The organism is Bifidobacterium vespertilionis, from assembly GCF_008698145.1.
GTDB lineage: Bacteria > Actinomycetota > Actinomycetes > Actinomycetales > Bifidobacteriaceae > Bifidobacterium > Bifidobacterium vespertilionis.
Genome location: NZ_RZNZ01000002.1, coordinates 57,672 through 113,455, shown reverse-complemented (window position 1 = coordinate 113,455; position 55,784 = coordinate 57,672). Strand labels below are relative to the sequence as shown.

Sequence of the window (55,784 nt, the reverse complement as noted above, 5' to 3'; positions counted from 1 at the left end):
GCGCTGCGCTCAGGATGACGGAACAGGACCATGTCACCCTGAGCGGTGAGCCATTCATTCACACATCCACGGTCGCCTCACCCCTCACCAGCGCATCCAACGTCACTTCGTGGGCATCCTCGCACACCACGCCATCACCGCCGGCCGCAATGGCCCGGATGATCGCGCGACACATGCACTCCCCCGACGCATCCACATGCCGGGCAAGGCATCCGCGACCGATCACCGGCAGTTCGAGCACATGCGTGGCCTCGTGGATGAGCCGTGAGACCACCACACCGGTCGAACGCTCATCGAATACGCCATCGTCGCCAGCCTCCCCGCCAAGACCTCCCGCAAGCATCAGCGGGGCATCGTCATAGAACCGCTCCTCAAACTCATCCAGTCCCACCGCATTGGCAATCGCCGCCACACGCATGCCCGCGCCCCACTCATGCAGCTGGAATGCATCCTCAAGGTACTGCGCGATCGGCACCCCCTCCACGCCCACAGGCAACATCACCAGCACCGCGGGCGTTTCGGCACCAACGGCGCCACCATCACGCCACACCCCGGACTCCGCCCATAAGCCCAGCTGCCGCTCAAGATCGTGCTTGACCGTGCAGCTCAGGCAACATTCGTCCACAGGCAGCGACTCCGTCCCGCCCGTACGCACGCCGAGCACGTCCGCAGTCGGATCACAGGCCACTCCCCGCCCGATCGGCGGCAGGCATCGACGCACAACGGACAGGCCCGCCGAAGCCGCGTCATCCACGCGCACGTCATAGGCGATCATGCCCGCATCCGGACGGCCATCAAGCAATGAGAAGGCGACCGAGTCAAGACTCAGCCGATCGGCGCCCGTCAGCAGCACCACGGCGGGCGCGCTCCCCTCATCGCCATGTTCCGCGTTTCCCAATGATTTCAATGTCGGATGAATCATATCGACCTTTCTGTTTTGAGAATGATTATTATTATGATATAGTGACACCCATGACCAAACATTGTCAAATTCTGGGCACGCGGGCGGGCACCGGCAACCGCGTCTCCCATTCGCATCGCAAGACCCGCCGGCGCTTCAACCCGAATCTGCAGACCAAGCGCTATTGGGTGCCCTCGCTGGGCCGCCGCGTCACACTGACGCTCAGCGCCAGGGGCATCAAGACCATCGACCGCATCGGCATCGAGGCGGCGATCGTGCGCATCGCCAAGCAGGGCGAAGACGTGGCCTAAGCCAACGCCAGCATCATCAGAAAGAAGGAAGGGCCATATGGCCAGCAAATCCGCGGAGATCCGCCCGGTGATCCACCTCAGGTCCACAGCCGGCACCGGATTCACCTACACCACCACCAAGAATCGGCGCAACACCCCGGACCGACTGGAACTCATGAAGTTCGACCCCGTCGCGGGCAAGCGCGTCCTGTTTCGCGAAACGCGATAGGAATCACCACCGATAGGAAAACACCATGGCTAAAACCAGCAAAATCGCCAAGCAGCACCAACGCGAGCTGACCGTGGCGAAGTACGCCGAGCGCCGCGCGCAATACAAGCGCGACTCGGTCAATCCGCATCTGAGCGCCGAGGAACGAGCGGAGGCCATGCGCCGACTGCAGTCGCTCCCCCGCGACGCCAGCCCGACCCGACTGCGCAACCGCGATGCGATCGACGGCCGGCCGCGCGGCTTCAATCGCGCATTCGGCCTGTCACGCATCAATCTGCGCGAGAAGGCGCACCGCGGGGAACTCCCGGGCGTCGTGAAGTCGAGCTGGTGACAGGCGGCGGGCCCGTCAGAAAAGCAAAGGAACCAACACCCATGAAATCCAACATCCACCCCACATACGACTACGTGGTCTTCCGAGACCGGTCGTCGAACACGGCGTTTCTCACCAGGTCCACGCTGGCCGCCAAGGCCGCCAGCCTGCCCTCCATCGAGTGGGAGGACGGCAACACATACCCACTGGTCGACGTGGAGGTCTCCTCCTACAGCCATCCGTTCTACACCGGCAGAAACGTCGTACTCGACACGGCCGGCCAGGTGCAGAAGTTCAACCGTCGCTACGGGCGCGGGGACTGAATACACACGGAAAGGAACATCCCATGAAAGTCAAGGCATCCATCCGCTCGCTGGCGCGAAAGGACGGCTCAGTCGTCGTGCGCCGCCGCGGACACCTGTACGTGATCAACAAGAAGAACCCCCGATGGAAGGCGAGGCAAGGCTGATGGCACTGCCCAAGGTCAGAACGTCCCGCGCGAACACGCGCACCCGCAGATCCAACTGGAAGGCAAAGGTCCAGCAGCTCGCCACCGTGCAAACCCCGGAAGGCGAAACGGTCCGGGTTCCCCAGAATCTTGCCGCGGCCGTGCGTCGCGGCTACTGGAAGCCATGAACGGCGATCCGCCAACCATCCCAATCGCCCATTCACAAATACAACATAGGTAGAAAAGAGAAGAGAGCATGACCGGTCAGAACGCCAGCCATACCCCTGAATCCCCCAAACCAACCCCCGAGCCGGCCGCCGCAAACGGCCCCACCGCCCAGCTCGTCGCGAACCGACGCAGCACGATCATCCAGTTGATCATCGTCGCCGTGATCGGCGCGCTGCTTGGCGGACTGATCACAGGCGGATTCGCCTTCGCGAACCGCAGCCGATCGGGATCCGCCGCAGGAGACAGCAACGCCGGCACGGTCGCCGCCGCGGGAACGAGCACGGGAGCGAACGACGCCTGCAGCACCACCTTCGACGTGGTCGCCTCCGTGAACCAGTGGGGCTCGCTCGCCCAGCAGCTCGGCGGCAAGTGCGCTAACGTGACATCGCTGATCAACTCCACCGCGGCCGACCCGCACGACTACGAAGCCACCGCCGCGGACATGGCCAAGCTCGCCAAGGCGGACATCGTGGTGCTCAACGGCGCCGGCTACGACGGCTGGGCCGAAAAGGCGCAGTTCGACACGAGCCGCCAGACGATCGTGAACGTGGGTGACCTCATGGGCATCACCGCCACCGAGGAGCACGAGCACGAGCACGAGGAGGGCTCCGAGGAGGGCCACCACCATCACCACCACGGCTCCACGAACCCCCACCTGTGGTTCAGCCCGGAGGCCGTGCTCAAGGCGGCTGACGCGATCAACGCCGCCTACACGTCCAAGGCGGGCGAAGGCACGGACACCGCGGCCACCGCCCAGCGCCACTTCAACGAGTGGAACGGCGAGTACGCGAACTTCGTGGCCCTGGTCAACCAGGCACGCGCCAAGAACGTGAAGCGCACCTACGCGGCCACCGAGTCGATCATCAGCTACCTGCTCGACTATCTGGGCGCCGAGGACCACACCCCCGCCGCCTATACCAACGCAATGAACAGCGAGGCCGAGCCCTCCGCGGCCGATCTGAAGGCCGCGATCGACATCGTCTCCGGCGACGAGGTGGACATCCTCGTCGTCAACCCGCAGGAAATGGGCGGATTCGCGCAGAAGCTCAACGACGCGGCCGTCTCCAGCCACAAGACGATCATCTCCGCCACCGAGCAGCTGCCCGAGAACCAGTCCACGCTGCTCGGATGGCTCACGCTGATCGCCAAGCAGGCCATCGCCACGGACACCACGAACGGTTACTTCCTCACGCAGGACGTGAAGGACCGCACGCTGTCCGATTACGAGGGCGAATGGCAGTCGGTCTACCCGTACCTCACGGACGGCACGCTGGACACGGTGATGGAGGCCAAGGCCAAGAAGGGCGACATGACGGCCGCGGAGTACAAGCAGTACTACGACACCGGCTACAAGACCGACGTGGAGAAAATCTCCATCAAGGGCGACCAGATGAGCTTCACCCGAGGCGGCCAGACCGCCACCGCCACCTACAAGTACGATGGCTACAGGATCCTCGACTACGCCAAGGGCAACCGCGGCGTGCGCTACCTGTTCACCGCCGTGGGCGACGTGCCCGAAGGCGCGCCGAAGGTGGTGCAGTTCTCCGACCACGGCATCGCGCCGGGCAAGTCCGCCCACTTCCACATCTTCATGGGTGACTCCTCGCAGGAGGAGACCCTGAAGGAGATGGACAACTGGCCCACCTACTACCCGGCCTCGCTGAGCGCCGAGGAAGTGGCCACGGAGATGCTCGCGCACTGAGCGGTCTCGTCATCCTGAGCGAAGCGAAGTCACCTCCGTCATCCTGAGCGGTCTTCCTGTCATCCTGAGCGAAGCGAAGGATCCTTAACCTTTCCGCATCATGGCTATGCGCGTAATGACGAAGGATCCTTCGCTGCGCTCAGGATGACGGCGGGGAGAGGCCCAGCGCTCTGGATGACGGAGAGGGAATCCCCTCTCAGAATGACGAGGAAGCCCCCGGATGACGGAAGCACCCCCCATAACAGCACTTGCGCCCCGATCGGTACATCGTTCTCCGCCGATCGGGGCGCATCCTTTTGCGAGGCGGCCCGAATGCGATGACTTGTGCGCGGCGACGCCGTCCACGGAAACACACAATTTGCCTCATTAACGATAACAAGTATCATTAGTAGAAAATAAAGGAGGGGAATGTGTCCGATCGTCAGGAGCGCCGCACCGACGCACACATGCAGCAGCCCTCGAACCCCCGCATCACCAGACCGCGCATGCTGATCGAGCAGACGCTGTCCGAGCTGTCGCGTTTCGCCACCGCCCAGGAGATCACCGACATTCTGCGCAACCGCGGCACGCGCATCGGCACCACCACCGCATACCGGAACCTGCAATTGATGGCCGATCAGGGCAAGCTCGACGTCATCCACCTCAACGGCGAAACCCTGTACCGCGCCTGCATCGATCATCGCCACCACCATCACATCATGTGCCGGGGCTGCGGAAAGACCATAGAGATCGAGATTCCGGGGCTGGAGCAATGGATTGAGCAGGCCGCTGCCAAACTGCACTACATCAACGTCACCCACGAATTGGAGATCTACGGCCTGTGCCCCCGCTGCGCTCGGAAGGCCATCGAGGACACCCTAAATGGCGACGGTCAGCGGGACCGGTAACCACTTTCACTAACTTTCGCACGCACCGCGGGCGACCCTATCCTTTCAATCACCAACACATTGAAAGGACAACCAATGACCATCAAGACCATCGACCAGCACGCCTACGAGATCATCACCGAGGAAGGCACCTTCGCCGTCTGCAAGGACACGCTCGCCAAGTTCGACGTCTCCGTCCACACGCACGGCGTGGCCGCCTGCGGATGCTGCGGCTGCTGCCTGACCGGCGACTGCTGCGACGACAACGACTGCATGCGCGGCTCCGACGAGCAGTGCGAGGGCAAGGCCTGCATCCACACCTGCCACGAAAACCGCGAAGGCCACGAGTGCGCGTTCTGCCACCTCGCCTTCGACTCCAACGAGGCATGCCACGAGGCGATTCTGGCCGATCTGAAGGCGCTCAAAGCCGAGCTCGCCGCCTGATTCGGTCATCCTGAGTCTCCCCCGTCATCCTGAGCGAAGCGAAGGATCCTTGGCCATTACGCACAAAGACATAGCGCAGGATCGGGGGTGTCCGATGCGCTCAGGATGGGTTGGCGATCGGTTCCGCTTGGTTTGCAGCGCAAACTGGGCAGATCGGAACGATTGATTCGCAAACTGGGCAGATCTGGTCATCTAGACCCCCAAATCGGCCTCTAGATGACCGGATCTGCCCAGTTTGAAAATCGGACGACCGGATTTGCCCAGTTTTGGCCCGGGGAATGGGCCTATGGTGCATCATCCTGAGCCGTCATCTGAGTGGAGCGCGCTCCCCGTCATCCTGAGCGCAGCGAAGGATCCTTCGTCATTTCGCATAAAGCCATGATGCAGAAAGATTAAGGATCCTTCGCTGCGCTCAGGATGACGGGGAGAGACCCAGAATGACGGGGAGACTCAGGATGACGGGAGGGGACGCCCGCCGCGCTATAGGGACGCGGCGGCCACCAAATCGCGGGTGTAGTCGGCTTGGGGATGGCCCAGAACCGCTCCAACCGGGCCGGATTCCACCACATGGCCGTTGTGCAGCACCAGAATCCGGTCGGCAAGATGCTGGACCACGCCCAGATCGTGCGAGACGATGATCAGCGCCATGTCCGGCCGCTCGGCGCGAATGGCCGCGAGCGCGTCGAGGATCTGCACGCGGACGGTCACGTCGATCGCGCTCATCGGCTCGTCGGCCAGAATCACCTTCGGCGAGGCCACGATGGCACGGGCGATGGCCACGCGCTGCGCCTGCCCGCCGGACAGCTCACGAGGCCGCCTCGAGAGCATGTCGCCGGGTTCCAACCCGGCCGTGCGCAGGGCCTTCGAGACCTTCTCAACCAGCTCCGCACGGGAGACGTTTCCCCGGCCCGCTCCCCCAGCCAGCACCAGCGGCTCGGCGACGGACCGGAACACGGCCCAGCGCGGATCGAGCGAGGCGAACGGGTTCTGGAACACCAGCCCGGACTCATGCCGCAGGGCGCGGAAGCCCTCCGACGAGCCCGCGATGCGCCCGCCGCGACCGGCGACCACCGGAGAGCCCTCATAGGTCACGGTTCCCGAGTCGGCGGTCTCCAAACCCAGCATGATGCGCGTCAGCGTCGATTTGCCGGAGCCGGAACCGCCGATCACCGCGAGGCACTCCCCCGCATCCACCGAAGCGGACACGTCGAACAGCACCTGCTGACGGCCGCGTCCGGCAACCGGGAAGCTCTTCACAATGTGCGACGCGGACAACAATGCGTTCACCGGGCACCTCCCCGATCGGACGAAACAGTGGACGACACAGCGGGCGAACCAACAGCCGACAGCGTCAGCCGCCTCGCCGAACCCACCAGTTCGCGCGCGACGGGGGTGCCGGGCGAGGCCAGCAGATCGGCGGTGGCCCCCTCCTCGGCCACACGCCCGTCGTCGATCACATAGCAGCGCGTGGTGGCGCGGGCGAGCACCGAAAAATCGTGCGTGATGAACAGCATCGAGGCGCCGGCGTCGTCCACCAGCGAGACGAGCAAGTCCACGATCTGCCGCTGGATGATCGAGTCGAGCGCGGTGGTCGGCTCGTCGGCCACGATGAGCTTGGGCGAGGTGATGAGCGCAGTGGCGATGCCCACACGCTGCTGCTGCCCGCCGGAGAGTTCGTGCGGGTATTTGCCGGCCATATCCGCCGTCAGTCCCACTTTGTCCAGCATAGCCATCACGCGGTCGCGCCGCTCGGATGCGGTCAGATCGTAGTGCAGCCTGAGCGGCAGCTCGATCTGCTTGGCCACCGTGGACACCGGATTGAGCGATGTGCCGGGGTTCTGGAAGACCACGCCCACATAGCGCCCGCGCAGGTCGGCGAGCGTGCGGTCCGAGGCGCCGATCACCTCGGTGCCACCGAGGTCGATCGAGCCGGTCGCCCGGGCACCGCGCGGCAGCAGGCCCAGCATGGACTTGGCGATCATTGACTTGCCGGAACCGGAGGAGCCGATCAGCCCCACGCGCTCCCCGTCGCCCACGGTCAGGTCCACGTCACGCACCACGGCATTGCCGGAGCCATCACGCCCGGAGCCATCACGCCCGGAACCGCCGCGCGCCGAACCGGCATGCCCGCCGATCGTCACATTCAGTCCGCGAATCTCAACGCTCATTACAGACTCCCCTCATCCATGGCCGAATTGAACGCGTCGCCCAGCAAGTTCAGCGCCACCACCGCCAGCGTGACCACCAGGCCGGGCCACACCACGGTCAGCGGGAACACGTTGATGAGCTTGACGGACGTGGACAGCGAGTGGCCCCAACTGGGCACGCCGGCGCCCACGCCCACACCCAGATAAGTCAGTCCCGCCTCGGCCAGCACGGAGGTGCCGGCGGAGATGGTCAGCTGCACGGTGAGGACGGGCATGATGTTCGGCACCACATGACGGGTGAAGGCGTACCAGCCGGACGCGCCGCCGGCCAGAGCCGATTCCACGTAGTCGGACCGCGCGGCGAGCATGGCGGAGGGACGCGCGATGCGGGCCAGATTGAGGCCGTACGCGATGGAGCAGGCGCCCACGATCACGCCGACCGAGGCACCGAACGGCACGGTGAGCAGCAGGGCGATCAGCACCGTGGGAATGGAGATGAGCGCGTCGACCACGGCCACGGTGGTGGAGGCGAGGCCGGCGGAGCGCGAGACCATGAGACCCACCAGCAGCAGGCCCAGCGCGCCGGAGCAGATCACGGTGAGCACGGCGATCACCAGGTTGGTGCGCGATCCGGCCATCAGCCAGCTCAGCACATCCGCGCCGGTGCCGTCGGTGCCGAGCGGGTGCGCGGCGGACGGCTGGGCCCACACATGGTAGCCGTCGGTGGCCAGCAGCGGCTGCGGGGTCCAGAACAGGGACACGATCGCCACCGCGATCCACAGGCCCAGCACAATCAGCGCATACCGGCCGGAACCGCGGCGCCACAAGGCGCGCAATGCCGCAAACACGCGGCCGATTCCCTCGGATTCCATGTCATTCGCCTCCCTTCGAAGCGGCGCTGCCAGTCGTGCCGTCGCCGGCGTCCGTTCCCGTCGCATCGGCGGCCTTGAGCCGCGGATCGAGCGCGCGGTGGATCAGATCGATCACCAGCCCCAGCAGCAGGAAGAATGCGGCGAGCAGGAACAGCTCACTCTGCACGGCGATCAGATCGCGGTTGCCCACGTCGCCGATCAGCAGCGCGCCCAGTCCGGGCAGGGCGAACAGGCTCTCCACCACCATCACGCCGGTGATCATCTGCGCGAACGTCAGACCTGCCACGGACACGAGCTGCGGGGTGGCGAGCCGCAGCCCCACGCGCAATACGGCCTGCGTGCGGGTCATGCCGCATGCCATGGCCATGTCGATCGCGCCGCCGTCCATCACATCGCCCACCGCGGCGCGCGTGTAGCGCATGATGCCCGCGCCCGCCACGATGCCGGTGGCCACGGCCGGCAGCACCAGCGAGGACAGCGCGCGACCGGGATTATGCCATCCCTCGGAGGGGAAGCCCTGCGAGGGGAAGATGCCGATCAGGCCGGTGCCGCGCGAGAACAGCAGAATGAGCAGCAGGCCGCTCCACAGGGCCGGGACCGCGCCGCCCACGATGGCCAGCACATGCAGGAATCCGCGCATCCGGCGGCCGTTCGCCAGTACGGACGCGCAGCCGAGCGGCAGACCGATCAGCAGCGCGATGAACAGGCTCAGGATGATCAGCGGGAAGGTGAGCGAGGCGCGCTGGCCCACCTGCGCGACCACCGCGCGGCCGGTGAGGGCGGAGGTGCCCAGATCGCCGTGCAGCAGGCCGCCCACCCAATCAAGATACTGGGTGATGAGCGGACGGTCGAGTCCGAATTGGGTGCGCAGGGCGGCGATGCGGTCGGGGGTGGCCGCGGTGCCGGCCATCACGGCCGCCACGTCGCCCGGCAGGATGCGCAGGGCCACGAACACCAGCACGGACACGCCGAACAGCGCCGCCACGAACAGCAGCAATCGATGTGCGAGAAAGCGCATATGTCCAACCTTATCGAATTGTCTTCCTAGGCGGAATAACCCCCTCATCCTGAGAGGGATGTTGTTTTCCCGTCATCCTGAGCACCGAGCCGTGAAGCGGACAGCCCGGTGGACTGTCCGTAGGCGAGGGGAGCCGCCGCCAAGGCGGCGACGGTCCGGCGCAGCCGGACACCGCAGCGCGGAGTCGAAGGATCCTTGGCCACTGTGCACAAGGTTAAGGATCCTTCGGCTCCGGCCTGCGGCCTTTGCTCAGGATGACGGGTAGACTACGCCCCGCTCAGGATGACGGGCCTACTGGCGGTATGTCACGGCGTACAGCGGCAGGACGCTCTGGCTGAGCTGCTGCGGGAAGCCGTCCACGCCCTTGGCCGTGACGACCGTGACGCGGTAGCCGAACAGCCAGTCGGCGGGCGCGTCCTCGGAGACGATTTTCGCGGCCTGCTTGAGGTAGCCGTCGGCCTCGTCGTCGCTGGTGGCGGCGAGCGCCTTCGCGTACAGGTCCTGCACCTGCTTGTTGTCGTAGTGGTAGTAGTACGTGGGCGTGGCCCACTTGTAGAAGTCGTGGCTCTCGGCGTGGTCCACCAAGGACAGCTCGTAGTCGCCGTTGGTGTGCACGTCCTGCAGCCAGGTGGAGAACTCCACGTAGTTGATCTTCAGGTCGATGCCGATCTGGCTCAGCTGGCTCTTCAACTGGTCGCCCAGTTCTGTGCCGTACACGTTGGCGTATGTCAGGGTGAGCTGCAGGGGCTTGTCCGCGGTGTAGCCGGCCTCGGCCATGAGCGCCTTGGCCTTGTCCACGCTGTGCGGGTACAGGTTCGTCAGGTCCTCGTAGCCGGGGTCCACGGACGGGATCGGGCCGCCCAGGGGCGCGTCCACGCCGCCGCGGGAGGCAATGATCTGATCGTGGTCGATGCCGTAGCGGATGGCCTGGCGCACGCGCTGGTCGGCGAGCTTCGGGTTGGTCACGTTGAAGGCGAGGACGAACTTGTCCGATCCGTCGCTGGTGGACACCGTGTAGTTGGCAGAGTCGGACTGGAACTGCTTGGTCAGCGTGGCGGGCACGGAGGTGAGCACCTGCACATCGCCGCCCTTGAGGGCGTTGACCGCGGCGTTGTCGTCGGTGAGGAAGCGGACAATCATGTTCGCCGTCTTGGCCTTGCGGTCGGCGTTCCAGTACTTCTCGTTGGCCTTGAGCACCAGCTTGTCGCTGGAGTCGAAGGAGACCACGGTGTACGGGCCGGAGCCAAGCGCGCTGGTCTTGGCATCGTACTGGGCGTCCTTGTCGAACACCAGGCCCGCGCGGCCGGTGAGGTTCCACAGCAGGTTGGAGTCCGGCGTGGTCAGCGTGAGCTTGACGGTGTTGGCGTCCACGGCCTCGGCCTTGTCCAGGCTCTTGACCTGGTCGTAGTTGTAGTACTTTTGGGCCTTGAGCTCGTTGATGGACCAGGCCACGTCGTCGGCGTTGAGCTCGTCGCCGTTGGAGAAGTTCATCTTCTCGTTGAGGTGGAAGGTGTAGGTGAGTCCGTCGTCGCTGATCTCCCAGCTCTTGGCCAGGCCCGGCTGGACCTTGTTGTTGGAGTCGCGCGACACGATGCCCTCGTACACGTTGCCGATGAGCAGCTGCTCGAGCGCCGAGCCGGACTGGTGGCGGATGTCGAGGTTGACCGGGGCGAGCTTGATGCCCACGGTCACGGTGTCCGAGGTCTTGGAAGCATTTGAGTCATCTCCTGCGATTGATGAATCATTCGCGGCCTTGTTATTGAAGAACACGGTCACGCCGATCACGATCGCCACCACCACGAGAACGGCGATGAGCGAGATGAGCCAGCCCTTGGGCTTGCCGCCCTTCGGGCTCTTGGCGCGGGCGTTGAGTGCTGCGTCGGTGCTGGCGGACGCGTTGTTCTGCTTGGTTGCGCCGGGCTTGCCGTGCGCACCATTGTTCTGAGACATGCCTCGTCTCTCCTTGTGCATGTAGGTGTTGTTCGTTTGGGCCGCTTTGGCCCTGTGCGCGATTGGCCGCCGCATCGGGTCGACCATCGCCGCCGACCATCCTACCCAACCCTGCGCAAACCACCTAATGAGAGATTCGTCACAATATGCCCTCTGCAGCCACCCCTCATCCTGAGCGAAGCCTCTTCCCCGTCATCCTGAGCGAAGCGAAGGATCCTTGGCCATTGCGCATACAGTTAAGGATCCTTCGACTCCGCTACGCTCCGCTCAGGATGACAACAGCCCTATTCCGTCATCCTGAGCGAAGCGAAGGATCCTTAAACGGGGGAAGAACTCAGGATGACGTGAGGAGCCCCTCATCCCATTGCAACGCCGGGCAATCCGCCCGCCCGTTCCCCCGCCGCCGCTATACTGGTGGGCGGCATTGACGGCACAAGGCACCGACGGGAACGACCCGCGGCGACCGGACACACAAGACACGCGCACGCCTCGGCGACGAGGCAGGGAGGGTTTCATGGCGCACATTCTTCTGGGAGTCACCGGCAGCATCGCCGCGTTCAAGGCATGCCATCTGGCGTCCGACTGGACCAAGGCCGGCCACGAGGTGCGCGTGGTGATGACGGCGGCCGGCGCGCAGTTCGTCACGCCGCTCACGTTCAACGCGCTGACCCACAACCCGGTGCGCACGGCCATGTTCGGCCATGGACCGGCCGCGGGCGCAAGTCAGGCGGGCCCGGCCGCGGGCATCAGCCACATCGAGGACGCCAAGTGGGCCGATCTGCTTGTCATCGCGCCGGCGAGCGCGGACGTGATCGCCAAGATCGCCAACGGCATAGCGGACGACGAGCTCACCTCCACCGTGCTGGCGTACGAGGGCCCGAAGATGCTGTGCCCGGCCATGAACACGCACATGTACGCGAACCCGTCCACGCAGCGCAATCTGGCGACCTGCCGCGCGGACGGCTGGTCGATCGTGGAACCGGAGTCGGGCGTGCTGGCCTGCCAGGACGTGGGCAAGGGCCGTATGGAGGAGCCTGCGGTGATCGAGAAGGCCGCGGCCGCCCTGCTGCGCGCGAACGCCGATCCGTCCACGCTGCCGCTGAAGGGCCTCAACGTGCTGGTGACCGCCGGCCCGACGCAGGAGTCGCTGGACCCGGTGCGCTACCTGACCAACCATTCCACCGGCAAGATGGGCTACGCGATCGCCGAGAAGGCGCGGGACATGGGCGCGGCCGTCACGCTGGTCTCCGGCCCCACGGCCCTTGAGGCGCCCGAGGGCGTGGACACCGTGCGCGTCACCAGCGCGCAGGACATGTTCGACGCGGTGTCCGCGCGCTTCGAAAACGCGGACATCACGATCATGGCGGCCGCCGTGGGCGACTTCCGCGCCGAGAACATCCACCCGCAGAAGATCAAGAAGCAGGGCCGGGACACCTTGGAGCTGAAGCTCGTCTCCAACCCGGACATCCTCGCCTGGGCCGGCTCGCACAAGCGCGACGGGGTGATCGCCGGCAGCGACGACCCACGCCCGCAGGTGCTGTGCGGCTTCGCGATGGAGACCGAGCATCTGGTGGAGCACGCCGAACAGAAGCTCAGCGAGAAGCACTGCGACATGCTGGTGGCCAACAACCTCAACGACCGGGGCGCCGGCTTCGCCACGGACACCAACGTAGTCACGGTGCTCACCCCCGGCGCGGCCCCCGAGCCGCTCACGCTCATGGGCAAGGCCGATCTGGCCAGCCTGATTCTGGGGCGCCTCGCGGTGATCCACGCGAACAAGCTGGCCGAGCAGCCCATGTTCGATGCCGATTTCGTCCGGGAAGCGTGAGCTTATGCTCCTCGCGGTCGACATCGGCAACACGAACATCTCCGTCGGCTTTCTGGACGGCGGCGAGGTGGTGGGCACCTACCGCATCACCACCAAAAGCCATCACACGGCGGACGAGTACGCCCTCATGCTCAAGCGGTTCATGGCCATGTCGTCCATCCGCCCGCGCGAGTTCCGCGGCGTGATCATCTCCTCGGTGGTACCCAAGGTCATGCACGCCTTCCGCGGCTCGATCATCAAGTTCCTGGGCCTTGACCCGGTGGTGGTGGGCCCGGGCGTCAAAACCGGGCTCGACATCCGCTTGGACAACCCCAAGGCCGTGGGCGCGGACCGCATCGCCGACTCCGTGGGCGCCTACGAGCTGTACGGCGGGCCGGTGCTGGTCATCGACTTCGGCACGGCCACCACGTACGACTACGTGGACGCGAAGGGCGCGTTCCGCTCCGGCGCGATCGGGATCGGCCTGCAGACCGCGGCGAACGCCCTGTGGGGCGGGACCGCGCAGCTGCCGGAGGTGGAATTGGGCGACCCGGGCACGGTGATGGGCACGAACACGGTCGCGGCCATGCGCGCCGGCCTGTTCTACGGGTTCCTGGGCGGCGTGGAGTACACGATCCGCCAGTTCCGGCGGGAGACCGGCGTCGACTTCCAGGTGGTCGCCACCGGTGGCATGGGCCGCGTCATCGCCAACGCCACATCGTCCATCGACGTGTACGACAGGGACCTGATCTTCAAGGGACTCGCCATCATCCACTCGCGGCTGCAGTAGCCGCGCAGCACACCATCACCCGCAACGTACAATCAGGCTCAACACACCATCAGGAAGGGGACGCGCATGCTCGTCGCGGTCGACATCGGCAACACCAACATCAAGCTCGGTTTTCTGGAGGGCTCACGGATCGTGGGCACCTACCGCATCACCACGAAGGCCAACCACACGTCGGACGAGTACGGCCTGCTGCTCACCGAGTTCCTGGACATGTCCGGATTCCGACCCGGCGACGTGGACGATGTGATCATCGCCTCGGTGGTGCCCAAGGTCATGCACTCGTTCCGCGCGTCGATCGTCAAGTTCCTGGACATCGAGCCGATGGTGGTGGGCCCGGGCGTCAAAACCGGCATAAACATCCGCATGGACGATCCCAAGTCCATGGGCGCCGACTGCCTGGCCGACTGCGCGGGCGCCTACCACGTGTACGGCGGCCCGGTGCTCGTGGCCGATTTCGGCACGGCCACCACGTTCAACTACGTGGACGATCGCGGCACGATCACCGCGGGACTGATCACCACCGGCATCCGCACGGCCGCCGCGGCCCTGTGGAACGGCACCGCGCAGCTGCCCGAGGTGGAGATCACCCGCCCCAAGACCATCCTCGCCAAGGGCACCAAAACGGCCATGCAGGCCGGCCTGTACTACAATTTCCTGGGCGGCATCGAGCGCACGATCCGCCAGTTCCGCCACGAGATCCCCGAGGACTTCCAGGTGGTCACCACCGGCGGCCTGGGCCGCGTGTTCGCCGACGACACCGATCTGATCGACGTGTACGATCCGGACCTGATCTTCAAGGGCATGGCGATCATCCACCAGCGTACGCTCGCCGCGCGGTAGGGAAAAAACAAAAGAGCGGAGCGAAGGATCCTTGACGTTTGTGCATACGCTTAAGGATCCTTCGACTCCGCTACGGTGTCCGGCTGCGCCGGACCGTCGCCGCCTTGGCGGCGGCTCCCTTCGCCTACGGACAGCCCACCGGGCTGTCCGCTTAACGGCTCAGTGCTCAGGATGACCGGTGGCCAACCCGCGATTATGGCGGGGACAACCGCTACAGCTTCACGACCAGCACGCCGTTCGGCTTGATGACGGCGGAGTGCTCGCTCATGGTCAGATGGACCAGGGAGCTGACGACCGGCTCGCCCTCCACATCCACCACGGCGTCCTCGCGGGTGCGGTTGAACAGGAACACGAAGTGGTTCTCGTCCGACTCGTCGGCGCGCTCGACGCGCAGCACATCGCCGCAGTCCTCCTCGCTGGACGTGTCCACGCCGAGCTCGCCAAGCACCTCGGGCAGGCTCTTCGAAAGGCCCCAGCGGCCCAGCAGACCGGCCACGTAGACCGCCTTGCCGTCACCGTACTCGTTGATGGTGATGGCCGGGCGGCCGTCCATGCCGGTCACCGGATCGGCCTTGAACGTGGCGAGCACCTTGGCGGTGTCCGCCACGGAGGTGATGCAGTCGGCGAGGTCGTAAGCCACGGCCCCGTTGCTCAGGTCGATGTGGTCGAGCGTGCCGTCGTCCTTGGCGAGCGGCACGAATTCCTCGCTGCGCACGCCCACCACGTCGCGGATGGCACCCGGGTAGCCGCCCAGCCAGATGTGGTCCTTCTCGTCGGCGATGCCGGTGTAGGAGCTCACGAGGAGCTTGCCGCCCTGCGCCACGTACTCGCGCACGCGACGGGCGGTCGCCTCGTCGATCAGGTACAGGCTCGGCAGCACCACGGCGTCGTATTCGTCCCAGTTGGATCGCACCGGCACCACATCGGCCGTGACGCCGTGGTCCGCGAGCGCGCGGAACCATGCGAACGGCTCGGTGACATGGTGGACCTTCTGCGTGGGCGTGGCGGTGTGCTCGGTGGCCCACTGCGACTGGTAGTCGAACACCACGGCCACCTTGGACTTGACCAGACGGGTGCCCAGCAGGCCCTCGTCCGCGAGCTTGTTGAGGTCCGCGCCCAGCTCGCACACATCGCGGTAGACCTGGCTGTCCTCGCCCGCGTGCGGCAGCATGGCGGAGTGGAACTTCTCCGCGCCGGCCTTGGACTGGCGCCACTGGAAGAAGCAGATCGCGTCCGCGCCCATGGCGAGGTGGGCCAGGGCGTCGCGCACCAGCTGTCCGGGCTCCTTGCGGAAGTTGATCGGACGCCAGTTCACCGCGGACGTGGAGTTCTCCATGAGGCACCACGGATCCTTGCGCGCGATGCCGTCCGTGAGGGATGCGGTGTACGCGATGCCGTCGAAGTGCGCCTCGCCGGGGCTGAAGTAGTGGTCGTTGGACACGAAGTCCACCTCGTCGCCCCAATCGTCGTAGTCGAGCGTGGTGCCGGTTTCGGAGACCATGAAGTTCGTGGTCAGCGGGCGGCTGGGGGTGATCTCCTCGAGCACGTCGCGCTCGGCCTTGTAGAAGGCCTTGAGCGCGTCGGAGCTGAAGCGCTTGAAGTCGAGCAGCTTGCCGGGGTTCATGAAGTTGCCGTCGCCGATGAAGCGCGGCGGGATGATCTCGGAGAAGTCGTTCATGTGCTGCGCCCAGAAGGCGGTGCCCCAAGCGTCGTTCACAGCTTCGATGGTCTTGTAGCGCTTCTTGCACCAGTCCTGGAAGGCGTGCATCGCGTCGTCGGAGTAGTCGAAGCGGTTGTGGCAGCCGTACTCGTTGCCCACGTGCCAGGCCACCACGTACGGGTTGTCCTTGTAGTGCTCGGCCATCGCGCGGCACAGCGCCAAGGCGTAGCGGCGGAAGACCGGGCTGGTGGGACGCCAGTGCTGGCGGGCGCCCGGCCAGCAGACGTCGCCGCGGTAGTCCTTCCACAGCACCTCGGGGTGGGACTGGGTGAGCCACAGCGGCGGGGAGGCGGTGGCGGACGCGAGGTCCACGGCGATGCCGGCCTTGCCCAGCTTGTCGATGATGCGGTCCAGCCAGTCGAAGTCGAACACGCCCTCGGACGGCTCGATCTTCGCCCAGCTGAAGATGCCCACGGAGACGAAGTTGACGCCCGCCTGGTTCATCAGGCGGATGTCCTCGTCCCACACCTCCTCGGGCCATTGGTCGGGATTGTAGTCGCCGCCGTACCAGACGCGGGCCTTCTGGCCCTCGAGCGGCTGGGGCCAGCGGTATTGCCTGCGTGCGCCCATGAGACCTCCTTGTCGGTCGCCATATGATATGGATGTTTGCGTTGCCATAATAGCATTCGCGCGGAAAATACACGCAGAGGATCATCCGATTTCGCGCGGATCGATGTTACAGTGGGAGCGTTATCGGAATACGACCATGCAATGGAGTGTGCACTTTCATGGAACGCGCATCAACCGTCTCGATGCAGGACGTGGCCAGGGAAGCCGGCGTCTCCCCCCAAACCGTCTCCCGCGTGGCGAACGGCAGCGACGCCGTGCGGCCGGAGACCCGCCGCCGGGTGCAGGAGGCGATGGAGAAGCTGGGGTACCGCCCCAACTACGCGGCCCGCGCCCTCAAGCACGGCCGCTTCCGGGATGTGGGCGTGGTGCTGTTCAACATGACCAACTTCGGCAACATCCGCATCCTCAACGGCATCTGCGCCGCCGCCAACGACAACGGCTACGCGATCACCACGCTCACCATCGGACAGGGACGCGAGCGCACGCTGTCCGAGGCCGTCAACCGCATGAAGCAGCTGCCCGTGGACGGCATGATCGTGGTTCTGGAGCAGCGCATCGCCGACTTCCACGACTTCCAGCCGCCCAAGGATCTGCCGGTGGTGCTCATCACCGAGGCCGCGGCCGATCACTGCCCCACCATCGACGCCGACCAGTACGGCTGCTCCACCGCGATCGTCGACTATCTGCTGAGCAAGGGGCACAAAACCGTCTATCACATCGCGGGGCCATCGTCCTCAAGGGCCGCGGAAAGTCGCGCGAGGGGCTGGCGCGACGCGCTCAGCCAGTTGGGGCTGCGCATCCCGCCCACTTATGTGGGCGATTGGGAGGCGGACAGCGGATACCAAGCCGGGCTGTCCCTGGCCCGCGACCCGGAGTGCACCGCGGTATACGCCGCGAACGATCAAATGGCGTACGGCGCGATCATGGGCCTGCGCGCGGCCGGCAGGCGGGTGCCTCAGGACGTGAGCGTGATCGGCGTGGACAATTCGCTGGTGGGCATGGTGCCGCGGCTGGATCTGACCACCATGCGCATGAAGTTCGATACGATCGGCCATGAGGCGTTCTCGATGGTCATGCGCCAGTGCGAGGGCGATCGCGTGCCGGTGGGCGTCAAAACGGTGATCCCCTGCGAACTCGTGGAGCGAGGGTCGGTCGCCGAGCCGCCACAAGTCGCCATCCTGAGCGGAGCGCAGCCCATCCCGTCATCCTGAGCACTGAGCCGTGAAGCGGGCAGTCCAGTGGGCTGTCCGTAGGCGAGGGGAGCCGCCGCCAAGGCGGCGACGGTCCGGCGAAGCCGGACACCGTCAGGGCGCAGTCGAAGGATCCTTGACTTTGTGCACTGGTTGGCACTCTCATACATGCGCAATGGCCAAGGATCCTTCGCTTCGCTCAGGATGACAACGAGGGGGACTTTCGTCATCCTGAGCGGAGCGCAGCCCGTCATCCTGAGCGAAGCCCGATAGGGCGCAGTCGAAGGATCCTTAATCTTGTGCGCTGTTTGGCACTCTCATACATGCGCAATGGCCAAAATACGATGACCCCGGAGTTTCATGATGTTTCGCATGAGTGACTTTCACGGGGCCTTGCAATGGATAGTATAGACTTCATGAGCGATGAATCGCAAGCCACAGCCAACGACCTTCGCAGATGGTTTTCCTCCGAGCGCATGCGCCGATACGAGGAATCCGCCGTGGATCCGGTTGCCCTGTATGTCTGGAACACACGCATGTCCAAGGCATATCTTGAAGACATCGCACATGTTGAGGTCATGCTGCGTAATTTCATCGCCGCTCGCCTCTCCGCCGCATGCGGATGCGCGGACTGGTATGAGCAGATTGATTTTTTCGGCTTCGACTACGAGTTCCGCAAAGCCGTCGACCGTGTCAAGAAGCGCATCCACTGCGCCGGTCACGACGTTACCCCGGATCGCGTGATTGCAGGATTGTCACTGGATTCATGGCGATTTCTGCTCGTACGCAAGCTGGAGCCGACCGTGTGGAAAGCATTGCGAGATCAGACCAATGGCGGCATGCCGCATTACAAGTCACGGCGGCGCAAGGAATTCGAAGCGCACGTCATCCGATTGTTGGACATGCGCAATCGATGCAGTCACCAGGAACCGCTGATCCAGCAGAACCCCGTGGATGAGCGAGACTATCTCGACGCCCAATGGGAAAATCTGCTGTGGCTTGCCGATGTCATCGATCCGAAAGCCGGCGATTGGATTCGTGGCAGATCGAGGGTACCTGAGTTACGCAAGATACGTCCCATTCGAACAGTGGCGGAGCTGTCGGCGTTGCCGAATGCCAAATTCATGGCAAAGGTCCTGGAATCTGATCAAATGGTTGAACTTATTCTCGATGGCACAAGAACTGCCGCTGCCAGTCCGCTGCATGATTATTTGGAGTGTGGCAGTCCATTGCCGCGCGTCGGAAGCCGATCCGTACTGACGACCTCCTCCGGTCGGAATGTGGCGGTGCTCATTACCGATGCGATCGAAGTGATCCATCTCAGCGATATGGACGACCGGCAAATCATGGATGAGAATGAATGCGATGATGACACACCCGTCGTCTTGGTGCACTTCGAAGTCGCCGAACGGCTATGAGGGGTTCCCTTCCGTTATCCTGAGCGGAGCGCAGCCCGTCCCGTCATCCTGAGCTCAGCCCGATAAGGCGCAGTCGAAGGATCCTTAATCTTGTGCACTGGTTGGCACTCTCATACATGCGCAATGGCCAAGGATCCTTCGCTTCGCTCAGGATGACAACGAGGGGGACTTCCGTCATCCCGAGCGGAGCGCAGCCCGTCCCGTCATCCTGAGCGAAGCCCGATAGGGCGCAGCCGAAGGATCCTTAATCTTGTGCACTGGTTGGCACCCTCATACATGCGCAATGGCCAAGGATCCTTCGCTCCGCTCAGGATGACGGGCAGGCACCCCACGCGACGGCCCGCCGGATCGCCGCCTCCCCCAACGGCACGCGCGAGACGAACCGCCGCGGCTCGCCGGACACCGGGTCGGCGAACTCGAGCGACCGCGCCACCAGTTCCAGCGGCTCGGAGAAATCGTCGTAGGGCTTGGGGTCGCGCAATACCGGGTAGAAGTCGTCGCCGACGATCGGCAATCCCAGCGAGGCCATGTGGACCCGCAGCTGATGGGTTTTGCCGGTGCGCGGATGCAGGGTGTACGCGCGCACGTCCGATCGTCCCGGAACGCCGGCGCCCAACTCGATCACCGTCTCCGCGTTGACCTCCCCCGGCTCCTCGTACGCCTGCAGGATGCCCCGCCGCTTCACGATCCGCGACCGCCGACGCAGCGGAAAGACGCGCGGCGGCTCAAGCCGTTCGACGGTGCCGTACCGGGGACGCGAGACGGGCGCGCAGGGGGCCAGGCACTCGTAGGTCTTCACGGCCAGATGGTTCTGGAACAGCATCTGGTAGGCGCCGCGGTACGCCGGGTCGCGCACGAACACCACCACGCCGGCGGTGAGGCGGTCGAGGCGGTGGGCCGGCGTGATGTCCGGCTCGCCGTATGCCGATCGCAATCGGATCAGCGCGGTCTGGCGGTACCACATGCCCCGCGGCGTGGTGGCGAGGAAGTGCGGCTTGTCGATCACGATGATCCGATCGTCCTCGTACAGCACCCCGTACTCGAACGGGATCGTCGGCTCGTCGGTCACCCAGCGGTGCGGGCGGACGGGCGCACCGGCTCCCCCGGCCGCCACGAAGCCGCCCAAACCGTCACTCAACGGTGACGGACTTGGCGAGGTTCCTCGGCTTGTCCACGTCGTAGCCCTTGAGCTTGGCCATGTCCATGGCGAACAGCTGCAGCGGCACCACGTCCACCAGCGGGCTCATCAGCGTGGGGCACTGCGGCCGCCAGAAGACCACATCGGCATAGCGCTCCACGTCCGGATCGCCCTTCTCGGCCACGGCGATCACGAACGCGCCGCGGGCCCGCACCTCCTCGATGCCGGAGATGACCTTGGCGTGCAGCACGTTGCGTCCGCGCTCCGGCGGCACGATGAACACCACCGGCTCACCGTCGTCCACCAGCGCGATGGGACCGTGCTTGAGCTCGCCGGCCGCGAAGCCCTCGGTGAACGTGTAGGCGATCTCCTTGAGCTTCAGCGCGCCCTCAAGCGCCACCGGATAGCCCACATGGCGGCCCAGGAACAGGAAGGACTTGGCGTCCACCATGCGCTTGGCGGCGTCGGAGATCGTGCCGGACTGCGTGTCGATGACCCACTGGATCTTGGCGGGCATGTGCTTCAGGGAGTCGAGCACCTGGTGGATCTCGTCGCGGAACATGGCGCCCTTGACCTGCGCCAGATACAGACCCAGCAGGTAGGCGGCGGTGATCTGAGCCACGAACGCCTTGGTGGACGCCACGGCCACCTCCGGGCCGGCGTGCGTGTACAGCACGGCGTCCGATTCGCGCGGGATGGAGGCGCCCTGCGTGTTGCAGATGGCCAGCACCTTCGAGCCCTGCTCGCGCGCGTGGCGCAGGGCCATGAGCGTGTCCATGGTCTCGCCGGACTGCGAGATGGCCACCACCAGCGTGCGCGGCGTGAGGATCGGGTCACGGTAGCGGAATTCGTGCGCCAGCTCCACCTCCACGGGGATGCGCACCCAGTGCTCGATGGCGTACTTGGCCACCATGCCCGCGTAGGAGGCGGTGCCGCAGGCAATCACGATGATCTTGTCCACGGCCTTGAAGTCGTGCTCGTCGATGTGGACCTCGTCCAGATTGAGGTCGCCGTTGCGGTTGAGACGGCCCAGCAGAGTGCGCTGGACGGCCGCGGGATCCTCGTGGATCTCCTTGTCCATGAACGAGTCCCAACCGCCCTTCTCCGCGGCGGAGGCGTCCCAGTCCACGGTGTAGGTCTTGGGGTGCTCCACCACGTTGCCGTTGAAGTCGGTGACCACCACTGAATCGGCGGACACGCACACGGCCTGGTCCTGATCGATCTCCATGGCCCGCTTGGTGTAGGCCACGAAGGCGGCCACATCGGAGCCCAGGAAGTTCTCGCCATCGCCCAAGCCCACCACAAGCGGGGAGTCATGGCGCGCGCCCACCACAATGTCCGGCTGGCGGCAATCGGTGGCGAGGATCGTGAACGCGCCCTTGAGCATGCGCGCCAGGCGGCGGATGGCCTTGAACAGATCCGGCGCGCCCTCCTCGGCGATGATGGTGTCCACGATCTTGCCCAGCAGCTTGGCGGCCACCTCGGTGTCCGTGCTGGAGGAGAAGCGGTAGCCCTCGGCCTGCAGATCGAGGCGCAGCTGGGAGGCGTTCTCGATGATGCCGTTGTGGATGATCGCCACCTTGCCGTCGCGGCTGGTGTGCGGGTGGGCGTTCACGTCGCTCGGCACGCCGTTGGTGGCCCAGCGCGTGTGCCCGATGCCCACGGTGGCGGCGGGCATGGGGTTGCGCTCGATGTCCTCGACGAGGTTGTCCAGACGGCCGGCCTTCTTGCGCACCGCCACCTGATCCATGCCGGGCGCGCTCAGGGCCACGCCGGCCGAGTCGTAGCCGCGGTACTCAAGCCGCCTCAGGCCCTGAAGGCAGACGTCGAGGGGCTTGCCGCACGCCGTGGTGATTGATCCTGCATATCCAACGATTCCACACATAGCATCCCAGCGTAACCGATGGATGTTGCAACCCCAACCCGCAACCCGCCGCCTCACGCTATCCGCACAATTCGCGCAATTCGACAGCCGTCTCAATCCACTCCGTTCCAATCTGCGCCCCCTCCGGCGCAGATTGGAAAAATGCTGCACGCTGCGGCCCTGATTGGCGTTCCAATCTGCAGATTATTTCCAACCTGCGAATTTCAGGTCGCAGGTTGGAAGAATGCGGCGGCCGGCGTGATGAGCGATGCGGGGCGCGGGACGCGAGGCGGCTCACAGCACGTGCTGCAGGAAGTCCTTGAACCGCGGCTCCTTGGGGTTCGTGATGATCTCGGGGCCGCCCTTCTCCACCACGACTCCCCCATCCATGAACACCACCTGATCGGCCACCTCGCGCGCGAAGCCGATCTCATGGGTCACGCACACCATGGTCATGCCGTCCCTGGCGAGCGAGCGCATCACGTTGAGCACCTCGCCCACCAGCTCCGGGTCGAGCGCGGAGGTGGGCTCGTCGAACAGCATGATCTCCGGCTTCATGGCCAGGGCGCGCGCGATCGCCACACGCTGCTGCTGGCCGCCGGACAGCTGCACCGGGTAGTAGTTGATCCGGTCCGCCAAGCCCACGCGGTTGAGCTCGGCGACGGCCAGCTCACGGGCCTCCCTCTTGTTCATGTGCTTGACGTGGACCGGGGCCTCCATCACGTTCTCGAGGGCGGTCATGTGCGGGAACAGGTTGAAGCGCTGGAACACCATGCCCAGCTTGGCGCGCTGGGCGGCCACCTCGCGGTCGTTCAGCGTCTGCAGCACCTTTTCGCCGCGGCGCTCCACATACTTGTAGCCGATCATCTCGCCGTCCACGTCGATCTCGCCGCCGGTCAGGGTCTCGAGCTGGTTGATCAGGCGCAGGAACGTGGACTTGCCGGAGCCGGAGGGCCCCAGGATCACGGTCACCGTGCCGGGCATGACGGTCAGGTCCACACCCTTGAGCACGTGCAGGGAACCGAACGCCTTGTGCACGCCGGTGGCCTTGATGGCCGGCGTGGCGGCGGTGCGCGGAATTGCGGTGTCAGTCATGTCTCATTCCCCTTATGCGTTGAGCCCGGTGAAGGTGGCCTCGTTGAGCTTGTTCACGTTGTCCTTCTGCTCGCCGTCGGACTTGCCCGGATAGGGCGGATCGTACGGCGGCTGCTTGCCCTTGGCGCCGGCCGGACGCGCGTTGAAGCCCTTGCCGAAGTGCTTTTCGAGCTGCGCCTGGAGGATCATCATCACGGAGGTGATGAACAGGTACCAGATGCAGGCCACGAGCAGCAGCGGGATCGGCTTGTACAGGCGGTTGGCGATCGCGTTCGTGGCGAACTGGAGATCGAGCGTGTATGGCACGGCGAGCACCAGGGACGTGCTCTTGAGCATGCCGATCGTCTCGTTGCCGGTGGGCGGGATGATGATGCGCATGGCCTGCGGCAGGATGATGCGTCGCATGATCAGCGTGCGGTTCATGCCCAGCGCCTCGGCCGCCTCGGTCTGACCGGTGTCCACGGCCTCCAGACCGGCGCGCACGATCTCCGAAAGGTACGCCGCCTCGTTGAGCGCGAGGCCGATCCACGCGGCGTTGAACGCGGTGACCACCACGGACGAGTCGATGCTCCAGAAGGCCACATCCGTGAACGGGATGCCCAGCGAGATTTTGGGGATCAGCACGGAGAACAGGCCCCAGAACACCAGCTGGGTGTACACGGGCGTGCCGCGGAAGAACCAGATGAAGAACCAGCTCACGCCCCTGAGGACCGGATTGATGGACTTGCGCATGATCGCCAGGATCACCGACAGGATGATCGCCACCACCATGGAGATGACGGTCAGCTCCAGCGTCTTGCCCACGCCATTGAGCACGTTCTCGTTGAACAGGTACTTCCAGACGGTGGGCCAGTCCAGACGCTCGTTGGTGACGAGCCCCTGGATGAGCATGGCCGCGAGCAGCGCCACGATCACGGCCGCGACGATCGGACCGGTGCGACGCACGGGCCGCGCCTTGATGCAGTTGGGGATGTTCAGGCCCTCGCCGTCGACTTCTTTCTTCGCCATGTTGGTTCTTCCCTTGTTTGTCCGTTCCTGCGGGTCCTGCAGCGACTACTCGAGGTCGGTCGGGTTGATCTCCGCCTTGTCCAGAGCGCCGGACTCCACGCCCCAGTGCTTGAGGATGTTCATGTAGGTGCCGTCGTCCATGAGCTTGGTCACGGCCTTCTGCACGGCTTCGTCCATGGCGGTGTCGCCCTTCTTGATCGCGATGCCCTGCTTGGCGGTGCCCACGTTGCCGCCGAGCGCCTCAAGCTGGCCGCCGATCTGGCTGATCGCATAGCCGGCCACAGGGGAATCGGCGTAGAACACGTCGGCCTTGCCGGTCACCACGTTGGTGGCGGCGTCGGTCTGCAGCTTGCTGGACAGCACCTCGATCTTCTTGTCCGCCGGGCAGTTGGCGTTGGCGTCGTTGGCCTCCTGCTCCTGCACGGTGCCGGTCTGCACGGCGATCTTCAGGCCGCACAGGTTGCTGGTGTCCACGCCCTTCGGGTTGCCCTTCTGGACGGCCCACGTGGAGCCGGCCTTGTAGTAGCTCACGAAGTCCACGGCGTCCAGACGCTCGGTGGTGATGGTCATGGCGGTGATGCCCAGATCGTACTTGGAGCCCACGGAGGGGACGATCGAATCGAAGGTGGAGGAGACGATGTCCGCCTCCAGACCCATCACCTTGGCCAGCGCCTTGGAGATGTCCACGTCATAACCGAGCGGGGTCTTGCCGTCGTTCGCAAGGAATTCTGCCGGCGCGTAGCTCAGTTCCATACCCACGGACAGCTTGCCGTCGGACTTCACATCGTCCGGCACCAGCGCGGCGATCGCATCGTCCTTGGCCACGGAACTCACATCGTAGCCGGACGTGGCGCCGCCGGTCGCGGAGCCGTTGGCGGTGGCGTCACCCTCGTCGGTGGTGCCGCAGGCGGCGAGCGAAAGCAGCATGGCCGCGCTGGCGACGGCGGCCACGGCGGAGACGGCGGTCTTGAGGTTGCTGAACTGCATGATGGGGCTGATCCTCGTTTCTCTGGTCTTTCTTTCGGGAAAATACCATAATGACGTTCCGCTACGACAAAGTTAACGGTTCGGCGCATCGAGGCGTCTGATCCTTCACCAAGGTTAAGGATCCTTCGACTCCGCGCTACGCGCTGCGCTCAGGATGACGTCAGCACTTCCCGGTCATCCTGAGCGAAGCCCGACAGGGCGGAGCCGAAGGATCCTTCGCCATTGCACACTTGGTCATTCCTGCGCACAGGTTAAGGATCCTTCGTCATTGCCCGCACGGTCACCCACGCCCCGACTTTCACGTCGTTTCTGTAATTCCGTTACAAAAAGGACCTCGTAGGCACCTGCTGTACGTCGTTTCTGTAACTTTTTTACAGAAGGGACCGCGAGAGGGTCTCCACAAGGTCGTTTCTGTAACAAAGTTACAAAAGTGGCATGGGACGGGGCGGAATGGGCAACGAGGGCCCTCCCCGGTCATCCCTGAACACAGATTAAGGATCCTTCGACTCCGCGCTACGCGCTGCGCTCAGGATGACAAAAAACATCCGCCCAGAATGACGAATGCCGCCCGTCAGTCGGCGGCGGGGTTGATCTCGGACTTGTCGATGGAACCGGACGTCACGCCCCACTGCGCGAGGATCTTGCCGTAGGTGCCGTCCTCCATGAGCTTGGTCACGGCCTTCTGCACGGCCTCGTCCATCTGGGAGTCGCCCTTCTTGATCGCAACGCCCTGCGTGGCCACGCCCACGTCCTCACCGAACGCCTCGAGCTTGCCGCCGGTCTGGCTGATCGCATAGCCGGCCACCGGGGAATCGGCGTAGAAGGCCACGGCCTTGCCGGTCACCACGTTGGTGGTCACATCGGTCTGCAGCTTGGAGGAGAGGACTTCGATCTTCTTGTCCGCCGGGCACGCGTCGTTGGCGGTGTTGACCTCTTCCTCCTGCGTGGTGCCGGTCTGCACGGCGATCTTCAGGCCGCACAGGTTCGAGGAGTCGAACTTCTCCGGATTGCCCTTCTTCACGGCCCACGTGGAACCGGCCTTGTAGTAGCTCACGAAGTCCACGGCCTCCTTGCGCTCGTCGGTGATGGTGAAGGAGGAGATGCCGATGTCGTACTTGGACCCGATGGACGGCAGGATCGAATCGAAGGTGGAGGTGACCGGTTCGGTCTCGAGCCCCATCACCTTGCCGAGCGCCTTGGCCAGATCCACGTCGTAGCCCACGGGCTTCTGCGAGTCGTCGAGGAATTCGGCGGGCGCGTAGGAGGTGTCCATGCCCACGGTGAGCTTGCCGTCGGACTTGACCGAATCGGGCACCAGCGCGGCGATCGCGTCGTCCTTGGCCACGGCGCTCACATCGTACCCTTGCGAGGAGGCCGCCGATCCGGACGCCGAGCCACCGCCTGACGTGCTGCCGCCGGACGCGGGCTGATCGGACGTGCCGCACGCGGCGACGGACACGAGCATGGCCGCGCTGATGGCGGCCGCGGCAAGGGATTTCAAGGCATTGATCTTCATGATGGCTTCCTCTCGAGTCGAAGCCCGGGAAGGATCCACCGGGCTTGATACCGGAAACCATAGGAATCGCGTGATACGAAGGCGTTACCCCATTGTTTCGTCTTCCGACCGATGGGGCCCGATCACGCGCCACCGCGACGTTACCGCATGTTCTTGTAGCGCATGATGCGCAGCGCCTCGCGCTTGTCCTGCTCCTCGCGCAGGGCCTGGCGCTTGTCGAACTCGCGCTTGCCCTTGGCCAGGGCGATCTCCGCCTTGACGCGGCCGTCCTTGAAATACAGGCTGATGGGCACGATCGTGTAGCCCTTCGCCTCGATCTGACGCGACAGCTTGGCGATCTGCGCTGCATGCAGCAGCAGCTTGCGCTTGCGCTTGGGCGCATGATTATTCCATGTGCCGTTGAGGTATTCGGGGATGTTCGCGTTCTCCAGCCAGATCTCGCCGCGGCGGTCGATCGAAACGAACGCCTCCGCGAGCGATGCGCGCCCCTCGCGCAGCGACTTCACCTCGGTGCCGGTCAGGGCGATGCCCGCCTCGTACTTGTCCTCGATGGTGTAGTCGTGCCGTGCCTTGCGGTTCTGCACGATCAGCTTCGTGCCCTGTTCCTTGGCCATTTCGCCCTCCTTTCGACGTTGGCCGGTGTCAGCCGGCGTTGGCCGGCATTCATTGGTCCATGTTGGTCATCATTGGTCCGTGATCGGTTCGGCCTACCACCATAGCACGAATGCGCCGCCCCCGCGTGGGAGGCGACGCATTCGAGGCCGGACCAAGCCGCCGGATCAGTAGAGAATGGGATCAGTAGTGGATGAACTGGTAGTTGGACGGGTCCTTGATCACGCGGGTGCTGGCCTTGCCCTGCAGTCGGGCGCCGCACTCGGAGATCAGGATCGTGCCGTCGGAGCGGACCTGCTCCACCACGCCCACGTGGCCGTACTGCGCGCTGGCGCCGTTCTGGCCGCGGCGGAACACGATCACCGCGCCCACGTGCGGGGTGTTGTTGACGAGGTATCCGTAGGAGCGGGCGGAATTGGCCCAATCCGCGCCGTTGCCGAACTGCGTGCCCACCGGCAGGTTCAGGTCGTGGCGGCGGTTGTAGGCGTACCACGTGCACTCACTCCACGGGTAGGTGCTGGAGAAGTCGTGCGTGGCGTGGCCGTAGCAGGTCTTGGAGTGCGGGGCGCAGTTGCCGGGCACCGCGTAGTTCATGCCGCTCGCGCCGCCGGAGCCGGACGAACCGGAGTTCGACGAATTGCCGGAGTTGCCGGAATTGGACGACGAGCCGGAGTTCGAGGAGCCGGAGTTGTTGCTCGGCTTGGAAACGGAAGGCTTGGACGAGGAGTTCGCGCTGGAATCCTGACCCTGCGTGGCCTGCTTGGCGGCCTCGGCCTCGCGCGCGGCCTGCTCGGCGGCGATCTTCTTGTTGTAGTCGTCGATCTGCGACTTGATGAGCACCGCCTCGGCGGCCTCCTTGGCGGAGGCGTCGGTGAGCTGGGCCACCTTGGACTCCAGTTCGGCGCGCTTCTTGTCACCCTCGTCGCGCAGGGCGGCGAGTTCCCGCTGCTTGGCCTGCGCGTCCTCGGCGGCCTTCTGCGCGGCGGCGGCCTCCTGATCGGCCTTGGTCTTGAGCGTGGTGATCTCCTGCTCGATCGCCTCCAGACGCTGCTTGCGGTTCATGGAGGTGTTGAGGTTCGTGGCCGCGTCATTCGCGGCGGCGGCCTCGGAGCGGGTCACGGCGGCGTCGGCTTGCATCTTCTGGACGAAGTCGTCCGCGGTGGAGGCGTTGGTGACCACGTCCATCACCTTGGAGGCGTTGGACCCATGGAAGCTTTCGCGCGCGATCTGGGCCACGGCGGCCTGCGCGTCATCGTAGTCGGCGCCGGTCTTGTCGATCGCGGCCTGCAGATCGTCCTTGTCCTTCTGGGCCGCCTTAAGCCGTTCGGCTGCTGCGTCGGCGGCCTCCTTGGCGGCCTGCGCGGCGGCAAGGGCCTGATCGGCCGCGGTCTGGGCGGCCGGAATCTGGTTTTCGGTCAGATCGTCCAGTGCGACGATCTGATCCTGCAGATCCTGGCTGGCGCCGGCGAGCTGGGCCTTGAGGGCGTTCGCGGAGGCGAGCTTCTGCTGGTAGTCCGAATAGCTGGGCACGGCGGACGCCTCCACAACGCCGGTGGACACCGTGGCCAGACCACTCGCCATCAGGGTGATGCCGCACAGCACCCATCCCGCCAAAGCTTTGGTTCGTCGAGTCATCATATGGGTCAACTTCCTTAATCCGTCAGGGTCCCGGCCGATTGTACAGGAGCGAGCTGGGAGTTTTACGCTTTGAGATAACGCCGCAGCGACACGGCCGAGGCGAGTGCGGACAGCAGCAGGGCTCCGGCGACGAGTGCGGGCGCGATGAGCAGCACGGTGGTCTGGTTCACGAACGGCATCCAGCTGACCGTCTGGGCCAGCCAGTTGGTGATGAACGTGTTCACGATCCCCACCAACGCGCCCACGGACAGCAGCGAGCCGAGCAGGGCCGCGAACATGCCCTCGAGGATGAACGGCAGGCGGATCGTCCAGTTGGACGCGCCCACCAGACGCATGATCTCGGTCTCGTTGCGCCTCGACGCGGCGGACATGCGAATCGTTGTGCCCGTAAGCAGAATGGCCACCACAACCATCACCACGGCGAGCGCGGCGGTCACGGCGGTGGCTCGGTTGAGGACCTTGAAGATCGGGTCGAAGATCTGCCGCTGGTCCACCACCTCCTCGATGCCCGTGCGGCCGGAGAGCACCTCGGAGACCACCTGATACTTGGTGGGGTCGTTGAGCTTCAGTCGCAGCGAATCCTGCATGTCGGCCGCCGTGAGGGTGCGCCCGTTGTACTCGCCGTTCGGGTACTCCTTGAGGAAGGTGTCGTTGTAGAAGTCCTGCTTGCTCACGTATGTGATGTTGGCCACATCGTTCGGCAGCTCCTCGTGGATGAGGTCGATCACATCGGCGATCTCCTGCTGGCTGGGCGATTTGCCGGATGCGCAGGAGGCGGCCTGGCTGGTGCCGTCCGGGCAGAAGTAGACCACGACCTCCACCTGGTCGTACCAGGTGCCCTTGGCCTTGGTGATCTGCGCCTGCATGAGCGCGGAGGAGCCGATGAAGAGGAAAGAGATGAACGTGACCAGCATCACGGACAGGATCATCGAACCGTTGCGCTTGAGGCTGGTCCAGGTCTCGGACAGGATGAAACGGGTCCTCATGTCAGTTGTTCCCCTTCGGATCAAAGTTCCGGCTTCCGTTCGGATCGTCGCTGCCACCCGCGCGGTGGGCGAAGCGGCCTCCCCTGCCCTGCGCGGGCGGGACCGGTGGCGCCGGCGGGGCGGGCGGGGCGAACGGGCTTGCGGCGGGCTTGGCATCCGGCGCCGGATCGTCCGCCGAGGTGCCGTCGCCGAACAGATCGGCGGGATTCATGGCCTGCGTGGTCTCGGCCAACGTGGGCTCCGGGACAGGCTCCGAAGCCGTCCGGGCACTGGGCTCGGGGGCGGATGTCTCCTGGACGGCAGACTCCGCGGCGGCGGGCTCATCATCGGACTGCGCAGCGACGGGCTCCACGGTCTCGAAATCGACCGCGTCCTTCTCCGCCTTCGCGGCGGGCTCCGATGCAGCTGCCTGGGCGGCGGCCATCGATTCAAGATCCAAGCCCTTGCCCCACGTGAGCGTGTCCTCCACTGACTGGAAGACCTCGCCGTAGCGGCCGGTGCGGCCCGAATGCACGGAATTGGCCAGGCGCGCGATGCCATCGTCCCCGGAAGCGTCCGGCACGGACACGTTCGTGACGGCCGACGGATCGGTGGCGGATCCTTCCGGCAGGGAGAGCTCGGCGGCAGGGGTGCCGTCGCCGTGGATCGCCTCGTGGGCTCGGCTCGCCACTTCGACGTCCGGGAAGAACAGGGCGGAATCGTACGATCCGTGGCTCTCGTCGCGCATGATCCGACCGGCCTTGAGCTCCACCACGCGCTTGCGCATGGAATTGACGATCTCCTCGTTGTGCGTGGCCATCACGATCGTGGTGCCGGTGCGGTTGATCGCGTCCAGCACCTCCATGATGCCCAGCGACGTGGTGGGATCGAGGTTGCCGGTGGGCTCGTCGGCCAGCAGGATCTGCGGATGGTTCACGTACGCGCGGGCGATGGCCACGCGCTGCTGCTCGCCGCCGGACAGCTCGTGCGGGAAGTTCCGCTCCTTGCCCGTCAGACCCACGGTTTTGAGCACCTGCGGGACCAGGGACTTGATGGTGGAGCGGCGGGTGCCGATCACTTCGAGCGCGAACGCCACGTTCTGCCACACGGTCTTGTTGGCCAGCAGCTTGTAGTCCTGGAAGATGAAGCCGATGGAGCGGCGGTACTGCGGGATCTGGCGCGCGGGCATGCGGCGCAGATCGTTGCCGGCCACACGGATCTCGCCCTCGGTGGCCTCCTCCTCGCGCAGCAGCAGGCTCAGCAGCGTGGTCTTGCCGGAGCCCGACGCGCCCACGAGGAACACGAAGTCGCCGCGTTCGATCTCAAGGCTCACGTCGTCCAACGCGGGGCGCGAACCCTTCGGATAGATCTTGCTCACATGATCCAATGCAATCAGTGCCATATGCCTCATTCCTTCAAGCTCGTGCCATCGCCGTACTGCGGCCGCGACCCGTCATCCGCGCGCCCGCCGCTGCCGTCGGTTTTACTCCTCGGCGGCCTCGCGGCGCTGCTGGTGGCGCCAGCGGATGCCGGCGGCGATGAAGCCGTCGATGTCGCCGTCGAACACGGCCTGGGTCTGGCTGGTCTCGTAGCCGGTGCGCAGATCCTTGACCATCTGGTACGGGTGCAGCACGTAGGAGCGCATCTGATCGCCCCAACTGGCCTTGATGTCGCCCGCGAGCTCCTTCTTCTTCTTGGCCTCCTCCTCGTGGCGCAGCACCAGCAGTCGGGACTGGAGCACGGCCATGGCGGCGGCGCGGTTCTGGATCTGCGAGCGCTCGTCCTGCATGGTGACCACGAGGCCGGTGGGAAGGTGGGTGATGCGCACCGCGGAGTACGTGGTGTTCACGCCCTGGCCGCCGGGGCCGGAGGAGCAGTAGGTGTCCACGCGGATGTCCGTGTCCGGGATGTCGATGTGATCGGTCGCCTCCACCAGCGGGACCACCTCCACGGCGGCGAAGCTGGTCTGGCGGCGGCCCTGGTTGTCGAACGGGCTGATGCGCACCAGGCGGTGGGTGCCGCCCTCCACGCTCAGTCGGCCGTAGGCGTAGGGGGCGTCCACCTGGAAGGTGGCGGACTTGATGCCGGCCTCCTCCGCGTAGGAGGTGTCCATGACCTTGGCCTTGAAGCCGTTGCGCTCGCAGTAGCGCAGGTACATGCGCAGGAGCATCTGGGCGAAGTCGGCCGCGTCCACGCCGCCGGCGCCGGAGCGGATCGTGACGACCGCGGAACGCTCGTCGTACTCGCCGTCCAGCAGGGTCTGGATCTCAAGGTCGTCCAGATCCTTGGCGATCGACTCGACCTCGGTCTTCGCGTCGGCCAGGGAGTCGGTGTCCTCCTCCTCGCGCGCGAGCTCCACGAGCGTCTCCACGTCGTCGATGCGCGTGTTCATGTCCGTGAGCCTCTTGAGCTGGGACTGCGCGGCGGACAGCTTGCTCGTGATCTTCTGGGCGTTGTCCGGATCGTCCCAGAGGCCCGGCTCGCTGGCCTGCGACTCAAGATCCTTGATCTGGGCCTTGAGCTTGTCCACGTCGAGCGCCTCGGCGATCGTGTCGTACTTGGATCGGGCTTCGCCGATCGCCTGCGAGAAATCAAATTCTGCCATCGTTACCACCATACATTTCTAGTTGTGAAAAACCTGATTGTTTGCACACTGCACCCGCATGCGGGCTCATCAGCGGTCTGGGACGCTTCAGCCGCCGGGACGAGGGGACGTCAAAGACCCGCGTAGATCGCGGGGATGACCAGACTGACGAGCATGGCCGCGGCCACGACGACGCACACCGCGCGCATCACATTGCGGCGGCGGCGTTCGCGCTGCTCTCGTTCGGTCCGGTAATCACTCACGGTGAGACATTGTACCGATCACGCTGGATTTCGGTCAAAACCGTTCATGGCCGGCGAATCGCCCTACACTGGAACCATCGGTCCGGACCAATCGGCCGGGCATGCCGATCATATTGCCAATATATGTAAGGAGCGATCCAATGACGAACGAACGCACCGCGTGGGGCTGGGGTCTGGCGAGCGTTGACGCCGCCGGCAACACGCTGGACGTGTGGTATCCGCAGCTGACCCTGGGCGAGGCCCCGGCACAGGCCGACCGTCCGAACCACGACTTTGGCGCGCTGGCCCGCGAGGACGCCGACGCCCGCGGAGTCCGCCGCGTCCCGGTGTTCACGGTCTCCAAGCTCGACGATCCGATCGAGGACGCCACCGACGCCTACCTCAAGCTGCACCTCATGTCCATGCGCCTGGCCAAGCCGAACACGCTGAACCTCGACGGCATCTTCGGCAAGCTCAACAACGTGGTGTGGACCAACTACGGCCCGTTCGCCGTGGAGGACTTCGCCCTGCGCAAGCTCGACGTGCTCAAGGCCGTCGCCGGCTCCCCGCTGCCCACCGCCGACGTCAACGTGCTGTCCGTGGACAAGTTCCCGCGCATGATCGACTACGTTGTGCCCACCGGCGTGCGCATCGGCGACGCCGACCGCGTCCGTCTGGGCGCCCACCTCGCCGAGGGCACCACCGTCATGCACGCCGGCTTCGTCAACTTCAACGCCGGCACACTGGGCGTCTCCATGGTCGAGGGCCGCGTCTCGCAGGGCGTCGTGGTGGGCAACGGCTCCGACATCGGCGGCGGCGCCTCGATCATGGGCACCCTGTCCGGCGGCGGCAAGCTGCGCAATTCCATCGGCGAGCACTCCCTCTTGGGCGCCAACGCCGGCATCGGCATCTCCCTGGGAGACAACTGCGTCGTGGAGGCCGGCCTGTACGTCACCGCCGGCACCAAGGTCACCATCTGGGACAAGGCCAAGGCCGCCGCCGGCGAGCCCCTCGAGGTGGTTAAGGGCGCCGATCTGTCCGGCAAGGACAACATCCTCTTCATCCGCAACTCGGTCAACGGCCGCATCGAGGCCCGCTACCGCAAGACCGGCATTGAGCTCAACGCCAAGTTGCATAAGAACTGACGTTCTTATGCAACCGTCGCGGCCGTAGTGGCCGCTCCCCTCGCCTACGGGAAGCCCACCGGGCTTCCCGCTTCACGGCTCGGCATAAGAACTGATTGTGCAATAACGGAGTGAGGGTTAAGGATCCTTCGACTCCGCTTCGCTTCGCTCAGGATGACAAACCAGACCCTACGTCATCCTGAGCGGAGCGAAGGATCCTTGGCCACTACGCACATAGTCGCCCATGCGAAAGGTTAAGGATCCTTCGCCTCGCTCAGGATGACCGCGAAAGCGTGACCGGGCGTGCGACCGTGACGCGGGGCGTGACGGGGCGTGCGCGACCGTGACATGGGGTGGCCACACCGGGTCACGGCCCTCGAAAAACCTTGGAATTAAGCCGTTTTCAAAACCCCGTGACCGGGAGTGTACACCACCCGGTCACACCCCATGTCACACTCGCACGCCCGGTCACACCCCGCGTCACACACCCGGTCACGCCCCACGCCATGTCACGGTCAAGGCATCCGCCGACAGTCAGCTTTCGAACACCGAATAGTCGCCCAGCGCCACGGCGGGCGTCAACTCGGTAAAGGTGTGGTAATCGACGCACTGCCTCATGTATTCGGCGTGCTTGGCATCGATCGCATGCTCGCTATGTTGGAACCGCTCCTGCTGCGCGTCAGGATCATCGACGATCGTGTACACATACGACCACAGCCCATCCGGCTCCTCATTGAGGAACCATGTCTCCACATGCGCGCCCTCATCCGGCAACGTCGCATTTCCCTCGTCCAGATGATCGGCCAGGAATCCCATCCACTCGCGCGCCAGATCCTCTTTCCCCGGTTTGATCCGGAATCTCGCCAAAACGGTGCGCATGCGATTCTCCTCCCGTCCAGTGGCCCGATTCATCCGCAAATTGGAACGATCGTATCATCCGGGGGTGGCGTCGAAATCAGACCATCAATGTCATCCTGAGCGAAGCGAAGGATCCTTGGCCACTACGCACAGAGGCATAGTGCAGGAAATTAAGGATCCTTCGGCTCCGCTCCGCTCGCTCAGGATGACGTTGCCCCGTCATCCTGAGCGAGCCCACCCAACGTCATCCTGAGCGCAGCGAAGGATCCTTAACACCCCTGCACCAATGACCAATGCGCAATGACGAAGGATCCTTCGCTTCGCTCAGGATGACAGCGCAAGGACATGCCCGCTGAACCGCCACTGCCACTAGAGTGGACTCCATGAAGATCACGCTCATCACCGTCGGCAAGGTCAAGGAATCGTATCTGCGCGACGCGATCGCCGAATACTCGAAGCGGCTGTCGCGCTACTGCAGGCTGGGCATCGTGGAGGTGGCCGACGAGAAGACGCCGGAGAACGCCAGCGAGGGCACCGATCGGCGCATCAAGGAGATCGAGGGCGAGCGCATCGCCAGGCACATCGCGCCCGACGCCTATGTGATCGCGCTGGCGATCGAGGGCAAGCAGCTGAGCTCCGAGGAGCTGGCGGCGAAGGTGGCCGATCTGGGCCTGCGCGGGGTGAGCCACATCCAGCTCATCATTGGCGGGTCGCTCGGATTGGATCCCTCGATCCTCAAACGCGCAGACTACCTGCTGAGCTTCTCGCGCATGACCTTCCCCCATCAGCTCATGCGCGTGATCCTCCTCGAACAGATCTACCGCACCTATAAGATCAACGCCCACGAGCCGTACCACAAGTAACGGCCGCGCGCAGCGAACAAGCTGTACCAGGCAATCATGGGTTGGACCGCCCCATACCGCGGCCCAACCCATGGCACGTCAGAGGCGCACCCACCTACCAGATGTCCGCCGCCCCTTCATCGGCAAAGTTGACATTCCAGTTGTTCGCGGCGAAGCATCCCCGCACCCGCATATCGCGGATATTGAAATGCTCATATTTCCGGGCGCTATGCTCCTTGCGCAGCGTGTCCGCGGTGTAGTCCTTGGGCACCAGATTCTCTCGGCGCAGGCAGTCGGCCACCCCATCCTCCGGCTCCCGGTACAGCGAGGGATTGCCGACCTGCTTATTGAATACGGCATCTATGCCCATGACTTCCTCTTGAAGGCAGTCAGTGTAATCCGAATAGTATTTATTCTGCTGCGCCTCCGTTGGCGCCGAAGTGATCAGGGGCATTTTATATACGCCATTCGGGAACTTGATGAGATCGAATGATTTGTATCCTCGATTGATCAGGCATGTGCGGAAGTCCGACCACGCCCTCTCATACTGCGCAGTCGTGACGCCATGGTTTGCCCGCGCCTCCTGAAGGATCTTACGCTGCTTTTCCGAAATGTCCTTCCACGTACTGGCCTGACAAATATAATCATCCAGACTGGATGCCAACCGCTGTCCCTGCGCGGACGAGTTAGACGAACCACCACCGCAATCGGACGACGCCTGCACCGACGGCGCGGATTGACCGGCCTGGGAACTGCCATTGGCGGCGCAACCCGCCAAGCCCAGCATCACAACAATCATCAAGGTCGCTACAACAGATCGAACCTCCACATGCCCATTCATGACTTTCCCTTTCAGACGACGAATCATTACGCAGGAGGTTGACGCAACACACGGATGTGCTACGCCAACCTCAGAATATGGATAATGACTATCCCATTCGTCCGGCATCTGCAGAATCATTCAGATAGACCGGCGAACCCCAGATTTCAGCAAGCGCAAGCCCTCCAGGCTCAGCTCCGTCATAATCCACTCGACCATCCTGAATCGCGCGAGCCCATACAGAAACTTCAACATGGCTTCGCGAAATGGCAAGAGAATAATCCTGCGAATCGGAAACGTTGACTTCCGCAGTGCAGCGAAAATCACAAGGCAATTCGGAAAGCGCGCTTGCGGGAAGCGTCATGCAGCCGACAAGGCCGATCGTCAGCAATGCGGAAAGAGCACTGATAGCTTTCTTGGTAGACATAATGACCTGCTTTCTGTAAAAGAATAGTAATGACTATGATCTCGGTTAACTTGTTGTTCATGTGGGCGGTACCGCTTTGTTGCCCACGATCCAAGCATAGGCAGACGGCCACGCCATACGCAAGACAGGACTTTCCGTGTCCGTGAAGTCGGTGGTAAAACGTGAAGAGCAACTACATAACATCAGTAACTCGCCGTTGAAGAAGTGAAATTATGCTGTAGCATAAAGAATGAAGCTGAAAGGAGATGCAATGAAGATTTCAGCAACATTGCTTGTGATCATCCTTGGGTTTGTTAATCCAGTATCAAATATCATATCCGGGATAGATGACATAGATCAAGTGATTAGTTTTACATCTCAGCAAGTATACATGAATTGCCCTCCATGGTTAATGTGGTTATGTAGTTCACGACGGTGAAGACATTTATAAAGGTATGCTAGCATAACAAGTCCACTCATTGCTTGTTTCTTCCCAAACAAATTGACCACCTAGCTTTTCAATGAGTTGTTTTCGTGTTTTCAAACCATAGCCTCCTAAGTTGTGCCGCTTTTCTTGTTGATTGACGGTATTTGCGAAGACGCAGCGTTCGCTTAGCACGATAGTGTCCGGTAAGCAATGTATGGACAGTTCGCAGTCCGTTCCCTGCTGGCAGTGCTTTTTGATATTCGTACTGAGCTCAATGATTAAACTGAATATTTCGCGTTGTATTTCAAGAGATGGGGTATGATTCACATTACCAGTGACATTCATCAAGCATGGGAATCCTTGACTTTCGAGGATATACTGCTGCTCACGAACTAATTGCACTAATGCCTTAGAAAATTCAGCCGCTGATGAATCAACGGAAGATGGTTCTGCAAACTCAAGTAGTTCATCAATGAGTTGATGTAATTGCGATATTGAATCAGTTGCCAAATGATTAACAGTTACCCAAGATTGATATTGTGGATTTCTGTCTTGATGTAGCTGTTGCTGCGATTCACGGGCAATGGTGGAAAGATTATTGCTCACCATATCGTGTATTTGTTCTGCAATACGGTTTTGCTGCAAAGCAATTTGAAGCTTCCGATCCTGATCCTTCTTTTCTAATTGTAATTGCAATATATTATTCTTTTGCTGAAGAGCATATCCTGCCAGTACAGCAAATGACATCATAATTATAAAAAATAGTAGATTATCGGATGAGGCACTTCCTATTTGTAAATATCTTTGGACACTTTGAGCAATGACGCCTAACATTAATGATGCTGTTATTAATAAAATACGAGATGTGTACCCTATATATCCAAGGGCTAACAATGTTGTCCAGAATTGAGACGATGTTGAGTTAATGAAGGGAGTAATACTGCATGCAATATCTACTACCAACAGTAGTAGACTGAACAGCAGGGGTCTCCAAGTCAGCAAGATCAGCGCAACAAGCGATATCACATACATAATTGCACTTAATGCATTGCTTGGCGGTGCAACCGTTGCTTCCCATAGAGATAGTCCCAGAATTGGTAACACAAATAGTACGATACCGTTCGTATGTTCTTTTATTGATTGAAATACCTGCATCATATACTATCTTTTTCCAAAATCTCTATTATTGCTTTAAACTTATTGTTATTCAGATTTCATCCATCGAAGTACCATTTGAATTCGATTTCGAGCGCCAAGTTTCTGCTTGACGGACTGCAGATGCTTGCGGACCGTGGTACGCCCTATGTTCAGCTTTTCCGCAATCTCATCATCTTCAAGTCCCTCGGCAAGCAGATCCATAACCTGTATTTCCCTGTCACTCAGCAGATCCTTTTTCGTGGGACGAGAGCTTTGGATGCGAAAATGCGATAATGCCCCGGACTCGAATCCCCCGTCGCCGTACGTGCTTCCATTGGCCACGGCCAGCAACGCCCGGATCAATTCATCGCCATCGCCTTTGCCGACGATGCCCTGCGCACCGCTTCGCCAAGCCTGGTCTGCGTAGATCTGTACGGAGAATGACGTCATTGCGAGCAGGGACACCTGATCCGTGGCCCGACGGATACGTCTGCAAACCATGGATCCCGGCATGTCCTCCATGGACATGTCCACCAGCAGCACATCGGGCTGGGAATCGGACTTGGTGGCAAGGCAGACCGCTTGACTGCCCTGTTCCACAGCCCACAGGATCCGAACCTGCGGCAGGGAGGATGCGACAAGCGATGTGATGGATTTGAGGGACATCGGATCATTGTCCACGATCGCGACGGTGAAGGTCGTCCTTAAGTTTGGCTGCCGCATTTATGACTCCTTGGTGGCTTCTACACCAGTGTAGACATACCGAGAAAGGGTTGGACGTGTATCCATTCACGTTTTACTACCGGTCTGGCTTGCATCATTCCACGATCCACGAACATCCCCATACTGTATACTGGACTCAGTTGATCGAGGTAGATCAATGCGGAACGCGGGGGTGGCATCGTGAACAGCATGAGAAACAAGATCACGGCAGCGGCAACGATCATCGCGATGATCACCGCACTCGCGGCGGGGTGCGCGGGCAACGCGAACGGAACGGTCGGCCAAACGGGAATGGATGCCACTCAGACCGGTGCATCGCCCGCTGAAACATCATCATCGCCAGCCAACACATCCAAGCCCAAGCTGGCGGAATCCTTCAAGGAGTATGCGGCGCGTCAACTCGTCTATGCGCAACGCGGGCAGAACCCCGAATGGCAAACCTCCGACGCCCAGCTGGAAATCCTCCGCCGCATAGTGGATACCGGCACCGTAACCCCCGGGGACTATGCGCGCGCGTGGTCCAACTACACCTCATGCGTCACGGCGAAGGGCGACCCCGAACCAGTGCTCATACGGTATGCCAACGGCATGATCTCGCAGGCCGCCATCGACGGCGCCAGCATGAAGGGCAATAACTCGTATGCCTCCTGCGAGTGGAAGGAAACCAACTACGTCGATTTGTTGTACGGGATTCTGATCGGCAATCCGAACCTGTATCAGGATCCCGACGAAGCCATCGTCGACTGTCTGCACAAGGCAAACGTGGTGCCGATGTCATACACGGCAAAGGACTATGCAAAGGACAGCAAGGACCTGAAGTTCCCGTCGTTCGATCGATTGGATCCGAATGTGCGTTCCTGCCAGATCGCCAACAACGTCCAAATCGTCTACCTCGACGTCGATCCGGTGCAGACTTTCGACTGACGCGACCGCATCGGAGCCGTGGCCGCCGGACGCCGCCGGCCACGGCCTCAGTACGGCAGTTCGAGCCGCACCGAGGCCACGTCCACGTCGAAGTCGGCCAGCGGGACCTTGGCGAGGCGCGTGGTGGTGTTGGCGATCTGCAGGCCCAGGCGGTGGCCGGCGCGCACGGTCCAGTCGCAGGCGAGAAGCGGCAGCGACACCTCCAGCCACCGGCCCACGGGTGCCGGCTCGAAGCGTTCGAAGGACTCGCGATGCGCGAGCGAGAGCCATCCGCGCGTGACCACGTACTCCATCTCGTAGGCCCTGCGCGGCACCTTGACCTTGTAGGTGGCCTTGTCCTGCGGGGTGCACTGGCCGAACGTGCTGGCCCTGTCCGCGATCTCGGTCATCACATGCAGGTCCGGATCGGGCTGCACGTAGTTGCCCTCGCCGTACTCCACGAGGCTCACGGCGATGTTCGTGTCCAGTTCGGTGGTCTTCGCGGCCTCGGGGCCGGTGGCCGCAAGCCTCACGCGAAGGCTGATGCGCGGGGAGCCGGACAGGTGCATGTCCCGCTCGATCGGCGCGCTCAGGGCCAGCATGCGATCGTCGCGCGGCTTGTCCAGATCGAAGTACGGCACGAATTCCTTGACGCGCGCGCCCTTGAAATGGAACGGTTCGGCGGCGATGGTTGCGGAAGGGCCTGCCGAGGATCCTTCGACTTCGCCCTGACGGGCTTCGCTCAGGATGACGGGGGAAGCCGCGGGGCAGTCGCTCTTCGCAGGGGAAGACGCGGGACCGTCGCTCTTCGCAGGGGAAGCAGCGGGGCAGTCGCTCTTCGCAGGGGACGACGCGGACGACGCGGGGCAATCGCTCTTCGCAGGGGAAGACGCGGGGGTGACGGGGCCATCATTCCCCGCGCGTACGGTCCAGTCATGCATCCGCGTTCCCGGCACCGGCCAGGTCGGGTAGTCGAGCCACACATCCTGCGGATCGGTCACGGAGACGGCCGGCTCGCTCATGATCCCGTTGTCCACGTCCAGCAGCCAGTGGTCGAACCAGCGGTGGATGGTGCTCACCCACGTGGCGCGGCGGAAGTCGAACGGGTCGTCGTGCGCGTACTGGTGCAGCCACATCTTGCGCGGTACGCCGTACTCGCCAAGCAGCTTCCAGAACGGCTCGACCTGATTCATCATCACGTTGAGGTCGTTCGCGCCGTGCACGATGAACACGCTCGCCTTGAACCGGTCCATGCGGAGCCGGTAGTTGCGATCGCGCCAGAAGTCGTTGTAGCTGCGGTGGGCCTTGTCCGATCCCTCTTTGAGCTCCTTGTACCCGTTCGGGGCCACCTCGAAGCGCTGCAGCAGGCCGTTCGCGGTGGACATCAGGCTTTCGGCGAAGTTGTACGGCTCGTACCAGCCGCCGTCCGCGTCGTCGCCGTCCAGCAGGCAGCCGTTGGGATGGTACCAATCGTATTCGCTGGAGATGGCGGAGATGGGCACGATCGTTTTCAGTCCCTCCACGCCGGTGGATGCGGCGCCGATCGGCAGCGTGCCGTCGTACGACTGTCCGAGCATGCCCACCGCGCCGGACGCCCAGTATGCGGTGGCGCGGTTCGATTCGCTGCGATCGTCGCGCGACCAGTAGGCGTTGGCACGCCCGTTGAGCCAGTCGATGACGGCCGTGACGGAGGCGACGTCGCGTCTGCCGCCGATGTCGCAGAAGCTTTGCGACAGGCCGGTGCCGGCGCTGTCCGAAAGCACCACCGCATATCCGCGCGGCACGAAGTAGTTGCCGTAGAACAGCGGGAAGGTGACCAGCGGGCTGTTCCACTTGTCATCATCGTGCAGGTACGTCTTGCGCTCGCCGTGGCGGGGGAACTGGCCATAGTAGGGGCTCGGCTCGTAGATCACCGGGACGCGGCCGTGTTCGTCAAGCTCGCGCGGGCGGATGATGTCCACGCGGATCAGATCGTTTTTGCCGTCGCCGTCGCCGTCGAACGGCATCTCCACGTACACGAACTGCCTGATCGCATCCTCGAACGAAAACAGCTCCCGGGTTGTTCCATCCGCGCCGATACGGAACGATTCCTGAACCATGGTTCCCCTCCAGTCCTTGGGTCTCGGTCCAATACACCCACAGTACTCCAGCCGCTGGCCGATTGTTCCAGCCGCACGATCATTCCAACCTTTCCAATCTTCCCAACCTTTCCAATCTGCGCCCCGATTTTCGCAGATTGGAAAGAAACTGCAGATTGGAAAGCCAATCAAGGCCGCTAGACGCAGACTCGTTCCAATCTGCGATTTCGAAGGCGCAGATTGGAACGAACACGCAGATTGGAACGGACCGAGGGCTACCGGATCCTCACCAGCGACGGCAGAGCGCTCGGACTGACGGAGCAGGACGCCGCGATCACGCCCAGATACAGTCCGGCGAGCCCGCCCGCGACCACGCGCAGGCCCACATCGCACACCAATGCCAGAGCATCCGGAAGCGATCCCGCACCGGGCGCCAGCATCAGGCACAGAGCGCCCAGGGACGCAAGCGCTGCCGGAATCGACCAGCCGAGCGCCACTGCGAGCATCTTCTCCGCGACCTGCGGACCGGAGGCTCCGAACTGCCTGAGCATGGCGATCTCCACGCGACGTTGCAGTACGCTCGCCGCACCCGTCACGGCGGCGAGCAGCATCGCCGGGATGACCGCGAACCGGGTGAAGCGCGCCTTATAGTCGGCCGCACCGGGCGCTACGCCGGCGAGCAGCGGGTTCAGTTTGGCGGGCGTGGGCATGTCGCCGAGTCCCGGAACGGAGGCGTCCGCCTTGGAGACCACCGAGTTCAGGGCGTCGCGCACCTGCGTGGTCATGGGCCAGGCGCGCACCCAGCAGGCATCGAACATGGTGTCGAGGTCGGTGGCGGGCACGGCGAGCAGGACGGTGGAGGCGTATTGGGGCAGTCTGCCGTCGCTGGGCCACGCGAAGGTACCGGTGACCCGGTGCCGCACGCCGTCCTCGGTGACCAGATCGTCCCCGGCCGCAAGTCCGAGCTGCTGGGCCACCTTGTCCGCGATCACGAAGCCGTCGTCGCCGGTGATGTCCACCAGATTGCGCGCACCGCCGGTCACCTCGTAGGCCGGGTACGGCGCGTCAGGCAGCGCGATGGGCGTGACCGCATCGGCCCCGCGCATGGCCATGGCACCCTCCACGCCGTCGATCGAGGACAGGGCCGCGCAGTCACGTCCGCGGATGCCGCCGGGCGAGCTGATGGTCAGGATGTCGCCGCCGGATTCCCGGTAGGTCCACGCGGTGTCCGTGATCTGCCGCACGCCCAGCGCGTCGGCGCCCCCGCACATGAGCAGGATGGCCATGAGCACGCACGCCCACAGCACCGGATTGCCCACGCCGGCCTTGAGATCGCGCATGGCCTCGGACAGGGGCCAGTACCAGGATGCGTCGCCGTGTCGCCCGCTCATGATGCCGCCTCCCCCTGAGCAGAATTCCCTGTGGCGGAGTTCCCCGCGGCGGGCTCATCAATGCCCCGGTCCTGCGCGTCCGCCAGATCCACCACATCGTCGCAGGCGTCGCGCAGCTCCAGATCGTGCGTGGCCACCACGACCACGCACCCGCGGTTCGCCAGACCGCGGATGTGCGCGATCACCGTGCGCGCGCTGTTGCGGTCGAGCGACGCCGTGGGCTCGTCCACCAGCAGCAGGTCGCATTTGGTGGCGGCCGCGCGGGCGAGCATGAGCCGCTGCGCCTCGCCGCCGGACAGGCTGCCGTAGGGATGGTCCTCCACGTCCTCGAGTCCGAACTGGCCCAGAATCCGCCGCGCCTCGCCGTTCGCCACCTCGCGCGGCACGCCGGCCACCAGCATGGGCAGGGCTACATGGTCGAGCACGTTGCGTCCGGCCACGCCGAGCGGCAGCTGCGGCACCCAGTTCATCGCGTCCGCATGATGGCGTTCCACCGCGCCCTCGGTGGGTTCGAGCCAACCGGCCAGAATCGCGAGCAGCGTGGACTTACCCGAACCGGAGGGGCCGATCAGCGCATGGATGCGCCCGGCGACCAGCGTGGCGTTGAGGTGGCGGAAGAGGAAGTCGCCTGGCGTGTAGGCGTGGCCCAGATCGTTGAGGTGCACGTATGCGGTGGCCTCACCGGCGATCGCCGCACCAACAGCCACGTCCGCCGACGCACTCACCACGCCCGCCGACCCGCTCATGCGCATCCCCCGGCGTTGGGCGTGAGCCGCACATTGCCGGACGGAATGCTTCCGTCCGCGCCCTGGATGTAGGTGCGCCCAAGCATCGACCCCACGATGTTCACGCCCACGGCCCTGTCTCCCGTGGTATTCTCTGAGCCGCCGGCAACCACGATGCATGCCTGCGCGCCGCCGGACCGCTCGCCGTTCATGGTCCCGATGGAGGAGGCGGGCACCACGCCCACGGTGACGGGGTTCTTGAGCATCCACTGCACGGAGACCTGACGGGTGCCGCCCTGCATGCTGCCGGACGATGCGAACGCGCGCGTGCGGGAGAACGCGGCGAGATCGGCCACGTCGCCCTGTTCGCTGATGTCCAGCGTCGCATCGCCGGACTGGATGACGCGCTCGCCGGCCACAGCCCCTTCGGGCAGCGACTGGGCCTTGGCGGAGCCGGCCATGGCGGGCAGCTGGGCGATGGGCTGGCCCTGACCGATCATCTGCCCCACGGGCGCGGGGCATCCGGAAATGGTCACGCCGTCGGCGGGCAGCCATGCCACGTCCTGCATGGTGATGGCGTTATGCGATTTGTCCCACGTCACGCCGGCCTTGTCCGCCGCGGCCGCGAAGGCCTCGATGGTCGCGCGCGTGACCGTGTCCCCGGACACATCCCCCGCGCCGATCGCCTTGAGCGCGTTGTTGAGCCCTTCGGCGTCCGCGCCCTTCTCCCCCACGCTCAAAGGACGCCACAGCGGTTCGGCGGTGGCGAGCAGTAGCACGCCCGCGCCGTCGATGGACATGATCGACTGGCCGGAGGCGAGCGTCGTGCCGGGCTTGCAGTTCGACGATGTGACCATGCCGGACCGGGGCGCGACCACGGGCGCCATGGAGATCTCCTCGGCGCTGATGGTGATGGATCGCCCGTCGTTGACCTGCTGGGTTTCGATGGTCATGGCCGCGTTCGCATTGGCCTGCGCCAGCACTTGTGGCGGATGGGGTGCCAACATCACCGCCGCGCCGCCCGCGCCGATCAGCAGGCATGCCACCGCGATGAGCGCGGTCATCTGCCTTCCGATCGCAAACCCGCCTCCCGGCCTGCCGCCGCGTCCCTTGCCCTTGGCCGCGGCCCTGCCGCCCATGCCATCTTTCCCGCCGTCCTTCCCATGTCCGAACATGACGGTCTCCTTCCCGCGCGTCCTCGCGCCCTACGTTGCCTTCAGTCTACAGTTCCGCCTCGCTGACAGACCGTCGATCGCGCCGATTCCGACCATTCGGACGACAAGCCGGCGAACCGGCGTGGCATGGCACGGAAGGCATGGCGCGGCCTACTTCTTCAACGGCGAGTTGCTGATGTTGTGCAGTGGGTCGGACGTGCATGAGAACCACACGTCGTGCACGGAACTGCCATAACTTTGCGGATTGCCGATGAAAGGATTTTTATTCTCATTCCTCTGACGATTAAATTCGTCGTAGGACATATCCTTATCAACAAGATCATGTTCTTGATAACATTGGAACCGATATGGATTTAGATCAATATCATCTGGATTATACAGAGCTTTATAGTATGCATATACAATTATGCTATAACCATTAGCTGACTCACATTCATCTTCAATTGAATTCATTTTAGGTGTATTAGGTGGCATTGTTTTTATTTTCATTGCAGAAACTCCACCACCTTTTGCAAACCAATAATCTACATTGACTTTGTATCCATATTTCGCAAAACAACCTACAGTTTGACGTTCAAGATCATTCATCTCATCGGCAGTAATAACACTGTCCGACATTATTTCCTGAACCGCATCTCTTGCTAATTCATTATGCTGCAATTGATAGTTAATTTCATTTTTGTATGTATTATTAACCAATACTGAATCAGTATATTGCCCATAAGTCGATCTCATACCATTAAGCAAAGAATCTTGATTGATAATCGCATTATCATTTGAACCACAGGAAGTGCATAGAAGGACCAGCATTGATACCAAAACAAGCAATCTACGCTTATACATTTTATATATCCTTAAGAACTATAATTGGCCATCATATATAATATGATGGCCAATTGTTAGAAACTACAAATTAACCAAAGTAGTTTCCCCAACGATTAATAGCAAGACTAAGATCAGCATCGACATTGACACAGCTCGCAGAAATCGATGGAACCTTTCCTGGAGTTCGATAGTTGATGTACCAATCACACCAATCATCAGATTTACTGGCAGGATATACTCGATACTGCTGTCCCCTAAAGCAATAATCATCACCAATGATGACCCAATGACGCAGTCCTTGGTCACAAGTGTTGTTGATGACATAGCGATGATCACCAATGGGGGCAGGCGTATCTTCCTGCCTAAAGTCACATTCCCATTGAGCGGAATACACCGTAGCGGCTTGACCAGTAGAAGCTTCTGCATCAATGGATGCATATGCCCCTCCTACCAATACTCCGGACATCGAGAGCACCACCGCCACCGAGGCCACGGCACCAGCTACCTTAAGTCCCCTTCGAGATCGCCGCCCACCTCGATCACGACATGTGTTCATAATTACATCCTTTCCCTGGCCTCAAGCTCTTCAGTAAGCTTCACAGCCAGTCATCCGTGGGATTCACCACTGAATCCCAATACCTTCAGCGTACGATTCGTTCCAGAATGACGCAAGCGCCTCCGGTGGCAGAACGTGAATGGTACACGTCCAACCCGTTCGAGGCCCTACTAGACTTGATGTGAAAGCCACCAAGGAGTCATAAATACGGCAGCCAAGCATAAGGAAGACCTTCACCGTCACTGACCACATATCCACATTAACCATGGAGGCCAATTCACATATACTATCTGAGCTGTAAAATGGCGAATTGATCCACACTATCTATCTCAGATGTGATAGCCGACACTGAATTGCAACCCCAAGGATAACCATAAGTAGCATTGTCGAAATCTTCATTGGATCTCCTTTAACTTTATTGTACAGCATTATCTCGCTTCTTCAGCGGCGAGTCACTGATGTTGTGCAGCGGGTCGGACGTGCACGAGAACCACACGTCATGCACGGGACTGCCATAACTTTGCGGGTTGCCGATGTACGGGTTCTTGCTTTCCTTGCGCAGACGATTGAACTCGTCGTAGGACATGGATTTGTCCACCAGATCATGCTCGACGAAGCATTGGAACCGATATGGGTCCAGATCGATGTCGTCGGGATTGTAATAGGCGCTGTAGTATGCGTTGACCAATATGTTGTACCCGGTGCCGTTTTCGCATTCGGCTTGTATATCCTGCACTTTGGGATCACCAACAGGCATCGTCTTCTCATTGCCCGCCCCGATGCCGCCGCCCTTCGCGAACCAGTAATCGACATTGACCTTATAGCCGTAGCGCGCAAAGCAGCCGACGGCCTGACGCTCCACATCGTTCATCTCGTCGGCGGTGATGACATTGTCCGACAGCACCGACTCAACAACATCCTTGCCCTGCTTGTTACACTCCAGCATGTAATCGATCTGGCTTCTGCGGCTGGCGTTGATCTCGACCGAATCGGCGTACTGCGCGTAGGTGGACCGCATGCCGTTGAGCACCGCTCCGCGATCCGCCTCCTGCCCCCGTCCGGCATCCCCGCCGCAGCCGGCGAGCGCGATCATGCATGCGAATGCTATCGTCCCCGTCGCCACGCGCCATCCGCGTCCCATGCCACGCCCGCCCATCCGAGCCTCCCTGCCAGGGGATTTCACCTGCGAAATCCGTCACCTTCAGAATAATCCGGCCATCTTCGCCCCGGCAACGCACAACCTTCCGTTTCCGTGAGGGACTGCCCGAAAGCCGCCGAAAACCGCGGTTATACTGGGTTTTGGTAGTAAAGAAGGCGCTCAAGAGGGGGAGCCTTCCGTCACACACACGGAGGTTGCGCAATGGATGGTGCCGGCAGACCTGCGGCATTCACGCTCGGGATGGTCGACAACGACGAGATGTCGCTGTGGTCGCTGGAGCGCATCATCAGAGAGCGCATCCCCCAGGCGACCCTGCTGTGGACCACGCGCGATGGCTCCCAAGCGCTGTCCTATGCCTCCAATCCGGACATGCAGCCGGATGTGATGATGGTGGACATGTCCATGGAGGTGCTCTCCGGCCTCACGGTGTGCCGGCGCATCCGCCGGGCCGGTGACGAGGTGTCGCTGCTGGCCATCACCTCCTTCGCACTGGCCGTCTATGCCGCCGACGCCAGCCGCGCCGGTGCGCAGGGCATCGCCACCAAGAACGACGAGGAGGATCTGATCGCCGGCCTCACCGCCGTTGCGGATGGCGGGGTCTATGGCGGCGACGGCTTCGAGACCGCGCCCATGGCCCACTTCCGTCTTGAGAACGCCCCCGCCACGGTGCAGGACATGCTCACCACGCGCGAGGCGCAGACCATGGATCTGCTCGCCGAGGGATTGGACGACGAGACGATCGCGCAGCGGCTGAACGTGAGCCGGGACACCGTGCGCAAGCACGTGCAGACCTCCATGCACAAATTGGGCGTCAACACGCGCTGGCAGGCCCTGCTGCGGTGGACCGGCAGCGAGAAGAACGGACGGCGCTATGCCCTCTGAGCCCATCGTTCCGGACAACCGGAAACTCGAGCGGGCCAAGCTTGCGGCGCGCATCCATGACGAGGTGAGCAACCGTCTGTCGCTGGCCGCGCGAGAATCGCAGCGCCAGGCCCGCGAGGCGACGGATGAGGAGCAGCGTGAGGCATGGACCCGCGTCAATGAGGCCATCACCCAAGCCCTGCGCAACCTGCACGAGCTGATCGAACAGCTGCTGGACGCGCGGGAGAGCATCGCCGGGAATCGTCCCGGGGAGCCTGAGATTCACGGCCCGGACACCCGGGATGCCCGTCCGCGCGCTGCGGACGAACCGGACCGCATCATCTCCCCCACACACGGACGGGGCCTGAGCACGGAGGCTTTCCTTGGCCTCCTGCGTCAGGACGCCAAGGACGAGCACGATCGCCTGTCCGCACTGGGCTTCCATGGCACCATGCGCGTGACCGGAACGCTCAGCCGCGTGCCCGATGCGGTGACCGGCGACGAGATCCTGGCCCTGCTGCACGAACTGTGCGCCAATGTGAACAAGCACTGCAGACCCGAGGACAGCGTCTACGATCTGTCCGTGCATGCGGCGGGCACGGTTGTGGAGATCAACGAGCAGTGCATGTGGAACGCTTCGAGAACCGACGATGCGGACTTGCGGGACGCCAACGAGTCCGATGGCGACGACGCCGCATTGGGCGGGCATGGCCTTAACGCGCATCAGACTGTCGTCAGGCAGCTCGGCGGCGACATGGTGTGGCGATCGGGCAAGCGACAATGGAACTGTTACGCCCGCATTCCGGTGTGATCTACGTCACATCTCGTACCCCATCATTCATTATAATCGTTGAAATACCGGCTTGGAAGGCAACAGACACCCCCATCACCTTCACGGAAACGGAAAGTGGTCGATTGCGGCCGGATATCAATGCACATTATCGTTAACACTGAAAGGTTTCAACGTTGAAACCGCGAGGGCGCACACCCTTCGCGCCCGGCATTTGGGGACATTCGGGGATCAGGGCTGGTTTCGCCGTGTTTGCGGCCTTGGTTTCCCATGCCCAAACACGGCGTCCTTCGAAGCCCTGACACTGATCCGAACTAATTCGACCGCGATCCGACCTGATCCGACCTGATCCAACCTGATCCGACAGCCGCCGGACGGGCGATGGCCTAGCGCTGGTCGATCGGCACGTAATCGCGCAGCGTGGCGCCCGTGTACACCTGACGCGGACGGCCGATGCGCGTGGCCGGATCGGCGAGCATCTCGCGGTACTGCGCGATCCAGCCGGGGATGCGGCCCAGCGCGAACAGCGTGGTGAACATGGCCGGATCGAAGCCGATCGCGCGATAGATCAGGCCGGTGTAGAAATCGACGTTCGGATACAGGTTGCGCGAGACGAAGTAATCGTCGCTCAGCGCGATGCTCTCCAGCTCCTTGGCCACATCGAACAGCGCACGCTCGTCGCTGGGCAGCTTCGAGGTGTCCTCGCGTTCCATGATCTTGTCCATGTACTGGCGGGCGATGGCCGCGCGCGGATCGTACGACTTGTACACGCGGTGGCCCAGACCGGAGATGCGCACGCCGTCCCTCTTGGCGTCCTCCACGAACTCACGTACGGTCTTGCCCGAATCGCGGATGGCCTTGAGCTGGCGCAATACGGCCTCGTTCGCACCGCCATGCAGCGGGCCGGACAGCGCGTTGATGCCGGCGGCCACCGCCGAATACAGGTTGGCGTGGGCCGAACCGGCGATGCGCACCACCGAGGTGGAGCAGTTCTGCTCGTGATCGGCGTGGATGATGAGCAGACGGCCCAGCGCGTGCACGTACAGCGGATCGGAATCGAATGGCTCGTACGGCACCGCGAAGCACATGCGCAGGAAATCGTCCACATAGCCGCGCGCGTAGTCCGGGTAGAGCATCGGCTCGTCGCGGCGGCGGCGGAAGATGTAGCTCACGATCGTGCGGACCTTCGCCATGATGATCGTGGCAGCCTCGTCCAGCTGGTCGGAGTCGTTGATGTCCGTGGTGTCCGGATAGAACGTGGCCAGCGCGTTGACCGCCGAGGCGAGCACGCTCATGGGGTGCGCGGTGCGCGGGAACGAGCCCATGAAGGTGCGGAAGTCCTCCCCCACCATGGTGCGGTGGTTGATGTCCTTGACGAACTTGTCGAATTCCGATTGGGTGGGCAACTCGCCGTAGCGCAGCAGCCAGGCGACCTCCAGGAAGTCGGACTGCTCGCACAGCTGCTCGATGGGGTAGCCCCGGTAGCGCAGGATGGAATGCTGGCCGTCGATGTAGGTGATCTTCGACTCGCACTGCGCGGTGGTGAGGAATCCCGGATCCAGCGTGACCCAACCGTCGTTGCGCAGGGTCGACACCACGATGCCGTCGGGCCCGGCGGTCGCTTTGACGACCGGCAGCTCATACTTGCTTGCATCGACATCCAGCTTGGCAGTGGCCATTGCTACCCCTTTCGGCGTGATATTGAGCCCCCACCATATCAACCGCCTGTAAAACGGCATGTTTCATGCTTGAAATGCGGGCATGGGATGTCCGCGCCGCCCGTCCGCGCCACACCGGGAGGCCGGATGCGCAGTTGCCGTCCTGAGCGACGTGCCCGCACGGTCATCCTGAGCGATGTGCCCCCGCTGTCATCCTGAGCGCAGCGAAGGATCCTTGGCCATTACACACCAATCATTTGGTGCGCAGAGTTAAGGATCCTTCGACTCCGCCCTATCGGGCTCCGCTCAGGATGACAGCGGGACCGGCTCCGAATAGCAAGAAGCCCCTTCCACCCGCTGGGAGACGCCAAGCGCGGAAGGGGCTTGAGAATTCGCGAGCGAATCAGTCGCGCGCGGTGAGGATCACCGGGCCGTTCTCGGTGATCGCGATGGTGTGCTCGGAGTGGGCGCCGCGCGAGCCGTCGGAGGCGCGCAGGGTCCAGCCGTCCTTCGGATCCTGGTAGATCTCGTCCGTGGTCTTGAGGAACCACGGCTCGATGGCGATGACCAGGCCTGGGCGCAGCTTGTAGCCGTGGTGGGCGCGGCCGTCGTTCGGCACGTGCGGATCGCCGTGCATGATGTGGCCCACGCCGTGGCCGCCGAACTCGAGGTTGATCGGGTAGCCGTACTCGCGCGCGATGTCACCGATGGTGGAGGACACATCGCCCAGACGATTGCCCGGCTGCGCGACCTCGATGGCGGCGGCGAGCGCCTCCTCGGTGCACTTGATCAGACGCAGATCATCGGCGGCCTGATCCTTGCCGACCACGAAGCTGATGGCGGAATCGCCCACCCAGCCGTCCACGTTGATCGCGAGGTCGAGGCTGACGAGATCGCCGTCCTTGAGGTTGTAGTCATAGGGCACGCCATGCAGGACCGCGTCGTTCACGGAGGTGCAGATGTAGTGGGCGAACGGGCCGGTGCCGAAATCGGGCGCGTAGTCGACGTAGCAGGAGGAGGCCCCCTTGCGATCGACGATCTTCTTGTGCACGAATTCGTCGATCTCCAGTAGGTTGGTGCCGACCTTGGTCATGTCGCGCAGTTCGCGCAGGATGCTGCCGACGAAACGGCCGGCGGGCTTCATCTCTTCGATTTCCTGAGGCGTTTTGAGTTCAATCATGAGTTTCTTTCTACCGAACATGGTTCTCAGTTAGAACATAACCATAGCGCGAACGCCCAACAACCGGCCGGCCGCGTCACTTTCCGGAAACCCGCCCGAACTTGAAGGCACGGACGATGGCCGTGACGCCCATCACGATCAGCGCGCATCCGGCGAAGACCACCAGGAACACCGTGGACTGCATGGGCGAGACCAGCACCACGAAGCCGGCGAACACGGAGATCAGACCGTAGGCGACCGCCCAGCCGGAGGACGGCACGCGCCACGACTCCACCAGGCTCATCACGCCCTCCATGATCCAGCCGATGCCCACCAGCGAGGTGATGAGCATGAGCAGCGTGGATGCGGACAGCGTGGTGTTTTTGAGCATCACGATGCCGCCGATCGCCAGCAGCACGCCCACCACCACATCCAGCACGCGCCAGCCGGCGGGCACGCCCTGCACCGCGAAGGCCGTGACCGCGCGCACGATGCCGGAGATGATGAAGTAGATCGCGAGTGCGATGGTCGCGACCACCAGCGTGGGACCGGGCCAGACCAGCAGGGCAAGGCCGATCAGCAGCTCGGCGGCGCCCACCACCGCATAGACCGCCTTGATCCAGTTCTTGGCCTTCTGCGGCAGCCGCTCCTCGATCAGTTTGAAGGGATTGAAGTCGGTGCGGGAGAATTCGGCGTACCAATCGTTCGGGTTATTCTGGCCGCCCTGCCCGCCGGGCTGGCCAGGCTGACCGGGCTGCTGCCGGGGCGCGTAGGCATAGGGCTGGCCGTACTGCGGGCCCTGCTGGCCCTGCGAACCGGGTTGCGCGGGACCGCCGGCGGGACCGGCGCCCGGCTGACCATACCACCCAGCGCCATAGGGATTCTGCTGGTACTGGCCATAGGGCTGGCCGGCGTAGGGCTGACCATAATACGGACCGCCATAAGGCTGACCATAGCCATACGGGGGTTGGCCGGGCTGGCCCTGTTGGCCGGGCTGGCCGTAATACGGACCGCCATACGGATTCGGACCGCTCTGGGCATTCTGACCATTCTGAGTCCCCTGGCCGTTCGGGTCAGCCGTCTGCCCCGGCTGGGGCTGGCCATACTGCCCCTGCGGCGGCTGGTTCACATAGTTCGCGCCGTAGCCGTTGGGGTTCTCCACATACGGCTCCTTCGGATTCCCATTGCCTTCGTTTTCGCCGCGGTCGTCCGCGGTGGGCTTACGATCATCGTTGCCAGTCATCGAGACTCCTTAACTATCAGTGGTTTCGCATTCTCGGGCGGCCGGCCGCCGTCGCCGTGTCTCGGGCGACGACCCTCCAACCGCCTTCTGAACGTCAACCTATGAACGTTTCTTGGGAACTGGCTTAAAATCTGAACATCACACAACAGATTGTCGAGTGATCCGGAGCGACGGAGCCCCCCTCAATGGCATGACGAGGCGTGTGACTGGATGTGTGACATGGCGTGCGTTGTGACCGGGCGTGTGACATGGCGTGGACGCACCCGGTCACGAGCCGTCAAAAACGTTGAAATAAAGCCATTTTTAAACCCCTGTGACCAGGAATGGGCACACCCGGTCACACCCCGCGTCACAACGCACGCCATGTCACACCCCGATCGCGCCCGACCACACCCGGTCACGCCCGGCCCCGCCTGCCCACTCCCGGCCACGTCCGGCCGCAAACTGGGCAAATCGTGATCATCGCAACACAAACTGGGCAGAACGGAACATCTGGAGGCCGATTTTGGCGTCCAGACGACCAGATCTGCCCAGTTCACAAAACAACAGTCCCGATCTGCCCAGTTCACAAAACAACAGTCCCGATCTGCCCAGTTTGCAATACAACAGGGGGAACACCCCCGGCCGCGCGCCCACCGCACGCCCGCACGCCCGCACGCCCGTGTCGCCGAACGCGGATAGGCTGGGACCATGACCAATGCACTGACTTCCGGCCTTGATCCGGCATCCTTCTCCTCCGTCACCAAGCCATCCGAGGACCTGTTCCGCTACGTGAACGGCCCGTGGATCGACACCTATCGTCTGCCCGACGACCGCTCCCGCTACGGCTCCTTCGACAAGCTCGCCGAGGACGCCGAAAAGCAGGTGCGCGAGATCCTCGAGGAGGACGACTGCCCCGCCGCCAAGTCCGCGGCCCTGTACAAGAGCTTCCTGGACACCGACGCCATCGAGGCCGCCGGCATCAACCCGATCCGCCCCGATCTTGACGACATCGACGCCGCCGAGTCCAAGGCCGCGCTGACCCGCGTGCTCGGCATCCTCAACCCCACCGGTGGCCCCGACCTGTTCGGTCTGTACATCTTCGGCGACCCGGGAAATCCCGACTTCAACATCGCGCACATCGAGCAGGCCGGTCTGGGTCTGCCCGACGAGGCCTACTACCGCGACGACCACTACGCGCCCGTGCGCGAGGCCTACGTCGCCATGGTCGCCAAGCAGCTCGAGAACGCCGGCTACGCCTCCGGCGACGAGGCCGACGCGGCCGCCAAGCGCTACCTTGATGTGGAGACCCGCATCGCCAAGCACCACTGGGACAACGTGGCCACGCGCGACTCCGTGAAGACCTACAACCCCACCTCCTTCGAGGATCTGGCCGCCACGCTGGCCGATTTCGATCTGGCCGCCTGGATCGACGCCTGGCAGACCGCCTACGACGCGACCAGCGCCGCCAAGGCCCAGCCGATCGACCTCAAGGCCGTGTTCGCCAAGGTGATCGTGCACGAGCCCAGCTTCCTGACCGGCCTCAACGACTTCTG

General features: G+C 63.2%; 54 protein-coding genes (1 of these 54 only partly in view). 20 read left to right on the top strand and 34 right to left on the bottom strand.

Annotated elements, in window-relative coordinates; genetic code table 11:
- Positions 1–58 precede the first annotated feature (58 nt).
- Positions 59–907, bottom strand: a complete 849-nt coding sequence (locus EMO90_RS01890) for a hypothetical protein (RefSeq protein WP_223849746.1) — start codon at positions 905–907, stop codon at positions 59–61.
- 65 nt (positions 908–972) lie between these two features.
- Here EMO90_RS01890 and rpmB point away from each other — a divergent pair, with 65 nt between their 5' ends.
- The 9 genes from rpmB to EMO90_RS01845 all read left to right on the top strand — a co-directional run bounded on the left by rpmB (position 973) and on the right by EMO90_RS01845 (position 5,418).
- Positions 973–1,212 carry a 50S ribosomal protein L28 gene (rpmB, locus tag EMO90_RS01885; protein WP_150354014.1) on the top strand — a complete coding sequence of 80 codons (240 nt, stop codon included), beginning with the start codon at positions 973–975 and terminating at the stop codon, positions 1,210–1,212.
- Between the two features lie 37 nt (positions 1,213–1,249).
- Complete coding sequence (rpmG, locus tag EMO90_RS01880; RefSeq protein ID WP_150354015.1) at positions 1,250–1,420, top strand: 50S ribosomal protein L33; 171 nt, start codon at positions 1,250–1,252, stop codon at positions 1,418–1,420.
- Positions 1,421–1,445: 25 nt separating this feature from the next.
- Entirely contained in the window at positions 1,446–1,751 is a 306-nt protein-coding gene (gene rpsN / locus EMO90_RS01875; protein ID WP_150354016.1) for a 30S ribosomal protein S14, read from the top strand.
- Between the two features lie 41 nt (positions 1,752–1,792).
- Positions 1,793–2,053: a type B 50S ribosomal protein L31 gene (locus EMO90_RS01870; RefSeq protein ID WP_150354017.1), complete on the top strand. Its 261-nt coding sequence runs from the start codon at positions 1,793–1,795 to the stop codon at positions 2,051–2,053.
- 23 nt (positions 2,054–2,076) lie between these two features.
- On the top strand, positions 2,077–2,199 hold the full coding sequence (gene ykgO, locus EMO90_RS01865) for a type B 50S ribosomal protein L36 (RefSeq protein WP_150354018.1): 123 nt from the start codon (positions 2,077–2,079) through the stop codon (positions 2,197–2,199).
- Positions 2,199–2,366, top strand: coding sequence for a 50S ribosomal protein L32 (gene rpmF, locus EMO90_RS01860; RefSeq protein ID WP_150354019.1), 168 nt, complete (start codon positions 2,199–2,201; stop codon positions 2,364–2,366). The genes ykgO and rpmF overlap by 1 nt, the downstream gene beginning before the upstream one ends.
- 68 nt (positions 2,367–2,434) lie before the next feature.
- Positions 2,435–4,108 carry a metal ABC transporter solute-binding protein, Zn/Mn family gene (locus EMO90_RS01855; RefSeq protein ID WP_150354020.1) on the top strand — a complete coding sequence of 558 codons (1,674 nt, stop codon included), beginning with the start codon at positions 2,435–2,437 and terminating at the stop codon, positions 4,106–4,108.
- Between the two features lie 410 nt (positions 4,109–4,518).
- On the top strand, positions 4,519–4,995 hold the full coding sequence (locus EMO90_RS01850; protein WP_223849747.1) for a Fur family transcriptional regulator: 477 nt from the start codon (positions 4,519–4,521) through the stop codon (positions 4,993–4,995).
- A 75-nt stretch (positions 4,996–5,070) separates the two neighbouring features.
- Complete coding sequence (locus tag EMO90_RS01845; RefSeq protein WP_190972001.1) at positions 5,071–5,418, top strand: lectin-C; 348 nt, start codon at positions 5,071–5,073, stop codon at positions 5,416–5,418.
- Between the two features lie 480 nt (positions 5,419–5,898).
- Here EMO90_RS01845 and EMO90_RS01840 read toward each other — a convergent pair whose 3' ends face one another.
- The 5 genes from EMO90_RS01840 to EMO90_RS01820 all read right to left on the bottom strand — a co-directional run bounded on the left by EMO90_RS01840 (position 5,899) and on the right by EMO90_RS01820 (position 11,405).
- Positions 5,899–6,705 carry an ABC transporter ATP-binding protein gene (locus EMO90_RS01840; RefSeq protein ID WP_150354021.1) on the bottom strand — a complete coding sequence of 269 codons (807 nt, stop codon included), beginning with the start codon at positions 6,703–6,705 and terminating at the stop codon, positions 5,899–5,901.
- On the bottom strand, positions 6,702–7,586 hold the full coding sequence (locus EMO90_RS01835) for an ABC transporter ATP-binding protein (RefSeq protein ID WP_150354022.1): 885 nt from the start codon (positions 7,584–7,586) through the stop codon (positions 6,702–6,704). The genes EMO90_RS01840 and EMO90_RS01835 overlap by 4 nt, the downstream gene beginning before the upstream one ends.
- Positions 7,586–8,437 (bottom strand): ABC transporter permease, encoded by an 852-nt coding sequence (locus tag EMO90_RS01830; protein WP_150354023.1) that lies wholly within the window; start codon positions 8,435–8,437, stop codon positions 7,586–7,588. The genes EMO90_RS01835 and EMO90_RS01830 overlap by 1 nt, the downstream gene beginning before the upstream one ends.
- 1 nt (position 8,438) lies before the next feature.
- On the bottom strand, positions 8,439–9,455 hold the full coding sequence (locus EMO90_RS01825; protein ID WP_150354024.1) for an ABC transporter permease: 1,017 nt from the start codon (positions 9,453–9,455) through the stop codon (positions 8,439–8,441).
- A 291-nt stretch (positions 9,456–9,746) separates the two neighbouring features.
- The gene (locus tag EMO90_RS01820; protein ID WP_150354025.1) at positions 9,747–11,405 is read right to left on the bottom strand and encodes an ABC transporter substrate-binding protein; all 1,659 of its coding nucleotides are present in this window, start codon (positions 11,403–11,405) and stop codon (positions 9,747–9,749) included.
- Between the two features lie 514 nt (positions 11,406–11,919).
- Between EMO90_RS01820 and coaBC the strand changes: the two genes are divergently transcribed.
- The 3 genes from coaBC (at position 11,920) to EMO90_RS01805 (ending at position 14,842) form a co-directional block, all read left to right on the top strand.
- Complete coding sequence (gene coaBC / locus EMO90_RS01815; protein ID WP_150354026.1) at positions 11,920–13,233, top strand: bifunctional phosphopantothenoylcysteine decarboxylase/phosphopantothenate--cysteine ligase CoaBC; 1,314 nt, start codon at positions 11,920–11,922, stop codon at positions 13,231–13,233.
- Positions 13,234–13,237: 4 nt separating this feature from the next.
- Positions 13,238–14,002 carry a type III pantothenate kinase gene (locus tag EMO90_RS01810; protein WP_150354027.1) on the top strand — a complete coding sequence of 255 codons (765 nt, stop codon included), beginning with the start codon at positions 13,238–13,240 and terminating at the stop codon, positions 14,000–14,002.
- 66 nt (positions 14,003–14,068) lie between these two features.
- Entirely contained in the window at positions 14,069–14,842 is a 774-nt protein-coding gene (locus tag EMO90_RS01805) for a type III pantothenate kinase (protein ID WP_150354028.1), read from the top strand.
- A 211-nt stretch (positions 14,843–15,053) separates the two neighbouring features.
- On the opposite strand, the gene EMO90_RS01800 is transcribed toward EMO90_RS01805, so the two are convergent.
- Positions 15,054–17,132, bottom strand: coding sequence for a beta-galactosidase (locus EMO90_RS01800; RefSeq protein WP_150354029.1), 2,079 nt, complete (start codon positions 17,130–17,132; stop codon positions 15,054–15,056).
- A 182-nt stretch (positions 17,133–17,314) separates the two neighbouring features.
- Between EMO90_RS01800 and EMO90_RS01795 the strand changes: the two genes are divergently transcribed.
- Positions 17,315–18,343 (top strand): LacI family DNA-binding transcriptional regulator, encoded by a 1,029-nt coding sequence (locus EMO90_RS01795; RefSeq protein ID WP_150354091.1) that lies wholly within the window; start codon positions 17,315–17,317, stop codon positions 18,341–18,343.
- 395 nt (positions 18,344–18,738) lie between these two features.
- On the top strand, positions 18,739–19,740 hold the full coding sequence (locus EMO90_RS01790) for an ASCH domain-containing protein (protein ID WP_190972002.1): 1,002 nt from the start codon (positions 18,739–18,741) through the stop codon (positions 19,738–19,740).
- Between the two features lie 307 nt (positions 19,741–20,047).
- Here the strand turns inward: EMO90_RS01790 and EMO90_RS01785 are convergent, their stop codons facing one another.
- From EMO90_RS01785 to EMO90_RS12575, 12 genes are all read right to left on the bottom strand, one after another.
- Complete coding sequence (locus EMO90_RS01785; RefSeq protein WP_150354092.1) at positions 20,048–20,809, bottom strand: pseudouridine synthase; 762 nt, start codon at positions 20,807–20,809, stop codon at positions 20,048–20,050.
- A gap of 61 nt (positions 20,810–20,870) precedes the next feature.
- A complete protein-coding gene (gene glmS / locus EMO90_RS01780; RefSeq protein WP_150354031.1) occupies positions 20,871–22,763 on the bottom strand; it encodes a glutamine--fructose-6-phosphate transaminase (isomerizing) in 1,893 nt (630 codons plus the stop codon).
- Between the two features lie 273 nt (positions 22,764–23,036).
- Positions 23,037–23,837 (bottom strand): amino acid ABC transporter ATP-binding protein, encoded by an 801-nt coding sequence (locus EMO90_RS01775; RefSeq protein WP_150354032.1) that lies wholly within the window; start codon positions 23,835–23,837, stop codon positions 23,037–23,039.
- 12 nt (positions 23,838–23,849) lie between these two features.
- On the bottom strand, positions 23,850–24,845 hold the full coding sequence (locus tag EMO90_RS01770; RefSeq protein ID WP_150354033.1) for an amino acid ABC transporter permease: 996 nt from the start codon (positions 24,843–24,845) through the stop codon (positions 23,850–23,852).
- Positions 24,846–24,890: 45 nt separating this feature from the next.
- Positions 24,891–25,832 (bottom strand): ABC transporter substrate-binding protein, encoded by a 942-nt coding sequence (locus EMO90_RS01765; protein ID WP_150354034.1) that lies wholly within the window; start codon positions 25,830–25,832, stop codon positions 24,891–24,893.
- Between the two features lie 571 nt (positions 25,833–26,403).
- Positions 26,404–27,348 carry an ABC transporter substrate-binding protein gene (locus tag EMO90_RS01760; RefSeq protein ID WP_150354035.1) on the bottom strand — a complete coding sequence of 315 codons (945 nt, stop codon included), beginning with the start codon at positions 27,346–27,348 and terminating at the stop codon, positions 26,404–26,406.
- A gap of 140 nt (positions 27,349–27,488) precedes the next feature.
- Positions 27,489–27,962, bottom strand: coding sequence for an SsrA-binding protein SmpB (smpB, locus tag EMO90_RS01755; RefSeq protein ID WP_150354036.1), 474 nt, complete (start codon positions 27,960–27,962; stop codon positions 27,489–27,491).
- 181 nt (positions 27,963–28,143) lie between these two features.
- The gene (locus tag EMO90_RS01750; RefSeq protein ID WP_150354037.1) at positions 28,144–29,598 is read right to left on the bottom strand and encodes a CHAP domain-containing protein; all 1,455 of its coding nucleotides are present in this window, start codon (positions 29,596–29,598) and stop codon (positions 28,144–28,146) included.
- A gap of 62 nt (positions 29,599–29,660) precedes the next feature.
- A complete protein-coding gene (gene ftsX, locus EMO90_RS01745; RefSeq protein WP_150354038.1) occupies positions 29,661–30,584 on the bottom strand; it encodes a permease-like cell division protein FtsX in 924 nt (307 codons plus the stop codon).
- A gap of 1 nt (position 30,585) precedes the next feature.
- Entirely contained in the window at positions 30,586–31,965 is a 1,380-nt protein-coding gene (ftsE, locus tag EMO90_RS01740) for a cell division ATP-binding protein FtsE (RefSeq protein ID WP_150354039.1), read from the bottom strand.
- Between the two features lie 81 nt (positions 31,966–32,046).
- The gene (gene prfB / locus EMO90_RS01735; RefSeq protein ID WP_150354040.1) at positions 32,047–33,168 is read right to left on the bottom strand and encodes a peptide chain release factor 2; all 1,122 of its coding nucleotides are present in this window, start codon (positions 33,166–33,168) and stop codon (positions 32,047–32,049) included.
- A 110-nt stretch (positions 33,169–33,278) separates the two neighbouring features.
- Positions 33,279–33,410, bottom strand: a complete 132-nt coding sequence (locus tag EMO90_RS12575; RefSeq protein WP_263390662.1) for a hypothetical protein — start codon at positions 33,408–33,410, stop codon at positions 33,279–33,281.
- A 140-nt stretch (positions 33,411–33,550) separates the two neighbouring features.
- Between EMO90_RS12575 and dapD the strand changes: the two genes are divergently transcribed.
- Entirely contained in the window at positions 33,551–34,534 is a 984-nt protein-coding gene (dapD, locus tag EMO90_RS01730; RefSeq protein ID WP_150354041.1) for a 2,3,4,5-tetrahydropyridine-2,6-dicarboxylate N-succinyltransferase, read from the top strand.
- A gap of 513 nt (positions 34,535–35,047) precedes the next feature.
- Here dapD and EMO90_RS01725 read toward each other — a convergent pair.
- Positions 35,048–35,392, bottom strand: coding sequence for a DUF6176 family protein (locus EMO90_RS01725; protein WP_150354042.1), 345 nt, complete (start codon positions 35,390–35,392; stop codon positions 35,048–35,050).
- Positions 35,393–35,754: 362 nt separating this feature from the next.
- Here EMO90_RS01725 and rlmH point away from each other — a divergent pair, with 362 nt between their 5' ends.
- The gene (rlmH, locus tag EMO90_RS01720; protein WP_150354043.1) at positions 35,755–36,234 is read left to right on the top strand and encodes a 23S rRNA (pseudouridine(1915)-N(3))-methyltransferase RlmH; all 480 of its coding nucleotides are present in this window, start codon (positions 35,755–35,757) and stop codon (positions 36,232–36,234) included.
- A 94-nt stretch (positions 36,235–36,328) separates the two neighbouring features.
- On the opposite strand, the gene EMO90_RS01715 is transcribed toward rlmH, so the two are convergent.
- From EMO90_RS01715 to EMO90_RS01700, 4 genes are all read right to left on the bottom strand, one after another.
- Positions 36,329–37,054, bottom strand: coding sequence for a hypothetical protein (locus EMO90_RS01715; RefSeq protein ID WP_150354044.1), 726 nt, complete (start codon positions 37,052–37,054; stop codon positions 36,329–36,331).
- 88 nt (positions 37,055–37,142) lie between these two features.
- A complete protein-coding gene (locus EMO90_RS01710; protein ID WP_150354045.1) occupies positions 37,143–37,460 on the bottom strand; it encodes a hypothetical protein in 318 nt (105 codons plus the stop codon).
- 424 nt (positions 37,461–37,884) lie between these two features.
- Positions 37,885–39,024, bottom strand: a complete 1,140-nt coding sequence (locus EMO90_RS01705) for a sensor histidine kinase (protein ID WP_150354046.1) — start codon at positions 39,022–39,024, stop codon at positions 37,885–37,887.
- A gap of 45 nt (positions 39,025–39,069) precedes the next feature.
- The gene (locus tag EMO90_RS01700; protein WP_150354047.1) at positions 39,070–39,726 is read right to left on the bottom strand and encodes a response regulator transcription factor; all 657 of its coding nucleotides are present in this window, start codon (positions 39,724–39,726) and stop codon (positions 39,070–39,072) included.
- A gap of 189 nt (positions 39,727–39,915) precedes the next feature.
- On the opposite strand from EMO90_RS01700, the gene EMO90_RS01695 reads away from it, so the two are divergent.
- Positions 39,916–40,650 (top strand): hypothetical protein, encoded by a 735-nt coding sequence (locus tag EMO90_RS01695; RefSeq protein WP_150354048.1) that lies wholly within the window; start codon positions 39,916–39,918, stop codon positions 40,648–40,650.
- Between the two features lie 47 nt (positions 40,651–40,697).
- Here EMO90_RS01695 and EMO90_RS01690 read toward each other — a convergent pair whose 3' ends face one another.
- The 7 genes from EMO90_RS01690 to EMO90_RS01660 all read right to left on the bottom strand — a co-directional run bounded on the left by EMO90_RS01690 (position 40,698) and on the right by EMO90_RS01660 (position 48,472).
- On the bottom strand, positions 40,698–42,728 hold the full coding sequence (locus EMO90_RS01690; protein WP_150354049.1) for a CocE/NonD family hydrolase: 2,031 nt from the start codon (positions 42,726–42,728) through the stop codon (positions 40,698–40,700).
- A 254-nt stretch (positions 42,729–42,982) separates the two neighbouring features.
- The gene (locus tag EMO90_RS01685; protein WP_150354050.1) at positions 42,983–44,098 is read right to left on the bottom strand and encodes an ABC transporter permease family protein; all 1,116 of its coding nucleotides are present in this window, start codon (positions 44,096–44,098) and stop codon (positions 42,983–42,985) included.
- On the bottom strand, positions 44,095–44,844 hold the full coding sequence (locus EMO90_RS01680) for an ATP-binding cassette domain-containing protein (protein WP_150354051.1): 750 nt from the start codon (positions 44,842–44,844) through the stop codon (positions 44,095–44,097). Before EMO90_RS01680 ends, EMO90_RS01685 begins: the two co-directional genes overlap by 4 nt.
- Complete coding sequence (locus EMO90_RS01675) at positions 44,841–45,998, bottom strand: hypothetical protein (RefSeq protein ID WP_150354052.1); 1,158 nt, start codon at positions 45,996–45,998, stop codon at positions 44,841–44,843. Before EMO90_RS01675 ends, EMO90_RS01680 begins: the two co-directional genes overlap by 4 nt.
- A gap of 150 nt (positions 45,999–46,148) precedes the next feature.
- Positions 46,149–46,841 (bottom strand): hypothetical protein, encoded by a 693-nt coding sequence (locus tag EMO90_RS01670; protein WP_150354053.1) that lies wholly within the window; start codon positions 46,839–46,841, stop codon positions 46,149–46,151.
- Positions 46,842–46,911: 70 nt separating this feature from the next.
- On the bottom strand, positions 46,912–47,316 hold the full coding sequence (locus tag EMO90_RS01665; protein ID WP_150354054.1) for a hypothetical protein: 405 nt from the start codon (positions 47,314–47,316) through the stop codon (positions 46,912–46,914).
- Positions 47,317–47,794: 478 nt separating this feature from the next.
- Entirely contained in the window at positions 47,795–48,472 is a 678-nt protein-coding gene (locus tag EMO90_RS01660) for a hypothetical protein (RefSeq protein ID WP_150354055.1), read from the bottom strand.
- Positions 48,473–48,739: 267 nt separating this feature from the next.
- Here EMO90_RS01660 and EMO90_RS01655 point away from each other — a divergent pair, with 267 nt between their 5' ends.
- A complete protein-coding gene (locus EMO90_RS01655) occupies positions 48,740–49,420 on the top strand; it encodes a response regulator (RefSeq protein WP_150354056.1) in 681 nt (226 codons plus the stop codon).
- The gene (locus EMO90_RS01650) at positions 49,410–50,210 is read left to right on the top strand and encodes a sensor histidine kinase (protein ID WP_150354057.1); all 801 of its coding nucleotides are present in this window, start codon (positions 49,410–49,412) and stop codon (positions 50,208–50,210) included. Before EMO90_RS01655 ends, EMO90_RS01650 begins: the two co-directional genes overlap by 11 nt.
- Positions 50,211–50,575: 365 nt before the next feature.
- On the opposite strand, the gene EMO90_RS01645 is transcribed toward EMO90_RS01650, so the two are convergent.
- The 3 genes from EMO90_RS01645 to EMO90_RS01635 all read right to left on the bottom strand — a co-directional run bounded on the left by EMO90_RS01645 (position 50,576) and on the right by EMO90_RS01635 (position 54,135).
- Entirely contained in the window at positions 50,576–51,868 is a 1,293-nt protein-coding gene (locus EMO90_RS01645) for a citrate synthase (RefSeq protein WP_150354058.1), read from the bottom strand.
- Between the two features lie 382 nt (positions 51,869–52,250).
- Positions 52,251–53,027 carry a type I methionyl aminopeptidase gene (map, locus tag EMO90_RS01640; RefSeq protein WP_150354059.1) on the bottom strand — a complete coding sequence of 259 codons (777 nt, stop codon included), beginning with the start codon at positions 53,025–53,027 and terminating at the stop codon, positions 52,251–52,253.
- A gap of 76 nt (positions 53,028–53,103) precedes the next feature.
- Positions 53,104–54,135 carry an HdeD family acid-resistance protein gene (locus EMO90_RS01635; RefSeq protein WP_395952688.1) on the bottom strand — a complete coding sequence of 344 codons (1,032 nt, stop codon included), beginning with the start codon at positions 54,133–54,135 and terminating at the stop codon, positions 53,104–53,106.
- An 804-nt stretch (positions 54,136–54,939) separates the two neighbouring features.
- On the opposite strand from EMO90_RS01635, the gene EMO90_RS01630 reads away from it, so the two are divergent.
- Positions 54,940–55,784 carry the start of a M13 family metallopeptidase gene (locus EMO90_RS01630; RefSeq protein ID WP_150354061.1) on the top strand. The gene runs 1,228 nt beyond the window's last position, so 845 of the gene's 2,073 nt are visible here — the first part of the coding sequence; its start codon is at positions 54,940–54,942; its stop codon lies off the right edge, out of view.

Coding starts and splice junctions, on each gene's coding strand:
- rpmB (WP_150354014.1), top strand. CDS start 973: ATGACCAAACATTGTCAAATTCTGGGCACGCGGGCGGGCACCGGCAAC.
- rpmG (WP_150354015.1), top strand. CDS start 1,250: ATGGCCAGCAAATCCGCGGAGATCCGCCCGGTGATCCACCTCAGGTCC.
- rpsN (WP_150354016.1), top strand. CDS start 1,446: ATGGCTAAAACCAGCAAAATCGCCAAGCAGCACCAACGCGAGCTGACC.
- EMO90_RS01870 (WP_150354017.1), top strand. CDS start 1,793: ATGAAATCCAACATCCACCCCACATACGACTACGTGGTCTTCCGAGAC.
- ykgO (WP_150354018.1), top strand. CDS start 2,077: ATGAAAGTCAAGGCATCCATCCGCTCGCTGGCGCGAAAGGACGGCTCA.
- rpmF (WP_150354019.1), top strand. CDS start 2,199: ATGGCACTGCCCAAGGTCAGAACGTCCCGCGCGAACACGCGCACCCGC.
- EMO90_RS01855 (WP_150354020.1), top strand. CDS start 2,435: ATGACCGGTCAGAACGCCAGCCATACCCCTGAATCCCCCAAACCAACC.
- EMO90_RS01845 (WP_190972001.1), top strand. CDS start 5,071: ATGACCATCAAGACCATCGACCAGCACGCCTACGAGATCATCACCGAG.
- EMO90_RS01835 (WP_150354022.1), bottom strand. CDS start 7,586: ATGAGCGTTGAGATTCGCGGACTGAATGTGACGATCGGCGGGCATGCC.
- EMO90_RS01830 (WP_150354023.1), bottom strand. CDS start 8,437: ATGGAATCCGAGGGAATCGGCCGCGTGTTTGCGGCATTGCGCGCCTTG.
- EMO90_RS01825 (WP_150354024.1), bottom strand. CDS start 9,455: ATGCGCTTTCTCGCACATCGATTGCTGCTGTTCGTGGCGGCGCTGTTC.
- EMO90_RS01820 (WP_150354025.1), bottom strand. CDS start 11,405: ATGTCTCAGAACAATGGTGCGCACGGCAAGCCCGGCGCAACCAAGCAG.
- coaBC (WP_150354026.1), top strand. CDS start 11,920: ATGGCGCACATTCTTCTGGGAGTCACCGGCAGCATCGCCGCGTTCAAG.
- EMO90_RS01810 (WP_150354027.1), top strand. CDS start 13,238: ATGCTCCTCGCGGTCGACATCGGCAACACGAACATCTCCGTCGGCTTT.
- EMO90_RS01805 (WP_150354028.1), top strand. CDS start 14,069: ATGCTCGTCGCGGTCGACATCGGCAACACCAACATCAAGCTCGGTTTT.
- EMO90_RS01800 (WP_150354029.1), bottom strand. CDS start 17,132: ATGGGCGCACGCAGGCAATACCGCTGGCCCCAGCCGCTCGAGGGCCAG.
- EMO90_RS01795 (WP_150354091.1), top strand. CDS start 17,315: ATGCAGGACGTGGCCAGGGAAGCCGGCGTCTCCCCCCAAACCGTCTCC.
- EMO90_RS01790 (WP_190972002.1), top strand. CDS start 18,739: ATGAGCGATGAATCGCAAGCCACAGCCAACGACCTTCGCAGATGGTTT.
- glmS (WP_150354031.1), bottom strand. CDS start 22,763: ATGTGTGGAATCGTTGGATATGCAGGATCAATCACCACGGCGTGCGGC.
- EMO90_RS01775 (WP_150354032.1), bottom strand. CDS start 23,837: ATGACTGACACCGCAATTCCGCGCACCGCCGCCACGCCGGCCATCAAG.
- EMO90_RS01770 (WP_150354033.1), bottom strand. CDS start 24,845: ATGGCGAAGAAAGAAGTCGACGGCGAGGGCCTGAACATCCCCAACTGC.
- EMO90_RS01765 (WP_150354034.1), bottom strand. CDS start 25,832: ATGCAGTTCAGCAACCTCAAGACCGCCGTCTCCGCCGTGGCCGCCGTC.
- EMO90_RS01760 (WP_150354035.1), bottom strand. CDS start 27,348: ATGAAGATCAATGCCTTGAAATCCCTTGCCGCGGCCGCCATCAGCGCG.
- smpB (WP_150354036.1), bottom strand. CDS start 27,962: ATGGCCAAGGAACAGGGCACGAAGCTGATCGTGCAGAACCGCAAGGCA.
- EMO90_RS01750 (WP_150354037.1), bottom strand. CDS start 29,598: ATGATGACTCGACGAACCAAAGCTTTGGCGGGATGGGTGCTGTGCGGC.
- ftsX (WP_150354038.1), bottom strand. CDS start 30,584: ATGAGGACCCGTTTCATCCTGTCCGAGACCTGGACCAGCCTCAAGCGC.
- ftsE (WP_150354039.1), bottom strand. CDS start 31,965: ATGGCACTGATTGCATTGGATCATGTGAGCAAGATCTATCCGAAGGGT.
- prfB (WP_150354040.1), bottom strand. CDS start 33,168: ATGGCAGAATTTGATTTCTCGCAGGCGATCGGCGAAGCCCGATCCAAG.
- dapD (WP_150354041.1), top strand. CDS start 33,551: ATGACGAACGAACGCACCGCGTGGGGCTGGGGTCTGGCGAGCGTTGAC.
- EMO90_RS01725 (WP_150354042.1), bottom strand. CDS start 35,392: ATGCGCACCGTTTTGGCGAGATTCCGGATCAAACCGGGGAAAGAGGAT.
- rlmH (WP_150354043.1), top strand. CDS start 35,755: ATGAAGATCACGCTCATCACCGTCGGCAAGGTCAAGGAATCGTATCTG.
- EMO90_RS01715 (WP_150354044.1), bottom strand. CDS start 37,054: ATGAATGGGCATGTGGAGGTTCGATCTGTTGTAGCGACCTTGATGATT.
- EMO90_RS01710 (WP_150354045.1), bottom strand. CDS start 37,460: ATGTCTACCAAGAAAGCTATCAGTGCTCTTTCCGCATTGCTGACGATC.
- EMO90_RS01705 (WP_150354046.1), bottom strand. CDS start 39,024: ATGATGCAGGTATTTCAATCAATAAAAGAACATACGAACGGTATCGTA.
- EMO90_RS01700 (WP_150354047.1), bottom strand. CDS start 39,726: ATGCGGCAGCCAAACTTAAGGACGACCTTCACCGTCGCGATCGTGGAC.
- EMO90_RS01695 (WP_150354048.1), top strand. CDS start 39,916: ATGAGAAACAAGATCACGGCAGCGGCAACGATCATCGCGATGATCACC.
- EMO90_RS01690 (WP_150354049.1), bottom strand. CDS start 42,728: ATGGTTCAGGAATCGTTCCGTATCGGCGCGGATGGAACAACCCGGGAG.
- EMO90_RS01685 (WP_150354050.1), bottom strand. CDS start 44,098: ATGAGCGGGCGACACGGCGACGCATCCTGGTACTGGCCCCTGTCCGAG.
- EMO90_RS01680 (WP_150354051.1), bottom strand. CDS start 44,844: ATGAGCGGGTCGGCGGGCGTGGTGAGTGCGTCGGCGGACGTGGCTGTT.
- EMO90_RS01675 (WP_150354052.1), bottom strand. CDS start 45,998: ATGTTCGGACATGGGAAGGACGGCGGGAAAGATGGCATGGGCGGCAGG.
- EMO90_RS01670 (WP_150354053.1), bottom strand. CDS start 46,841: ATGTATAAGCGTAGATTGCTTGTTTTGGTATCAATGCTGGTCCTTCTA.
- EMO90_RS01660 (WP_150354055.1), bottom strand. CDS start 48,472: ATGATCGCGCTCGCCGGCTGCGGCGGGGATGCCGGACGGGGGCAGGAG.
- EMO90_RS01655 (WP_150354056.1), top strand. CDS start 48,740: ATGGATGGTGCCGGCAGACCTGCGGCATTCACGCTCGGGATGGTCGAC.
- EMO90_RS01650 (WP_150354057.1), top strand. CDS start 49,410: ATGCCCTCTGAGCCCATCGTTCCGGACAACCGGAAACTCGAGCGGGCC.
- EMO90_RS01645 (WP_150354058.1), bottom strand. CDS start 51,868: ATGGCCACTGCCAAGCTGGATGTCGATGCAAGCAAGTATGAGCTGCCG.
- map (WP_150354059.1), bottom strand. CDS start 53,027: ATGATTGAACTCAAAACGCCTCAGGAAATCGAAGAGATGAAGCCCGCC.